The organism is candidate division WOR-3 bacterium, assembly GCA_026418155.1.
Classification (GTDB): domain Bacteria; phylum Hydrothermota; class Tepidihabitantia; order Tepidihabitantales; family CAIPLT01; genus JAOABV01.
Window position 1 is genome coordinate 1 of sequence record JAOABV010000008.1, and the last position, 45,457, is coordinate 45,457.

General features: G+C 35.3%; 48 protein-coding genes, 1 tRNA gene and 2 pseudogenes. 26 read left to right on the top strand and 25 right to left on the bottom strand.

The annotated features are described in order from the left end of the window. From N2201_01975 to N2201_02075, 21 genes and pseudogenes are all read left to right on the top strand, one after another. The coding region (locus tag N2201_01975) for a hypothetical protein (GenBank protein ID MCX7784988.1) at positions 1-532 on the top strand (532 nt) is incomplete at its 5' end. Between the two features lie 393 nt (positions 533-925). After that, a complete protein-coding gene (locus N2201_01980) occupies positions 926-1,543 on the top strand; it encodes a DJ-1/PfpI family protein (protein MCX7784989.1) in 618 nt (205 codons plus the stop codon). 60 nt (positions 1,544-1,603) lie between these two features. Beyond that, a complete protein-coding gene (dtd, locus tag N2201_01985) occupies positions 1,604-2,041 on the top strand; it encodes a D-aminoacyl-tRNA deacylase (protein MCX7784990.1) in 438 nt (145 codons plus the stop codon). 114 nt (positions 2,042-2,155) lie between these two features. Then, complete coding sequence (locus N2201_01990; GenBank protein ID MCX7784991.1) at positions 2,156-3,064, top strand: YicC family protein; 909 nt, start codon at positions 2,156-2,158, stop codon at positions 3,062-3,064. A 30-nt stretch (positions 3,065-3,094) separates the two neighbouring features. Next, the gene (gene gmk / locus N2201_01995; protein MCX7784992.1) at positions 3,095-3,697 is read left to right on the top strand and encodes a guanylate kinase; all 603 of its coding nucleotides are present in this window, start codon (positions 3,095-3,097) and stop codon (positions 3,695-3,697) included. Between the two features lie 276 nt (positions 3,698-3,973). Continuing rightward, positions 3,974-4,330, top strand: a complete 357-nt coding sequence (locus tag N2201_02000; GenBank protein ID MCX7784993.1) for a hypothetical protein — start codon at positions 3,974-3,976, stop codon at positions 4,328-4,330. Positions 4,331-4,652: 322 nt separating this feature from the next. Further along, positions 4,653-6,071, top strand: a complete 1,419-nt coding sequence (dnaB, locus tag N2201_02005; protein MCX7784994.1) for a replicative DNA helicase — start codon at positions 4,653-4,655, stop codon at positions 6,069-6,071. Positions 6,072-6,133: 62 nt separating this feature from the next. Further along, entirely contained in the window at positions 6,134-7,543 is a 1,410-nt protein-coding gene (gene radA, locus N2201_02010) for a DNA repair protein RadA (protein MCX7784995.1), read from the top strand. A 125-nt stretch (positions 7,544-7,668) separates the two neighbouring features. Then, positions 7,669-8,283 (top strand): TRAM domain-containing protein, encoded by a 615-nt coding sequence (locus N2201_02015; protein ID MCX7784996.1) that lies wholly within the window; start codon positions 7,669-7,671, stop codon positions 8,281-8,283. 979 nt (positions 8,284-9,262) lie between these two features. Beyond that, complete coding sequence (locus N2201_02020) at positions 9,263-10,258, top strand: MoxR family ATPase (GenBank protein MCX7784997.1); 996 nt, start codon at positions 9,263-9,265, stop codon at positions 10,256-10,258. Between the two features lie 20 nt (positions 10,259-10,278). Next, on the top strand, positions 10,279-10,719 hold the full coding sequence (locus N2201_02025) for a DUF177 domain-containing protein (protein MCX7784998.1): 441 nt from the start codon (positions 10,279-10,281) through the stop codon (positions 10,717-10,719). Positions 10,720-10,762: 43 nt separating this feature from the next. Then, entirely contained in the window at positions 10,763-11,233 is a 471-nt protein-coding gene (locus N2201_02030) for a PEGA domain-containing protein (GenBank protein ID MCX7784999.1), read from the top strand. Between the two features lie 32 nt (positions 11,234-11,265). Continuing rightward, a complete protein-coding gene (amrS, locus tag N2201_02035) occupies positions 11,266-12,351 on the top strand; it encodes an AmmeMemoRadiSam system radical SAM enzyme (protein MCX7785000.1) in 1,086 nt (361 codons plus the stop codon). A 9-nt stretch (positions 12,352-12,360) separates the two neighbouring features. Further along, positions 12,361-13,398: a DUF362 domain-containing protein gene (locus N2201_02040; protein MCX7785001.1), complete on the top strand. Its 1,038-nt coding sequence runs from the start codon at positions 12,361-12,363 to the stop codon at positions 13,396-13,398. Positions 13,399-13,459: 61 nt separating this feature from the next. Continuing rightward, the gene (locus N2201_02045; protein ID MCX7785002.1) at positions 13,460-14,227 is read left to right on the top strand and encodes a segregation/condensation protein A; all 768 of its coding nucleotides are present in this window, start codon (positions 13,460-13,462) and stop codon (positions 14,225-14,227) included. A gap of 76 nt (positions 14,228-14,303) precedes the next feature. Further along, positions 14,304-14,393 (top strand) — tRNA-Ser (locus N2201_02050). A 28-nt stretch (positions 14,394-14,421) separates the two neighbouring features. Then, positions 14,422-15,708, top strand: coding sequence for a UDP-N-acetylglucosamine 1-carboxyvinyltransferase (gene murA, locus N2201_02055; protein ID MCX7785003.1), 1,287 nt, complete (start codon positions 14,422-14,424; stop codon positions 15,706-15,708). Between the two features lie 91 nt (positions 15,709-15,799). After that, positions 15,800-16,363 (top strand): hypothetical protein, encoded by a 564-nt coding sequence (locus N2201_02060; GenBank protein MCX7785004.1) that lies wholly within the window; start codon positions 15,800-15,802, stop codon positions 16,361-16,363. Next, a complete protein-coding gene (gene ispG / locus N2201_02065) occupies positions 16,363-17,418 on the top strand; it encodes a flavodoxin-dependent (E)-4-hydroxy-3-methylbut-2-enyl-diphosphate synthase (protein ID MCX7785005.1) in 1,056 nt (351 codons plus the stop codon). The genes N2201_02060 and ispG overlap by 1 nt, the downstream gene beginning before the upstream one ends. Positions 17,419-17,528: 110 nt before the next feature. Then, positions 17,529-18,302 (top strand): annotated as a pseudogene (locus tag N2201_02070) (site-specific DNA-methyltransferase). Positions 18,303-18,402: 100 nt separating this feature from the next. Continuing rightward, positions 18,403-19,629, top strand: coding sequence for a hypothetical protein (locus N2201_02075; GenBank protein MCX7785006.1), 1,227 nt, complete (start codon positions 18,403-18,405; stop codon positions 19,627-19,629). Positions 19,630-19,980: 351 nt separating this feature from the next. Here the strand turns inward: N2201_02075 and N2201_02080 are convergent, their stop codons facing one another. The 4 genes from N2201_02080 to N2201_02095 form a co-directional block, all read right to left on the bottom strand. Then, positions 19,981-20,406 carry a T9SS type A sorting domain-containing protein gene (locus tag N2201_02080; protein ID MCX7785007.1) on the bottom strand — a complete coding sequence of 142 codons (426 nt, stop codon included), beginning with the start codon at positions 20,404-20,406 and terminating at the stop codon, positions 19,981-19,983. Positions 20,407-20,461: 55 nt separating this feature from the next. Next, positions 20,462-21,598, bottom strand: coding sequence for a hypothetical protein (locus N2201_02085; protein ID MCX7785008.1), 1,137 nt, complete (start codon positions 21,596-21,598; stop codon positions 20,462-20,464). A 452-nt stretch (positions 21,599-22,050) separates the two neighbouring features. Further along, positions 22,051-23,052, bottom strand: coding sequence for a tRNA (adenosine(37)-N6)-threonylcarbamoyltransferase complex transferase subunit TsaD (gene tsaD, locus N2201_02090; GenBank protein ID MCX7785009.1), 1,002 nt, complete (start codon positions 23,050-23,052; stop codon positions 22,051-22,053). Positions 23,053-23,094: 42 nt separating this feature from the next. After that, positions 23,095-24,012: a hypothetical protein gene (locus N2201_02095; protein MCX7785010.1), complete on the bottom strand. Its 918-nt coding sequence runs from the start codon at positions 24,010-24,012 to the stop codon at positions 23,095-23,097. A 354-nt stretch (positions 24,013-24,366) separates the two neighbouring features. Between N2201_02095 and N2201_02100 the strand changes: the two genes are divergently transcribed. Genes N2201_02100 through gatB form a run of 5 tightly spaced genes read left to right on the top strand, consistent with a single transcriptional unit; the run spans position 24,367 to position 28,579 of the window. Then, positions 24,367-25,026, top strand: a complete 660-nt coding sequence (locus N2201_02100) for an HD domain-containing protein (protein MCX7785011.1) — start codon at positions 24,367-24,369, stop codon at positions 25,024-25,026. Continuing rightward, complete coding sequence (locus tag N2201_02105) at positions 25,026-25,352, top strand: DUF5665 domain-containing protein (GenBank protein MCX7785012.1); 327 nt, start codon at positions 25,026-25,028, stop codon at positions 25,350-25,352. The genes N2201_02100 and N2201_02105 overlap by 1 nt, the downstream gene beginning before the upstream one ends. A gap of 45 nt (positions 25,353-25,397) precedes the next feature. Continuing rightward, the gene (gene gatC, locus N2201_02110; protein MCX7785013.1) at positions 25,398-25,673 is read left to right on the top strand and encodes an Asp-tRNA(Asn)/Glu-tRNA(Gln) amidotransferase subunit GatC; all 276 of its coding nucleotides are present in this window, start codon (positions 25,398-25,400) and stop codon (positions 25,671-25,673) included. Beyond that, entirely contained in the window at positions 25,670-27,136 is a 1,467-nt protein-coding gene (gatA, locus tag N2201_02115; protein ID MCX7785014.1) for an Asp-tRNA(Asn)/Glu-tRNA(Gln) amidotransferase subunit GatA, read from the top strand. The genes gatC and gatA overlap by 4 nt, the downstream gene beginning before the upstream one ends. After that, positions 27,137-28,579, top strand: coding sequence for an Asp-tRNA(Asn)/Glu-tRNA(Gln) amidotransferase subunit GatB (gene gatB / locus N2201_02120; GenBank protein ID MCX7785015.1), 1,443 nt, complete (start codon positions 27,137-27,139; stop codon positions 28,577-28,579). It begins immediately after the preceding gene. A gap of 693 nt (positions 28,580-29,272) precedes the next feature. On the opposite strand, the pseudogene N2201_02125 reads toward gatB, so the two are convergent. The 21 genes and pseudogenes from N2201_02125 to N2201_02225 all read right to left on the bottom strand — a co-directional run. Further along, positions 29,273-29,830 (bottom strand): annotated as a pseudogene (locus N2201_02125) (DUF169 domain-containing protein). Further along, positions 29,802-30,965: a permease gene (locus tag N2201_02130; GenBank protein MCX7785016.1), complete on the bottom strand. Its 1,164-nt coding sequence runs from the start codon at positions 30,963-30,965 to the stop codon at positions 29,802-29,804. Before N2201_02130 ends, N2201_02125 begins: the two are co-directional and overlap by 29 nt. Positions 30,966-31,091: 126 nt before the next feature. After that, positions 31,092-31,337, bottom strand: coding sequence for a thioredoxin family protein (locus N2201_02135; GenBank protein ID MCX7785017.1), 246 nt, complete (start codon positions 31,335-31,337; stop codon positions 31,092-31,094). A gap of 25 nt (positions 31,338-31,362) precedes the next feature. Further along, positions 31,363-31,650: an ArsR family transcriptional regulator gene (locus N2201_02140; protein MCX7785018.1), complete on the bottom strand. Its 288-nt coding sequence runs from the start codon at positions 31,648-31,650 to the stop codon at positions 31,363-31,365. 247 nt (positions 31,651-31,897) lie between these two features. After that, complete coding sequence (locus N2201_02145; GenBank protein MCX7785019.1) at positions 31,898-32,524, bottom strand: 4Fe-4S binding protein; 627 nt, start codon at positions 32,522-32,524, stop codon at positions 31,898-31,900. 29 nt (positions 32,525-32,553) lie between these two features. Next, a complete protein-coding gene (gene mnhG, locus N2201_02150) occupies positions 32,554-32,931 on the bottom strand; it encodes a monovalent cation/H(+) antiporter subunit G (GenBank protein ID MCX7785020.1) in 378 nt (125 codons plus the stop codon). Further along, positions 32,924-33,178: a monovalent cation/H+ antiporter complex subunit F gene (locus N2201_02155; protein MCX7785021.1), complete on the bottom strand. Its 255-nt coding sequence runs from the start codon at positions 33,176-33,178 to the stop codon at positions 32,924-32,926. Before N2201_02155 ends, mnhG begins: the two co-directional genes overlap by 8 nt. A gap of 76 nt (positions 33,179-33,254) precedes the next feature. Continuing rightward, positions 33,255-33,743, bottom strand: a complete 489-nt coding sequence (locus N2201_02160; protein ID MCX7785022.1) for a Na+/H+ antiporter subunit E — start codon at positions 33,741-33,743, stop codon at positions 33,255-33,257. 5 nt (positions 33,744-33,748) lie between these two features. Next, positions 33,749-34,087 carry an NADH-quinone oxidoreductase subunit K gene (locus tag N2201_02165; protein MCX7785023.1) on the bottom strand — a complete coding sequence of 113 codons (339 nt, stop codon included), beginning with the start codon at positions 34,085-34,087 and terminating at the stop codon, positions 33,749-33,751. A 3-nt stretch (positions 34,088-34,090) separates the two neighbouring features. After that, complete coding sequence (locus tag N2201_02170) at positions 34,091-34,570, bottom strand: hypothetical protein (protein ID MCX7785024.1); 480 nt, start codon at positions 34,568-34,570, stop codon at positions 34,091-34,093. Beyond that, a complete protein-coding gene (locus tag N2201_02175; GenBank protein MCX7785025.1) occupies positions 34,567-35,097 on the bottom strand; it encodes a DUF4040 domain-containing protein in 531 nt (176 codons plus the stop codon). Before N2201_02175 ends, N2201_02170 begins: the two co-directional genes overlap by 4 nt. Beyond that, positions 35,097-36,710, bottom strand: coding sequence for a proton-conducting transporter membrane subunit (locus N2201_02180; protein MCX7785026.1), 1,614 nt, complete (start codon positions 36,708-36,710; stop codon positions 35,097-35,099). Before N2201_02180 ends, N2201_02175 begins: the two co-directional genes overlap by 1 nt. After that, positions 36,707-37,888 (bottom strand): nickel-dependent hydrogenase large subunit, encoded by a 1,182-nt coding sequence (locus N2201_02185; protein MCX7785027.1) that lies wholly within the window; start codon positions 37,886-37,888, stop codon positions 36,707-36,709. The genes N2201_02180 and N2201_02185 overlap by 4 nt, the downstream gene beginning before the upstream one ends. 96 nt (positions 37,889-37,984) lie before the next feature. Beyond that, positions 37,985-38,422, bottom strand: a complete 438-nt coding sequence (locus N2201_02190) for an NADH-quinone oxidoreductase subunit C (protein MCX7785028.1) — start codon at positions 38,420-38,422, stop codon at positions 37,985-37,987. Between the two features lie 51 nt (positions 38,423-38,473). Next, a complete protein-coding gene (gene nuoB, locus N2201_02195) occupies positions 38,474-38,890 on the bottom strand; it encodes an NADH-quinone oxidoreductase subunit NuoB (GenBank protein ID MCX7785029.1) in 417 nt (138 codons plus the stop codon). Positions 38,891-38,976: 86 nt separating this feature from the next. After that, the gene (locus tag N2201_02200; GenBank protein ID MCX7785030.1) at positions 38,977-39,891 is read right to left on the bottom strand and encodes an NADH-quinone oxidoreductase subunit H; all 915 of its coding nucleotides are present in this window, start codon (positions 39,889-39,891) and stop codon (positions 38,977-38,979) included. Positions 39,892-39,915: 24 nt separating this feature from the next. Continuing rightward, positions 39,916-40,386, bottom strand: a complete 471-nt coding sequence (locus N2201_02205; GenBank protein MCX7785031.1) for a 4Fe-4S binding protein — start codon at positions 40,384-40,386, stop codon at positions 39,916-39,918. 37 nt (positions 40,387-40,423) lie between these two features. Then, positions 40,424-42,094 (bottom strand): hypothetical protein, encoded by a 1,671-nt coding sequence (locus N2201_02210; GenBank protein ID MCX7785032.1) that lies wholly within the window; start codon positions 42,092-42,094, stop codon positions 40,424-40,426. A 127-nt stretch (positions 42,095-42,221) separates the two neighbouring features. Beyond that, the gene (locus tag N2201_02215) at positions 42,222-43,040 is read right to left on the bottom strand and encodes an FAD/NAD(P)-binding protein (protein ID MCX7785033.1); all 819 of its coding nucleotides are present in this window, start codon (positions 43,038-43,040) and stop codon (positions 42,222-42,224) included. 119 nt (positions 43,041-43,159) lie between these two features. Then, the gene (locus N2201_02220) at positions 43,160-44,260 is read right to left on the bottom strand and encodes a 4Fe-4S dicluster domain-containing protein (protein ID MCX7785034.1); all 1,101 of its coding nucleotides are present in this window, start codon (positions 44,258-44,260) and stop codon (positions 43,160-43,162) included. A gap of 813 nt (positions 44,261-45,073) precedes the next feature. Beyond that, positions 45,074-45,457: T9SS type A sorting domain-containing protein (locus N2201_02225; GenBank protein ID MCX7785035.1), on the bottom strand; the 384-nt coding region annotated here is incomplete at its 5' end.

The following is a 45,457-nucleotide window of genomic DNA, read 5'->3' on the forward strand; positions in this document are numbered from 1 at the left end:
AGTAGAAGCAGGAACCTTGATTGCAGATGGCAGTGCGGGAAATATTATTTTTACTGCTGAAGAAGAAGCCGGTTACTGGAGTGGGATTGTCTTTGATGATGGAACCAATGACTATCTGACCCGGCTTAATCATTGTATTGTCCAATATGGCGGCGATAATAATCATAATTACGGTCCAGCTAATATTGTTTGTGAAAATTCGGCGCCAAGAATTACTAATACTCAAATTTGCCATGGCCGTGGTTGGGGAATGATTTTGCGTAATAGCACTTTAGACCCAGATAGTCTGAGAAGATATAACCGGTTCTATAATAATGACTCGGGAGATATTAGAGTTGATACGACTAAATTTTATCGGCCACTAATTGCTAACCGCAAAGAAAAAATTAATAATAAAAACGAACCCAAAGCAGATATGCGCTTAAAACCGAGGTCGCGACTCTCTTCCTTGACCAAAAATATTCTACCTCCTAATAGTAAAAATGACAGATTTCTTAAAATTAATCAGACAAAACCAAAGATAAAAGAATAAAGATAATTTCAATACTATTTATGTGAAAGTATACTCCCTTTTATTTTAGCATTAATTTTGCAATTAATAGCGTTGGATGAATTGTTTATCATTAAGAAAGAATAGATTTAAGCCATATCATAATAATCAGATATATTGCTGGATTCGTAAACTCCGATAGATTCATTGCAATTATGAAATATTTTATACAAATTTAGCGTCTTTGGGCAGATTTTCAGTCTTATATTTTAATCTTGACATCATAATAAATTTCTGTTAATATATTATGCAAGTGTGATGTGATGATAGCAAATTATACGATTATTATATTTTCAGTCGTGTGATTTGCTACCATTCAATAATCCACTTAAGAATTAAAAGAAAACTCATACTAACTAATTGAAACTGATGCTAATGAAGAGAGCATTATATTTAATTTTAGGCAGTCAAATAGTTTTATTCTATTTCCTATTCGCTGAGACCGATTCGTTAAAAGTTAAAGAAGGTAAAAGATTTATTATGATTATTGCGCCGCGTGCTTTTCGTGATGAAGAGTTTAGGGTTCCATATGAATTTTTAACCAAAATCGGTCATAGAGTAAAAGTTGCGTCTCGAGACACGATTCTTGCGACAGGAATGCTGGGGTTAGCACTGAAACCACAACTTACAATAAAAGAGATTGATACCTTAAATTATGATGGGTTAATATTAGTTGGTGGAACAGGAGCATCTATTTACTGGGATGACCCAATAGTGCATAGATTAGTTAAGCATTTTGCTTCGAAGCCTAATAAAATTGCGGCTGCGATATGTATTGCTCCGATAACTTTTGCCCGCGCCGGTATCTTAAAAGGCAAAAAAGCCACAGTTTTTCAAGACCGATTTACCTTAAATGAGTTTAAAAAATATGGTGTAATCTATGTAAAAAGCGATGTTGTCGTTTCGGATAATATTATTACCGCTTCAGGTCCTGATGCGGCGATGAATTTTGCTAAAGCAATCGCAACTAAGATTGGAAAGATAAAGCCATAATAAAAATTTTTTTGACTGTAGGAAAAGTTATAAGAGTTAAAAACACTTATCAATAATTTAATGAAAGCAGTTATCCAACGAGTCCTGCAAGCATCAGTCATAGTTGAGAGCAAGGAAGTTGCAAAAATAGATAACGGACTACTATGTTTTTTGGGAATCCATAAATCAGATAATGAAATAAAGTGTATAGAATTAGCCAAAAAGATTAGCAACCTAAGAATTTTTGAAGACGAACAAGGCAAAATGAATCTTTCGCTAATGCAAACCCAGGGTGAAATTTTGGTGGTATCGCAGTTTACGCTCTATGCAGATTGTTCTTCAGGTAATCGACCTTCGTTTACAGATGCTATGGCTTGGGATTCTGCCCGTCAATTATACGAACGATTCATTGCGGAACTACAATATCTGGGTTGCAAAACGAAAAGCGGTATCTTCGGTGCTAAAATGAATGTGGTGTTGAATAATTATGGACCAGTAACTATTATTTTAGAAGTCTAAGTTGCAATCTGAAATTAACCTCATTCCGATATTTAAAATTGATGCCTAATTAGAAATAGTAAAAACATTCACCAATAGAGTGAAAAAGTTAATTCAACGAAAGAGAACTTAACTATGATTAGAAGTATGACCGGTGTTGGCCGGGCAGAAGCGAGTATTCCGCAACGCGGTATCAAAATCACCTGGGAGATTCGCTCGAGTAATCATCGGTTTTTAGAATTGAATATGAAATTACCCCCAATTTTAGATGGCTATGAGAATAAAATTCGCGAAATTGTCCGACAAAATGTTTTTCGCGGAACATTACAATTATCAGTTACGATTCAGGGTGCGGATAATGAAAAAACATTGAATAATAGCCAGCCACGGTTGTTAACCTTGGACACAGACCTTCTAAATAATTTACTTCGGATAAGTAAAAAATTAAAAGATGAGTATAATATATCCGGAGAGTTGAATGTTAATACAATTATATCATTTCCTGGTATAGTCATTCCGGCCAAGACAAACGAAGTTAATAAAAACGAAATGCTCTGGACCCGCACAAAGAGTGCTTTAGTTAAAGCCCTTACTGCGCTAAACAGAATGAAACGAGAAGAAGGAGATTTTTTGTATCGGGATTTTATTAAGCGAGTCAATAATATCCTTAAATTATTAAAAGATATTGAAAAACGAACCAAAATCGTGCGCCAGGAAATTAAGGAAAAAATCCTTGAAGAACGGATGATTTCTCCGCAAGCTGATAATAATAAGGATATTGAAAATCAGTTAGTGCCGTTAACTAAAAGTGATATAACTGAGGAACGAATCCGATTGTTAAGTCACACAAAAACCTTTATCCGAACAATAAAGTCGAAACGGACGCAAAGTGTCGGACGAAAATTGGAATTTATCCTTTCTGAGATGCTTCGGGAAACCGAAACAATGTTAGCCAAGGCAAGAGATACGGCAATTAGTCGTGATGGTATTGCGATAAAAGAAGAAATCGACGCCTTAAAAGAACAAGTGCGAAATGTGGAATAACTTCAAATTACCATCATCTAAAAAATGATAATGACACGATTGTTTAATGTTAAGCGAAAATCGATTATCTTTGTTTTGGCATCGCCCTCAGCCGCCGGCAAAACGACCTTGTGTTATGCGGCTAAAGCACGCGACAAAAATATCTGGTATTCAATATCAGTCACAACACGACCCAAACGACCTAAGGAACGAAACGGTCGTGAATACTATTTTGTTACCGAGCAAGAGTTCAATCAGTTGCTTAAATCTGGTGGGCTTTTAGAACATACTAAAATTTATGATGCTCGATATGGCACACCTAAAAAACCCATTGAAGAGAAATTACAACAAGGAAAAGATGTAATAATGGACTTAGATGTTAAAGGCGTTAAAGCCTTAAAACGGTTTTGGTCCCATACCGTGAGTATTTATATTTTGCCACCATCGATGGAAGAATTATGGCTACGGTTAAAAAATCGAGATAAAGGTAGTTGGGAACAGTTACAAAAACGATTCGCTTCAGCAGAAAAAGAAATGAAAGTTATACCGCAATTTGATTATTTAATCATTAATAAAAACTTAAAACAAGCAATTGACGACCTTTTAGCAATTATTCGAGCTGAGAGACTAAAAGTGTCAAGATTAGTTCTATGAGAACTCTGAAAAAGCGTTACAATACACTCCAAGGATACATCCGCATCGACAATATATCCGCATTAAAGAAGATTCAGCAAACCGAAAGGGAATTCCGTGACCTTATCCAATACCGGATAGGGCTAAATGGATTTTTATCTATTAACTCCAAGACTATATCGGTTATCTTCTTCATCTGCTACAAATTTTCATTCTTTGAATTAAAGACCATTGGGGTCAATAGCAGAAGAGTATCTTTTTCAGAAGTTTCTCTATGAATTGTTAGAAAGGAGTGGTATGAAATATGTTGAAATAGAAGAAATTTGGAAAAAATTTCCTAATAAATATCTTGCATTACTGAAGGCAGCAAAGGAGTCACGAAAAATTCTTGAAGCACAAAAAACGCCATCGGTTAAAGTTCCTCATTCTGAAATTGAGAACGAAGACAATTTAACATCAACAAAATCGTCAATAACTCAAGAGACATCGAGGCAACGAGCACGCAATATTAAAGATATGGCCTCTCCAAAAACGAAGCCGGATGTTGAAAATGTTGCTCAGATTACCATTACCGAAAAAGTAGTTATTGCGGAAAAAGAAGAAACTAATCCTTACATTGCTGGCCTAAAAAGAGTCCTACGCTCGAAAGAATAATGGTCGGATGGCAAAATTAATCTGATTGGTAAGTAAAAAAGTTATGAGAAATTATAGAGCAATTATATTCACCCAAACTTTGATAAATTTTGCTTTGTGATTGGAACAGAATGTGTTTTTCTTCGATTCTTGATATAGATTTTATGACCATTAAGTTTATGAGTTCATTTAAATTCTTAACCAAAATTCGAGAGTTTTTTTGATGACGGAAAATAATAATTTGGAAATTGGATTATATTAAGAAATTTAACGACCTCTCGGATACGCGATGAAATTATTATAGAAATTAGATATTTATTAATAGACTTTTTAGAGAATAGAAATGAAAGAAAAGAATAGTAGTCAATCAGCCTTAACTTCAGTTGCGGCTCAAATCCAAAAAACGTTACCGCAATCAATTGAAGCGGAGCAAGCAGTATTAGGTGCGATGCTTTTAGACCCAGAAGCAGTTGTAAAGGCTTTGGAATTGGTTTCTGAGAGTGATTTCTATCTTCAATCTCACCGGCAGATTTTCCGAGCGATAACTAATCTTTTTGAGCGCAATGTCCAAGTTGATTTATTAACTACGGCAGAAGAACTGTCCAGAATGAAAGAACTTGATAATGTCGGTGGAAAAGAATATCTCTCCACATTGATTGATATGACAGTGACAACTGCTCATATTGAAGAACACTGCAAATTAGTATTAGAAAAATCGATACAACGCAAATTAATTCAGACGGCAACTCAAATAATTACAGAAAGTTATGACCCAACTCAGCCAACCGACGAACTTTTAGACCGTGCCGAACATCTGATTTTTCAAATTAAAGAAAGGGGCATCAGAAAAGGACTGGTGGAAATAAAAGAAGTCTTTAACCCCATAATTAAAAAACTCGAGGAACGATATTCCAAAAGAACTCGGTCAGCAATGGGCTATGAGACAGGATTTGATAAATTAGATGAGATGACCAATGGTTTACAACCAGGTGATTTTATTGTTATTGCGGGTAGACCTGCTATGGGAAAAACTGCATTCGCTTTAAATATCGGTTTAAATGTCGCTGATCACTATAAACAACCAGTTGCGATCTTTTCTTTAGAAATGACGACAGAAACTTTAATCGAAAGAATTATTTGTGCTAAATCACGCATTCCGTTTAATACTCTCAGAAAAGGATTTTTATTGTCGGATGCTGATTGGAGAAACTTGACTAATATTTCATCTTCATTAAAACAACTACCAATATATATTGATGATTCGCCTTCGCCTCGAATTTTAGAGATCAAAGCGAAAGCCCGACGACTTAAAGCCGAAGTCGGATTAGCCTTAATAATTATCGACTATATTCAACTCTGTCAACCAATTGGTCCGCCTTCAAGTCAAAGAAATCGACAACAAGAAATTTCTGACATTTCCCGAGCACTGAAAGCATTAGCCAAAGAGTTAAATGTACCTGTGATTGCGCTCTCGCAACTTTCTCGCTTACCTGAGCGACGTGAAGACCGCAGACCACAACTGGCAGATTTAAGAGAATCAGGCGCAATTGAGCAAGATGCTGACCTTGTCTTATTATTATATCGCTCGGAAGTATATGCCGATTTTATAAAAAATATTGAGCCGGGAGTTGCTGAAATAATTATTGCAAAACAAAGAAATGGGCCAACCGGAACAATTAAGTTATCCTTTCTTAAAGAAACTATGAGATTCGAAAAATTAACCAAGGAAGAAGTGCCCGAGCCGATTATCGGTGAAGAATAATTTTTCTATTACTATGCAATGCTTGATTCAAATTATAAATAACTTGTCAATAATTTGGCCTAATGACTAAAAAGTCAAAAACAGTATTTGTTTGCCAATCTTGTGGTGCGGAAAGTATAAAATGGTTAGGTCAGTGTCCGGCTTGTCAGGGGTGGGGAACTTTAGTTGAAGAAATTCGGACAAAGACTCAAGAACATAAGACTACTAAGACCTTAAAAAATCAACCAGTAATCTTATCGCAGATTACCGCAACGGAAAAATTACGATATACTACTGGCATTAAAGAGTTAGACCAAGTTTTAGGCGGCGGTATTGTTACTGGTTCTGTAATCCTTATCGGTGGCGAACCAGGCATCGGAAAGACTACTCTCACTTTACAAATTGCTAATGCTATCTCCCAACTATCGAAGACAAATAAGGTCCTTTATATAACAGGTGAAGAGTCCATAGAACAGGTCAAACTTCATGCCGAACGTTTAGGCATATCCAATGATAAGATATATCTTTTAGCCGAAAATGAACTTGAAAGTATCTTATCTCACATTCATTCAATCCGACCTATTTTAGTCGTTATTGATTCTATCCAGACTATTTATAGTTCTAATCTGGCATCCGCACCAGGCAGTGTGGCTCAAGTTCGCGAATGCACTGCTGAGATTATGCGCGTAATCAAAAAGGAAGCAATAGAAACAAACCTAAAAACTTCCGCTATTATTATTGGGCATATTACTAAAATCGGTGCAATTGCTGGACCAAAAACCTTAGAACACATTGTAGATGTTGTGCTCTATTTCGAAGGTGATAAGTTTCAGCAATATCGCATCCTGCGAGCAACTAAAAACCGTTTTGGTTCAACCCAAGAAATTGGTGTTTTTGAAATGACTGAACAAGGTCTATCAGGAGTGGAAAGTCCATCACTTTTATTTTTGTCGCTTTCCAGACATAAATTTGATAACAGCAAAAAGATTGCTGGCTCAGTTGTAATTCCAACGATTGAAGGTAGTAGACCGATTCTTTTAGAAGTGCAAGCACTTACCGCACCAAGCTACTACTCGTTTCCTCAAAGAATTACAACCGGATTAGACCTGCGACGCTTAGCTATGTTACTATGTATATTAGAAAGATACTGCGGTATTAATGTCGGAAATCATGATGTTTTTATTAACACCAGTGGTGGTATAAAGATTTCTGAACCCGGAGCCGATTTAGGCGTAATGGTTGCAATCGCCTCGACTTATAAAAATAAACCAATAGCCAGTAATATTGCGATTGTTGGCGAAGTGTCATTATCAGGTGAAATTAGACCGGTTGTGCAAATGAAAAGTCGAATTAATGAGTGTGCCCGAATGGGGTTTAATCAAATTATCGGACCGGCATATAGTTTTATGAAAGATGTTACGGATAAAATAAGCATTGAAACAATCGGCGTTAACACTGTGCGTGACGCCTTAGAAGTGCTCGGAATAATTTAGAATAATGATTGTTAGAATAAATCCATTGGAATTTTGCACTAAGAAATATATTAATAGACTTTTATCATGATATATTAATAGACTTTTATCATGACAATCAAAAAGTTAGAATTTAAGGAGTTTTTATGCTTTTTAGGAAAGAGAAGACATATTTATTTGACTGCCATGCTCTGGCTGATGGCAGAATTGTTGGTATTATTAAAAGTGGCTTAATTACTGGTAAATTTATTCTTTTGACCGAACCGTTAGCTTTACTACATAAACAAGTTAATTTGGATGAAGCCAGTATCACCCGAATTAATGAAAATAGAATTCGAATCCAAGATATCCAAAAGAAAAACATAATTGTAATTAATAAACAGTTAAATAAACAAGAATTTACTCAATTAATAAAAAGATATCAACCACTTATTATTACTACCACCTATGAAATAAAAGAGAATTTGATTACTGCAATGTCGGATACCAATCGTATTGAACTGAAAATTATCGCCCTGAATCAGTTGTATGAAATTCTTAAACCAGATTATTTGCCCGGAACTGAATTAAAAGTAATGGTAACAAAAAAAGGTAAAGAATTAGATGAAGGTATTGGTTATTTAGAAAGCGGAACTAAAGTTATTATTGCTGGAGGCGCAAAATCCATTGGCAAAGAAATCGAAGTTATTGTTCAAGGCTCGTTAGAAACAACTGTGGGAAAACTTATTTTTGCGCGACCTAAATATATCGAGGTAAAATAAGAAAAAATTCTTGAGTCGTATTTTCAGAATATTTACAAAACAAAAAAATCAACGAAATAAAATCTCAACACCAGTCCAGATATAATAGGAAATCAGTCATTAATAAGAGATACCTTTACCCTATTTTTGATTAGGGTATTAAATAAATTGAATTAAGTTTCAATCCTTTCCTAAGGTATTTCGTGTATACATTATTTCAATATTACGGACATTGCTAATACCGACTCAGCAAAATTAATCAGAAATTCAGACGAAATTTCTCTTACAAAAATGTTCATTCAGTTAATTATAATCAAAAAAGTAGCGTCAAGAATTTGGTGTAAATTTTTTCCATCAGGTAAGTTCTCATTTTTTCTTATTATTAAAATTGTCCGAAATATAAGATGTTCTTTTATTCTTAACATGACAAATCTAAATTTATATAAAATATTATACAAGTACCTTCGGCTTTGATTATCCCATCATATTCTACTTGCATGGTGCTTTGTAACAATTGTTTCAGGATTTCTTATATGGCTTGAAATAACCATTGGTGGTTTTTGCTCTTCGTGTAAATAATCGTTGGTTATTAGCCATGGGTTATTTTCTTGCTGAAATGTAAGTTATATATTCATAGGTGTGTTCTCCTTTTTTGGTTATTAAAATTGTTATTTATCATAGGAGATTATACCCTTATTTTTAATATCTCAAGTTAGAATTTACACAAAATATTATATTCTGCTCAAAAATAATAATGTTGACAAATTTATTCAAAAATGGTAAGATTTATACAATATTATTAAATAGTCTAACCCAAATGCAAGTAATCTTTATGCGCAGTAATTTAAGACAAAGAAGACAAAAAGTGAGTTTTTTGTTTTTAGGTTTATCTATAAATTCACTTTTTAGATTTATTCTCAAATTAACAAAGAATATCAAGTCACAAGTAAATTATGAATTAATTGTCGATTGATAAAGATGTATTTATAGGGGGCTTGTAATGAGCAAAACTTTATCGGATATCGAAGCAGTTGAAGTGCTCGCTGAGGCAAGAAAAAAAATTGAACGCGAGATTGAAAAAGTAATTGTTGGACAGAAAAAAGTTATTGAAGAAATTCTTATTTGCCTTTTGTCAAATGGGCACGGATTGATAATAGGTGTTCCTGGTTTAGCAAAGACATTGATTATCAATACCTTAGCACAAGTTTTAGATTTATCTTTTAATCGGATACAATTTACTCCAGATCTAATGCCGTCTGACATCACGGGCACGGAAATTATTGAAGAGGACCCAGGAAGAGGAAAAAGGAATTTTCGTTTTGTGCCGGGTCCAATTTTTGCGAATATTGTTTTAGCCGATGAGATTAATCGGACACCACCAAAAACACAGTCAGCATTATTACAGGCAATGCAAGAGCGTAAAGTTACGGTCTCAGGTATTACTCACCAGTTACCCTCGCCATTTTTTGTTTTAGCAACACAAAATCCAATTGAACAAGAAGGAACTTATCCTTTACCTGAGGCACAGTTAGACCGGTTTATGTTTAGTATCTATATAAATTATCCTTCAATTGAAGAGGAACTGGAAATTGTCAAGACAACTACATCGGCTTATATACCTCAATTGAATAAAGTGCTTAATAGCACTGAAATCTTAGACCTTCAGAGATTGGTCCGGCGAGTCCCGGTTGCGGATGATGTCATAAGATATGCTGTGGAACTGGTTGCTCTCACTCGTCCTTCTCAAGATGGTAAAGTGAAGTTTATTAATGATTGGGTGAGTTGGGGTGCTGGACCACGTGCCTCTCAATATTTAATACTTGGGGCAAAAGCGCGCGCAATTTTAGAGGGCCGTTACACACCTGACCGTGAAGATATCAAATCAGTTGCTCAAGCAGTTCTACGCCATCGAATCGTAACTAATTTCAACGCTGAAGCTGAAGGTATCAAAGCCGATGAAATTATTCGGAGATTAATTTTAGTAAAACCTGAATAAAAAACCAAAGTAGGATTGCTATGAAAAGCCAATTAATTTTTAATGTCTTAAAGATAAAAACTGAAAAAATGAGATATGACCTTGTAGTATCAGCAGAAGAATTAGAGATTACCAATTTAGACCTAATCGGTCCAGTCCGATTGACCTTTGACTTATATCGTAATGCCAACTCAATTATTTTGACCGGTTTTATTGACTTTACAATAAAACTTGTCTGTTCAAACTGCCTTAAAGTTTTTGAGCAGAAATTTTCTGAGAAGGTTTATCAAGAATATATTAGGGGAAAAGAACCGATTAAAGACTATTTCCAACAATTAGAAGACATTGACTTTGACCGCGAATATTATGATTCGGATTTTATTAATCTTACCGGAGTTATGCGAGACACCGTCGAATTAGCAATTCCTTTAGCTCCTTGGTGTAGCCCGGATTGCAAAGGAATTGAAGAAAACACTGAATGAAAGCATACAAGTTGTTTCACTGTTATTGTTAATTTGAAAAAATATGAAAGTTAAGTTAATTTTATATGTGGTCTTAGGTTTAATAATAGTTTGTTTTCGATTAGGAGCACAGGATAACGGATTTTTATCGGTATATTCTGAGCCGAGTGGATTAAGAATTTATTTAGATGGTGATTTTATAGGAACGACACCAATTATAAATTATCCCTATAAACCAGGAGAATATAGTATTAGTATCTTTTCTTCTGATACGATTGAACAAAAGTATTGGCGCCTTACAAGTGGTAGTCTTGCTTCCCGACTTTCCGCATTATGGGATTTGAGTAAAGCAGGAGCCGGAACAAAGCGGGTTAAAATTAGTTCCAATCAAAACATCGAAATTTTCTTCTCACTACCGAAAATAAATCGCACGCCAACAAAAGCGAAATTGCTAACTACTTGTTGTCTTGGAACTGGATTCTCATTTGCCTTTCTAATTGGTTATTTTGTCGCTAATCTGGTATCTGGAGACTAAAATTGCAATTTCAAAAGTTTTGGTCTCGACTTATGTTAATAATTACAATTCTGGTAATTATAACTATTGCGTCCTTTTCTTTTATTGTTGCTGAGACCAATAGAATTAAGGGTAAAGAAGCAATGTTTTATAAAAAACTGGATAATCAACGGGTCTTATGCGAGTTATGTCCGCGATATTGTGTAATTTTGCCTACAAAACGGGGCTTCTGCCGAAACCGGGAAAACCGCAACGGAACTTTATATTCAATAGTTTATAACCGTCCCTGCAGTATAGGCATTGAACCGATTGAAAAAGCGCCATTCTACCATTTTTTGCCGGGTGAAATGAGATTAACTTTAGCAACTGTTAGTTGTAACCAGCGATGTAAATACTGTCAGAATTGGCAACTTTCACAGGTTTCAGTTGAGGATATAGAAAACTATTATATGACACCAGAAGATGTCGTGCGTACTGCTCAAGAGAAGAATTTGAAGATTATCTGTTTTACCTATACCGAGCCGATAGTCTTTTATGAATATATGTATGATATTGCAAAATTAGCCAGAAAAGCCGGGATAAAAACTGTGGTCGTAACCGCAGGATATATTAATCCGGAACCATTAAAAGAATTATGTAAAGTGGTAGATGCAATTAAAATTGATTTGAAAGGTTTTACCGAAAAATTTTATGAAGAGGTCTGCCAGACTACTTTACAACCAGTTTTAGAAGCATGCAAAACGATTAAACAAGAAGGTATCCATTTAGAAATCGTCAATTTAGTCGTGCCAACATTAAATGATGATACTAATAAGATAAAAGAAATGTGTTTATGGATAAAAGAAAATTTAGGCACCGAGATTCCAATTCATTTCACGCGTTTCTTTCCTCAATACAAGTTACAAAATCTACCACCAACACCGATTTCATCATTAGAGCGCGCAGTAAAAATTGCTCAATCGACGGGATTGAAATATGTCTATATTGGCAATGTTCCAGGTCATAAATATGATAATACTTATTGTCCGACCTGCGCCAAATTGCTATTAAAAAGACAGGGCTACTCAATTGTGGAAAATAATATTATTAATAATAAATGTAAATTTTGTGGCACGAAAATTTATGGATTATTTAAGTAATTAAGAATAGTGAAAAGTACAGTCTATTACATCCCTGTTAATAAAATTAATGCTGTTTCTATAAACCAGGCAGTAGTTAATACAAATTTTATTTTTCAATTAATAAACGCAAAAAATATTGGAATTAAGGTTCACTTTGGTGAAGCCGGTAATAATAATTACTTAGAACCTAAATATGTTAAAATGTTTGTAGATTTAGTAAAAGCGAAAGGCAAAAACCCAACACTAATTGAAACCTCAACGCTTTATCGCGGTCAACGCCAAAATCGGATATCTCATATTAAAATTGCTTATGAACATGGTTTTAATGAAAACAATGTTGGCGCGCCAATCGCAATTTTAGATGGCGAAAGAGGAGAAGCGTTCGAGGAAATTGAGGTTAGTTTAAATTATATTCGTAATGCAAAAATTGCCCGCGGGCTAAGAGATTATGATACCTTAATCAACTTAGCACATTTCAAAGGCCATTTTGTTGTCGGTTTTGGCGGCGTAATTAAAAACATTGCCATGGGACTCTCTGCTAAAGGTGGCAAATTAGAAATGCATTCACAAACAAAACCTTTTGTCAAATTAGATAAATGTAATAAATGTGAAACCTGCGTTTCCGTCTGTCCCACTGATGCAATTATCATATCAGATAAGGGTGCTGAAATCAGTTCAACTTGTGTTGGTTGTGCCAGTTGTGTTGAAGTCTGTCCAGAAAATGCGATTAAGATTAATTGGAATGAAAGTTCAGAACTAACGCAAAAAAAAATGGCTGAATATGCCTGGGCAATTCTCAAAAATAGAGTGTCTTTGCATTGTAATTTTGCCTTAAAAATCACTCCCAATTGTGACTGTATGGATAGAACCGAAAAACCAATTTTATCGGACATCGGTCTTTTTATTTCTTTAGACCCTGTTGCGTGCGACCAAGCAGTTTGGGACCGAACGAAAAATAAAATAAATGAATTGTATTCAGAAATAAACCCGGAAATTTTATTAGCATATTGTGAACAATTAGGCTTAGGCAATAGACAATATGAAATTTGTGAAATCCAGCAATGATAAAAATTATTTCTAAAGATATACCACTAAAGCAAATTTGAGATTGTAAGGTAGAGAGATAATGGATAACTTGAACAATTCCGAAGATTCGCCAATACAACAAGAACCAATCCAATTAAAAGAAACCGAATATCATATCCAGACCGAGACATTTTCTGGACCGATTGAATTACTGTTATATCTAATAAGAAAAGATGAAATTGATATTTTTGATATTCCCATTGCCAAAATTACTGATGATTATCTTGGTTATCTTCGGCAAACTGAAAAATTGAATTTAGAGCTTAGTTCAGATTTTTTATTAATGGCGGTAGTCTTAATCCGGCTTAAAGTGCAACAGATGTTACCCAAAGTTCAAGAACCAGAAGAAATCCCTCAACCCATCAGTCTTGAAACCGTGTTGGCGGAATTTCAAAAATATGCGGGAATTGCGAGTTTCTTAAGTTCTTTAGAATCAAAACGATTAGAATCATTTCCTCGCAAAGGACCACCTTTAGAAGTTTTGCCCGAAGCAGGTGGTGATATTTATCTTTTAATATCTGCATTCCAAAATGTATTATCAAAAATTAGACCCAAACCGACTTTAGAAATTCAACCTATTGAGATTCGATTAGAAGATAAAATTACTGAACTGCGCCAAATTTTTATTCATAAACAGAAATTATTCTTTTCAGAAATTGCTCTTAAAGCACAAACAATTAGTGAAATTGTCATATTATTTATTGCCATCTTAGAATTAGTCCGATTGGGAGAACTTAGAGTAAAGCAAAGCGTCGAGTTTGCCGAGATTGAATTAGAGCGTAGAATACCTCTTGACATTTCCCAATAATATTATATAATTATCCAGTAATAAATTTTAAGGTAATTAGGAATGAATAGGTTGTTGAGAGTATTACTTTTTATTAGGAGAGGTGTCCGAGTGGCCTAAGGAGCACGATTGGAAATCGTGTGTGCCGTTAAAAGCGGCACCGCGGGTTCAAATCCCGCCCTCTCCGTAAAATTAGTAAATAGCATATCGCGAATATGGATAAATTATTAATTAGAGGCGGAAATAGGTTACAAGGCAGAGTTAAGATTTCTGGTGCCAAAAATGCCACTTTGCCCTTGTTAGCCGCTTGTCTTTTGACCGATAAACCCTGCATTATAAAAGAAGCCCCTTTAGTGCAAGATATCAAAACAATGGTAGAACTACTTAAATCTTTAGGTGCTGAAGTTAAAATTAAAGACAATGACATTACCGTATGGGCAAAAAATAAATTAGTCCCGGAAGCGCCATATGAAATTGTTAGTAAAATGCGTGCTTCATACTATGTATTAGGACCTTTGTTAAGCCGATTTGGCGAAGCACGCGTCTATTTACCTGGTGGTTGTGCTATCGGTCCCAGACCAATTGATTTACATATAAAAGGAATGCAAAGTTTGGGAGCTAATATAAAAATTGAGCACGGCTACATAGATGCTCACTGCACAAAATTATCCGGCACGGAAATATTTTTAGAAGGGAATATGGGACCGAGTGTCGGAGCAACCGCTAATGTAATGATGGCAGCAACTTTAGCCAAAGCCGAAACAACCATTATTGGTGCCGCATTAGAGCCGGAGATCGTGGATTTGGCTAATTTTCTGAATTCTTTGGGTGCTAAAATTGAAGGTGCCGGAACCTCACGAATCAAAATTCAGGGAGTTGACGAATTAAATGGCGGGGAATGGACGCCAATTCCTGACCGAATTGAAGCAGGCACTTTCGCCTGTGCTGCAGTAATTACCAAGGGTACTGTGGAAATTGACAATTGCTATCCTGAGCATCTTGATGCGGTATTATTGACCCTTAAAAACATTGGCTGTGAGATTTCTTTTGATTCTAATCTTCCTACTCAACATCGGACTAAAACCATTAAAGTAAAAGCACCTGATTTACTAAAACCGGTTAATATTGATACCGCACCTTACCCAGGATTTCCTACAGATTTGCAAGCGCAATTTATGGCAGTTTTAACTGTTGCAGATGGCACCAGTATTATTACCGAAAACATTTTTCAATCAAGATTTTTACATGCTTTAGAATTAAGCCGAATGGGCGCAAATATCGAAATCAAAAACAATACTGCGATTATCAAAGGAGTCAAAAAACTTACTGGAGCGCAGGTAATGGCTTCAGATTTAAGGGCATCCGCAGCTTTGGTTTTAGCCGGGTTATGTGCGGAAGGTGAAACAGAAGTTGCTCGTATTTATCATCTTGACCGAGGTTATGAAAACTTAGAGATTAAACTCAAAAATTTAGGTGCTTCGGTGCAAAGAGTTAAAGCATAAGAAATGAATAGACTCATCTTTCTGAGTTTATGCCTTAATTACAATCTATTATGGAATTTAACAGGATTAAGAAATATCAAAGGAGGTTTTTATGCCGAATGACCCAAAGAATAAAATCGTTCGCAGTAAGATACCAAATAAATTAAAAGCCCGCTATGATTTAATAATTGATTTAATAAAGAACCAAAAATGTACGGCAATCGAAGTAGCACGAAGGTTAGGCTTGAGTCGTCAAAGAATCGGTCAAATCTTACATAAATTAGGAATTGCGACACCGCGGATGCGAAAAGTAAAGTTTGGTAATCCGCGTTATCGGTATTGTTCTATTTGTGGTGGTGAAAAATCGACCTATGCCTATATTTGCCGAAAATGCTATGATAAGAAAATCGCGAGCTTTCCGAAAAGGGTATTCTATTGCCCCGTCTGCGGTAAGCCTAAGTCTTCTAAAACTGGACATCGTTGCTGGCGCTGTTTTTTGAAATCAGTCCCGCGGGTGACTTTAACCTGTGAGACCTGCGGCAAAAAATTTAAGGTTTTGCTATCAATTGTTAATATTAGAAAACGAATCGGTCGACCAAGAAGATTTTGTTCACGCAAATGTTTTATGGAATGGTGGAAAAGTCCCAATAAAAAGCAAACTTTAACTACAAAATAATGAAGACGATTCCTGTCTTGGTCGGTTCGGTTCAAATTGGTGGCGGAGCCCCAGTTAGAATTCAATCAATGGTAAAATCGAAGACCGAAGATTGCTCTGCCGTTATTCAAGAAATAAAAAGATTAGAAACTGCGGGCTGCGAAATTGTGCGCATTGCCATTCCTAATACCAATGCAATCCAAAATATCCCTAAAATAAAAGCCGAAACCAAAATTCCCATAGTTGCAGATATTCATTTTGACTATCGCTTAGCATTAGAAAGTATTAAAGCCGGAGTAGATAAGATACGAATAAATCCCGGTAATATTGGTGCAGAATATAAAATTAGAGAAATTATCAAATCCGCAAAAGATAAGAATATTCCAATTCGGATTGGAGTTAATGCAGGTTCAATTGATAAAAGAATATTGACTAAATATAAAAATCGTGGGGTTGAAGCAATTTTAGAAAGTATTAAGCAAAGCCTTAAGACTTTTGAACAGGAAGATTTTACTAATATTGTGCTTTCCGCAAAAACTGCTAATGCTTTAGAGACCATTGAAGTGTATGAGCGACTTGCGGAAATGTATCCCTACCCTTTACATATTGGCGTAACTGAAGCCGGTTTGCCTTTTGAAGGCGCAGTGCGTTCGACAACAGCATTAGCAATTCTTTTAAATCAAGGAATTGGTGATACAATTCGGGTTTCTCTAACCGGTCCGTCAATATTAGAAGTAGAAACAGCCAAAGAAATATTGACAAGTTTGGGAAAAAGAGAATTTGGGCCGGTTTTGATTAGTTGCCCAACTTGCGGGCGTTGTGAAGTGAATTTAGAAAGGATTGCCCAGCAAGTGAAAAAATATCTAAAACAGATTAAAAAGCCCATAAAAGTTGCGGTAATGGGATGTGTGGTGAATGGGCCGGGAGAAGCCAGTTCAGCCGATTTTGGCATTGCCTGCGGAAAAAAATCTGGAGTTATTTTCAAACAAGGAAAAATTATCAAAAAAGTTAAAGAAGAGAATTTAATTTCAGAATTTATTAGAATAATAAAAGATTTCACACAAGCAAACGCTTAATCATTAATCTGATTTCTAATTTTCGACGAAAACGGGTAGTTAGTAAAATGGAAAGCCTTGACAATTATATGCATTAAGTTAGAATACAAACAGCAACAAAAAATAATTATATGAGATATTTAGAAGTAAATAGAATTTATAATATGGACTGCCGAGAAGGGATGCGCTATATAAAACCAGGTAGCATTGATTTAATAATTACCGACCCGCCATTTGCCATTGAATTTGAGGCGAAAAAATCAAATTATCATCGTTTACAATCACGAGTTTTAGAAGGCTATAACGAAATACCGAAATCTCAATATTTAGATTTTACAATCCAATGGATGACAGAAGCTTACAAAGTTCTCAAAGAATCAGGAAGTATGTATCTATTCTCGGGATGGAATAATCTTAAAGATATTTTAATAGCGATTGAACAAGTAAAATTTATTACAATCAACCATATTATTTGGAAATATCAATTTGGTGTGGTTACAAAAAGGAGATTTGTCACATCCCATTATCATTGTCTTTATGTATGTAAAAATGATAAAAAGCGAAAGTTTTTCCCCTATGCTCGATATGATAAGACAGCGAAAGACAGAGAGGGTCGAAGCTTACATTATAGGGATAAAGAAGATGTTTGGTACATTAAACGAGAATATTGGAATGGCGATAAAAAAACGCCGACAAAACTTCCTTTCGAACTGATAAGAAAGATCTTGATGTATTCAAGCGAAGAAGGGGATGTTATCTTAGACCCATTTTTAGGTTCAGGACAAGTAGCAATAGTAAGTAAAATGATGAATAGAAAATTCATTGGATTTGAAATCGTGAAAGAATATTACGATTTTGCTAAAGAGCGATTAGAAAAAAATATCTACCGAATTAAGGACACAGAACAATTAAAGAAATTTGCGCCACTCGATATGTTTGAATCTGAATTAGAAGATAAAGTTCCTATAATTATGACTTTTGATGTGCGGGAAAAAAGAGGAGAATATGGATTTAAACAGAATACAAATTCTAATCGAAAGTTTAGCAAAAATAGGCCGAGAAAGTAGAGAAGCACCTTCATTATATAATATTGAACCATTTAGACATTTTTACTTTCAGGATGGGAGATTAAATGTCAGTGGACTTGATGATTTTGACGGTAAATTCTCAAGACGTGAAATATTGGTGAGGTATCTTCTCCTAAAGGCAGTTTTAGACCAAGGTCCTGATATGGTTGGTGTTAATGAATTATTAAGCCAAGTGATTTCATCGCTTTACAGAAGAGAAATCAGAATATTTCACAGACCGATAGATTTTTTCCAGGAACTGGGAATTACAATTGACCAAATTTTAGAAAAACATAATTCAGTAAAAGCAATAAGAGCGAATTTATGGGCTAAAAGCCAGAATACGAGACCAACCAAATATAATCTCTTTTTTGCCCAGTCTTCCAGAGGGATAGTTCCAATTAAACAAGTTTTAGATTATAGTATTCACCGATGGGGTGTTCCTCTTTGTATTCCTTTACTTTTAGAAAACGACTTACAAAAAGAGGGTAAGGAATCGAAACAACCACTAATTGATTATTTAGAATCATATGCTTCGGCGGAAATAATGGCTCAGGGACTAAAAGACCATTATCGATATGGCTTGGGTAGCGCAATCGGTGATAAAGCCTGCCATCTATTTGCAAAAATGTATGTGAGTGTTTTTAATCTTGTAAAACACAAAATAAATGATACAGGATGGACAGATATATCATATGAGACGCCATTTGACAGTAATGCTGGAAGAGTTTTGTTTAGAACTGGTTTTTTATTAGAATTTGCTAATCTTGAAGATTATAAGAAATGGAATGTTATTCAGAAGAGAATTGGGAAAGAAGGTATGCCTTATTATATTAGAGTGACAAATATCAGAGGGAAAAAAACTCAAAAAATTAAGCCGGAAAGCGAACTTTTTACATATTACAAAGATATTGTTAATAATTATCTAAAGATTGGTATGTCACCAAGAGCTGCAGAAATACAAAGAATGCCCACCCTAATTTTATATATTCTGAAGAAAAAAGGCTACCATTATTCGATCGCTGATTTTGATGACGGACTTATGAAAATTGGAACAGAATATTGCAAAAATAATACTTCGCCCAAATGTCAAAATTGTCCGATTAAACAGCTATGCTTTGCGTTTAATAAAGATAAAAGTCTAATCAAAGAATATTGGACATAATAATTTTGTGAAAATTATACTCGTTATCTTTTTTACTAACTGGTCTGAGGGGTACTCTCGGTTATCCTCAAGGTGAGCTGGTCGGCAAGCCGGAGGGCAAGCCGAGGGGCATACCCCTCGGCAACCCACCGGCTTACCCTTCTAACCGCCCAATCTACAGATATTTAGATTGTCCTTTAAGTTACCGAATGATTTAACCTTCGGATTATCAATGAGATAACAGAATAAGTCGCCTAATCTTTTGCTTACCCGGTCAATCAGGCCGGTAGACAAAAATCTTTAGCAGGTCGGACCTGTTTTAAGATTTTGGTGGGTGCAATCTGTGTAAAAGATTGCACCCCTATCTTATTATTATCTTACTAATACCATCTTTTGGGTTGCATCATATTCTTTTGTCTTTAGTTGGATAAAGTAAATGCCATTACTGACTGTTCGTTCTTCGTCATCTTTACCATTCCAAATCAAGTTATAAACTCCAGGACGGATAAACTCATTAACCAAAGTCTTTACCAGTCTTCCTGAAGCATTAAAGACTTTTAAGTCAACTTTACTTGGTGCGGTGAGGGAAAAGCGAATTGCGGTATTGGTTCTTAATGGATTCGGTTTTGGTGGATATAACATTTTATTCACGACCTCACGCGCATTAGCAGGCGTTTTTGTCAGAGAATCGTAGAATGCTCGGTCATAATTATACCAGACCGAGTAAGTAGCTCGCCCAACTGCGATATGTGTAGCAACTCCATGAGCATATAAGCGATTTATGCTTATACTAAGCAATACCAAGATGCAACTGATAATTATTGGTTTTTTTCATATCTTCCTCCTCAAAAATTTAATAATTTTTAATTTCAACATAATAAATATCGAAATCAGTTCCATTTGGGGGTGTGCCGTACCAACTCATGTGTTTTACATTTGTGTTGTCTATGACTACGGCCGCCTTGATACCGCCCCTATAAACTAAAATCGGATTACACCAATTGCAATTCTTTGGTTTCTTTATTAATCTTGTGGAACCATAGCTTATATATATTGTGCCGGTGTTGTTAATAGCTATTCCCCAAGGCGTAGCCTGAGAGGCTGGGAATTCAGGTGCGGACCACGATTCATTTAGAGGCTTACACATATATATTAAAGCAGTGTCAACCCATGCAATATGAATGCCCCCTTCCTTATCCGATACTAAAACAGGCGAAGACGACATCCATCTATGAGGGATAATTGCCAAAGGCTGTGTCCAGTTGCCGGCCGTATCTCTCATAATATAAAAAACTTTTGTGGCATAACCACCATCCCATTCATCCCACGCAACATGGACATTTCCTTTTATATCTGCAGTTATCGTGTGATTAGCATGGTATCCCTGCGGTGTAATCGGAATCGGGGATGTCCATAGGGCATTCACATCTTTCATAGAAAAGAAAATATAATCATTATATCCGCCAACACGCCAAACCATAAAAATTCTACCAATCGTATCAATATCTATCACCGGGATAACGTCACCTAAATATGTGCAGATCGTCTCTGGCGTTTCCCACGGAGTACTGTTAATCATTTTAAATGTGTAAAAAATTCGCCAATAGCCATCTGGTGATGCATCCTGCCAGACTAAATGGAGATTATCATTTCCGTCTACTTTTATACATGGAAAACGGGATGCTCGTGCGTTATTAGAAATATTAACTGGTGTTGACCAAATTCCACCTGCTGGTTTATAAGCATAAAGAATTTCCTGATTCCATTGATTACCTTGTTGTATACCATATGTATTATCGGTCCACACCAAATGGACTGTTCCTCTTGAATCTACTGCAATTGAAGGATTTTCTGATCGTCCCGAATTATTTGATACATTTACTGGTTCAAGATAATTTTCTTCCGGTTTTCTCTTACAAAAACTGGACAGAGATACAATAATCGCTAAAAGCACCACTAAAGACCTTACATATAAATGTAAATCCCTCATTTTTATTCTCCAACTACTAAATCATACTACTAAATCATACATAGGATCGAAAATTTGGCAATAGCTAAATTTTCATCAAAATCGATCTTTCTGAAATGACGAAGTTTAATCATAATTTAATAAAGTTATCTGCCTGCTGAGCAAAAAGATTTGTGTAAAATAATAAGAGTACCATCAAAAAGCAAAAAACATTCCCTACTACCTTTTTCTTATTATCTTCAAAAATCTTACTCAACATAAATAGTCTCCATTACCTAAATCTTACAACAACAAATTTATTTTATCAAGTAAAACTTTTACATTCTTTCTTCACATAACTAATTGATATATATATCAATTTTTATCCTTGCTTTTTTCTCTCTTTATTCTCATAGGGGTAATCATAAAAGGGCTCTTTGAAAAAGCGGTGATAAGTAAAATTGTTCGTATCAAATAGAATTATTGGATAGAAGTTATAAAAGAAGTATGCGGGCTTGAGGAGTTAAGGATAAATCTGATGCGCCAAATCGTAAGAAGCGTTCAATCCCACATATTGCAATCATTGCACCATTGTCAGTGCACATTACGGGTTGGGGAAAATAAAATTTTATGCCATATATTTCACCATATTCTGAAAGCCGACTGCGAATTCTTTTATTAATTGCAACTCCGCCAGAAACACCTATCTGATTAATTTTATAGTCACTGCTTACTTTTTTGACTTTTTCCCATAAGAAATCAATAACCGTTTCCTGAAAACTACAGGCAACATCTTCTGGTCGATAGTCTTTTGTGGCTTTGAGATAATATAATACTGCGGTTTTGAGACCAGAAAAACTAAAATTATATCCTGGCACTTGGGGTATAGGAAATTTGATTGTGCGCGAACCATTCACTGCTAATTTTTCTATAAAAGCACCGCCGGGATATGGTAAATTTAGCATACGGGCAACTTTATCATAGGCTTCTCCACAAGCATCATCTTGAGTTGAACCTAAAGTTTGATATTGGCAATAATCTTTAACTAATATCAGTTCTGTGTGACCACCAGAAATTATTAGACTAATAAATGGTGGTTCAAGTTCAGGACACGATAAGAATAAGGAAAAGATATGGCCTTCTAAATGGTTAACACCAACAAATGGAATGTTAAGATTTATTGATAATGCTTTAGCAAATGAAAGCCCAACTAAAAGTGCGCCAACTAATCCTGGTCCATAAGTCACCGCAATTCCATCTAAATCTTGATAGGTCTTTTTGGCAACTGCCAGTGCGGTTTTAGTTATTGGGGCTATTAACTGAATATGGGCTCGAGAGGCAAGTTCTGGAATTACTCCGCCCAGTTGTGAATGGATATACTGCGAAGAAACAATATTGGCAAGAATATTTTCCATAGACAATTTCTTTCCAGGTTCATAAGTAATAACACTAACCCCGGTTTCGTCACAAGATGTTTCAACTCCTAAGAAAATCATAGTCACACCATATTTTTAACTTTTACATTTGTTCATTAAAAGTTAGTATATTTTAATATTAAATATTTGTGGCTCACAACGCACCAAAAAGATACCTTTGGGTAGAATAATCTCAGCAGGTTCTTGATATTCGCCGATTGTGAATTTTGATAAATTGATTTGAACTTTAATATCATTGATTTGTAATTTTTGAATCCAACTTTTCGGACCGCGGACCGCAATTTGGACAGTCTTCGGTTCTAATCTTACCTTATGCTGAATTGGAAGAATAATATTTATCGGCACATCGACAAAAAGACGAGTATCTTCAGTTTCTAAGGTTGCTCGAATGGTTACAGATTCGGGAATCACCTTAAAATAATCGGCTTTTGGGGAAATTATTTTTAATTTGCGGATGATTTCTGTTGGAGTAAATTCAGAAACCAATAGCGATTCGGTAACAACTTGTCGAATAAACGGAATGTCTTCTTCAGGACCATAAAGGATTGGTGTATCTAAAACAGTTATATCAGTGATATAAAACCCTTTTTGAGTATCAGGTCGATAAGGAACAACCACGCTTACAGGTTTGCTTTCAAGTTTATCGATTAAGACTTCAACATATTCTGGTGTCGTTGACTTAAGTAAAACCGGCGTTGCAATACTTAGTTCATCCGGAGCAAGTTTGATACGATTTAATCCCGGTCGCATCATTGCTAAGTCAAGTTGGTAAATCGGCTTGTGCAAAAGCAATCTTAGGAAATCACTGCCTTTACCTGATAGTTGAACTTTGACATTAGAAGCACTGATTTGCTTGACTACTAAATGTTGGGGCAAATTAACAAATTTTATCGGTAAATCAATACTTATGGTTTGAGGTCGCATTAGATTTGCTAAGACCCAGATGGTAAGGGCTAAGATTAATGATAAAATTATAAAGGGAATATTACTTAATAATATGCGCAGTCGTCGTCTACTCAAAGTATCTTATTATCTTTAATTAACAGTATTTGTCAAGATAGGGCTTGTTGATTTATTATATTCTCTTTTGCTGATATATAAGTTGTATAATTTCACAAGTATGTTCTTCTTTTCTTATTATTAAAATCCGTGCATCATAGAAGGATGCACCTTTATTTTTAACATATCACTCCTAAATTTATACAAAATATTAACATTATCTCTTGGAGTGAAATCAATTTTAGCATTTTGCATTGTTAAGTATTCTATAATCTTGTAGGCATTAAATCCAATCGGTGGCAGTTTTTAAAAAGTAGTAAAATTAGTCAAACGAATTATTGACTAACATTTAATTATATCCTATAATTTAGGTCTATGGTTACACTTAATGTTGTTAAAAATGATAGTGAAGTTAACGCTTATATTATTCAGGCTGACCGTCATTTAGAAACGATTGGCTATACTGAGCACGGTACCAGACATGCGCGATTAGTTGCGAAAAATGCCAAGACGATTCTTTTAGAATTAGGATATAATGAGCGAATGTGCGAAATGGCAGCAATTGCTGGTTATTTACATGATATTGGTAATGTGGTCAGTCGTGAACGGCACGAACAAGTCGGTGCTTTAATTGCTAAAGACATCCTTAATCGTTTAGGTATGCCTCATAATGAAATTGCCGAGATCATTTCGGCATTGGGCAATCACCACGAAGAGAATGGTAATCCAATATCAGAAATTTCGGCGGCGCTGATTTTAGCAGATAAATCTGATGTGCATCGTAGTCGGGTGCGCAATCCGGAATTCATTAAATTCGATATCCACGACCGCGTAAATTTTGCGGTAAAAAAATCAGTTTTGAGTGTTAGTCGGCCGGAGCGTAAAATCACATTTGACTTGGTGATTGATACTTCAATTGCTCCAGTAATGGATTATTTTGAGATTTTCTTATCCCGAATGATTATCTCACGCCGCGCCGCAGATTTTCTCAAATGTAAATTTGAATTAGTAATTAATAACAGCCGACTAATTTAATGACTAATAACGATTTTGATAATAAGACAAACCCTAAAGATAATGAGAAGAAAACAAATTCTCAAAGGTCAGCACCTAATTTCTGGAAGCAACTTGATGTCTTCGGAGTTAGCGAATTAATAACTTTTCTTAGAAATCCAACTAAGGTTTTCTTTATTAATTTATTGGCTGGTATTGGTCGGGGATTAGGTTTTGCTTTGGGAATGACAATATTGGCAGCATTAGTCATTCTTGTTTTACGACGAGCCGTAAATGCGCCAGTGATCGGTGCTTATATTGCCAAAATTTTAGAGGTAATTGACTACCAAAGACAAATGTATCGGTAGTATCTTTTAGAGTTCTATTAAGATGGAAAATAAAAATTAAAATTTATGATTACACCTCAAGTTTTAGCGAAGATTGCGCGTCTGGCAAAATTAGGCTTAACTTCTGAAGAATTAGTCGATTTATCTCAAGATATTGAAAAAATTATTCAATATTTTAATCAACTGAAAAGTCTTAATTTAGACAAAGTGATGCCTATGACTCATGCGGTGGAAATGACTTTAAGACTTAGAACAGATGAGCCGAAAGTCATACCAGAGGTTTGTAAATATTTACCCTATATAAAGACTAACTATTTTTCCGTGCCGATAATTTTAGAATGACAAATCTTAATTCAAATGTAATTGCCAATAATGAAAGTTTATTAACTAATCTTTCTATAACCGAAATTCATAAAAAGTTAAAAAGCCGAGAAATTAGATTCTCCGAACTTGTTGATGCGGTTGTTAATCGCATTAAAGCCGAAGACCAGAAAATTTGTGGCTATATTTCACTCTTTATTGAAGATGCCTATGCCCAGGCAAAAAGATTAGATGAAACAATTACAAACTATGAAGAGATTACACCCCTTTTAGGTATTCCGATTGCAATCAAAGATAATATTTGTGTTAAGGATAAACTGGCATCTTGTGGTTCAAAAATTCTCAGTAATTTTATTAGTCCATATGATGCAACGGCAGTTATAAGATTAAAACAGGCAGGTAGTATCATTATTGGTAAAACCAATATGGATGAGTTTGCTATGGGTTCATCGAATGAGACTTCATACTATGGTCCTGTGGCTAATCCCAGAAATCCGGCTTATGTTCCAGGTGGTTCAAGCGGTGGTTCAGCGGCGGTTGTGGCTTATGGGGGTGCTTGGGGAGCTTTAGGAACTGATACTGGTGGTTCAGTTCGATTGCCGGCATCTTTTTGTGGTGTGGTCGGACTTAAACCAACTTATGGCAGAGTTTCGCGATACGGACTAATTGCTTTTGCTTCTTCTTTAGATTGTATTGGAACTCTAACTCGCTCCGTGGAAGATACCGCATTAATCTTTGAAACTATTGCTGGTTTTGATGAAATGGATGCAACCTCAGTAAATTTGCCAGTTAAAAAAATTGAGTTTGACTATACTCTTTTTAAGGAATATACTTTAGGTGTTCCCAGAGAATATTTTGCTGAAGGATTGGATGCTAACGTTGCTAATATCATTGATGAAAGGATTAAGGCATTAGGCAAATTATGCAAATCAATCCGAGAAGTTTCTTTGCCTAATACTAAATATTCTATTGCCACTTATTATTTAATATGTACAGCAGAAGCATCTTCTAACTTAGCTCGGTATGATGGTGTAAAATACGGTTTACGCGTCAATGCACCATCACTAAGCGAACTCTACGACTTGACTCGGGAACAGGGTTTTGGAAAAGAGGTGAAACGAAGAATTTTGCTTGGCACCTATGGTTTATCTAAAGGCTATTATGATGAATATTATGGCACAGCCCAAAAAGTCCGGAGTTTAATTAAGCAAGATTTTGATGAAGCATTTAAGTTATGCAATTTAATTCTAACACCAACTGCGCCAACTCCACCATTTAAATTGGGTGAAAAAATTTCTGACCCTTTGGCAATGTATCTTTCAGATGTTTATACAACTTCAGTAAATCTTGCCGGACTGCCAGCAATCTCAATTCCAGTTGGCGAAGTTGACGGTTTACCGATTGGAATGCAAATTATCGGACCAGCATTTGAAGAAGTTCATATTCTTAATTGTGCAAAAGTTATTGAATCTTTGTGTAAATAAATGCTAAATCCAATAACCAACCAAATTATCGATTGTAAATATGAAGTAATTATTGGCTTGGAAGTTCATATTCAATTAAAGACGAAATCTAAATGTTTTTGTTCTTGTCCGGTTGAGTTTGGCGGATTGCCTAATACTAATGTCTGTCCAATTTGTTTAGGATTACCCGGAACTTTACCGGTTTTGAACCACAAGGCAGTAGAATTAGCCGTAAGAGCAGGCTTAGCCCTTAATTGTCAAATTGCGCAAAAGAGTAGTTTTGCTCGTAAGCACTACTTTTATCCAGATTTGCCCAAAGGTTATCAAATTACGCAATATAAAGAACCTTTAGCAATAAATGGTTTTATTGATGTCAATGGTTCAAAAATTCGAATTCGTCGGCTTCATTTGGAAGAAGATTCAGGAAAATCGATGCATTGCGGTAATGAGACTTTGGTCGATTTTAATCGTTGCGGAGTGCCTCTGATTGAGGTTGTCACTGAACCAGACATTCGAAGCCCGGAACAGACGGTTCAAGTGCTTCAAATGTTAAGACAAATATTACAATATCTTGATGTCTCAGATTGTGATATGGAGAAAGGACATTTTCGCTGTGAGCCGAATATCTCTCTAAGAAGAGTAGGGGAGACAAAACTCGGGGTTAGAACCGAGTTGAAAAATCTTAATTCGTTGCGCAGTGTCAGGGAAGGACTACAATTTGAAATTGAACGACAAAAAAAGATTTTAGATAATAACGGTATAGTTGTTCAAGAGACTTTATATTGGGACGAACAGTCTAAAACTGCTGGTCCAATGCGAGGCAAAGAAGAGAGTGAAGATTATCGTTATTTTCCTGAACCAGATTTGCCGGTTTTAGTAATTGAAGAATCAGAAATCGAAAGCATCAAAAGGTCTTTACCATTAATGCCTTGGCAAAGAAAAGCAATTTTGTTAAAAGATTACAATTTACCAGAAAGTATTGCCGAGATTATTGTTGAAACTAAGGAGTTTGCCGACTATTTTGATGCGATGTTAAAAGAGATTAACGATGCGCAATTAGTGGCAAATTGGTTAGTTACTGAAGTTCGGGCAGTACTTAACGAAAAGAGAATTGAGATTCAAGAATTCTCTGTTACACCCCATAAATTGGTTCAATTGTTAAAAATGCTTAAAGAAGAAAAGATTTCTAATCGAGTGGCAAAAGATATTTTTAATGAGATGATAGCCACAAATAAGAGCGCCTTAGAAATTGTTAGTTCAAAAGATTTGACATTAGTAGATGATGAAAACTTACTTTTTAATGCTGTGAGAGAAGTTTTAGATGAAAATCCAGATGTGGTGGCAAAATATAAAGCCGGTAAAACAACCGTGATAAGTTATTTAATCGGTCAAGTGCAGAAAAAGACCAAAGGTAAACTTAAACCGCAAAAGATTCAAGAGGCAATTCAGAAACAATTACAATGAAAACATATATACAATTTATAGGTTGGCAGTATTAATTGATGTCCAGATTATGATAGTGAACTTAAGAATAGTGCAGGATTTAATTATTAGAGTATATATTTGAATGCTAATATAACTGATTTTTGAGAGTGTTTTGTAACATAAATTCTTGATGAATTTATTATGGACCACAACATAGAAACAAATATAGACCATAAAATAGAATCTGATAAAGATAGTTCAAGACACTTTAAAGGCAAACGTTCAATGCTCTTCATAATAAACTATATAAACTTATGCTAAAAGCCATATTGGAAACACCTGTCCCTTTTAAATTCGCTTCTCGGATAATTTCTTTTGATACAGCCAATTACCTTATAATTTCACATAAAATTAAGGAAACATTTAAGTATACATTTACATTTTTATGATATGTTTTGATTGAGATATTAAGAAGCCTTCTAAAAAATGAAAAAATGCGGTGGAGTTAGTAAAATCTGTCTTACTTTATCAAGTAGTTAATTGGTTTGGTTGGAGAGAGTTAGACTTGATTAATTGGGTATTTAAGATAATTTTTCTTTTCCATTTCAAGTATGGCGTTAGCAATTATCTTTGTATCTTTGACCAATAAAGCAAATATCAAATCACTATCTTAATATAAGCCGTATCACTTGCACCAGCACAAGGAATTGTTAAATTTGACTGGTTAGTAAGCTAAGTAATTATTGCACCATAAGCACATATATTGGAACTGGCCCCGGTTCTAAAGGTTAAATCTTTGCCGGTAGCAAACTCATATGCGCGCATAATGAGTAATGCTTGAATGCTATCAATGATTAGAAACAAGATATCAGGTTTAAAACTTTCTAATGAACCTATTATGATATTTTTAATTTCGTTCACCTGTAATTTGGGTTTTATTTTAATAATGTTCTCGGCGATTGCTCGTTTGTCCGATAATCGTTCTAAATATAACTGAATATCGCTTATATTCTTTTTTATGAATCCAAAATTAACTTGGGCAATCGTTCATCATATTTGGCTCGCAGGACAAGATAAAGTCCATTTGCTCTGACTGACTAAATGTATTATTTGACAAATACTAAGTTTTTCCTTAGGCGTGATGCCGATTTTTAAATCGTTAGCAGTTTTACAGAATTTTATACCGACCGGGTATAGTTTTAAGCGAAGAAATTTCTGAAAAATATTTACGCATTTTCGAGATCGTGTATTTATGGTCCTCTTAAAATAAACTTCCGTATATCCAACCAACTATAGTTGACAGAATAATTACTAACGCGATATAAGTTAGTGTCTTTTTAATACCCATAATACTTCGTAAAACAAGCATACTCGGTAAACTGACCGCAGGTCCAGCTAATAATAGGGACAGTGCTGGACCCTTGCCCATTCCACTACCTAAGAGCCCCTGAAGAATAGGAACTTCAGTCAAAGTTGCAAAATACATTAATGCACCAGCAATAGCCGAAAAGAAATTAGCAATAAGCGAATTACCACCAACTAATGATGCTATAAACCGAGAAGGAATAACACCTGAATCAGTATTGGGTCTACCTAAAAAGAAACCAGCAAGAAAGACCCCAACAAAAAGTAACGGCACAATCTGCTGAACAAAAAACCAAGTGGAAAGAACCCAATCTTTTCGTTCTTGTTTGTTAAACCATTTTATGATAATAAAGAACAAAGTAATCAGTAGAATTGTTGTAAGATACCATTTGATATTATAAATTGTGCTGTAGAATCCAATTGTTTCTTGGGGTTTTGACCAAGCTGCAAAAATGAGAATAAAAATCAAGGTGAGAAAATAAAATGCATTTTGTATAAGGCTACGATTTTTAACACGAGTTCCAATCGCTATATTATCCTCATCTTCGACTTTTTTGTCTTTAAAAAATAGCGACATTAATAGCCCAATGATAATTGAAAATACTAAGGCGCCAACCGCACGCGCAATACCCATTTCTAGTCCTAATATCCGTCCAGTGAGAATTATTGCTAAAACATTAATTGCTGGTCCGGAATATAAAAATGTAGTTGCTGGACCAATACCAGCACCGCGGTTATATATTCCTGCAAACATCGGTAAAACAGTGCACGAGCAGACAGCAAGAATTGTACCGGAAACAGAAGCAACTCCATAGGAAAGTATTTTATTGGCTTTAGCACCAAAATATTTAATAACCGCTTCTTTAGATACAAACAAACTGATGGCACCAGCAATAAAAAATGCTGGTATTAAACAAAATAAGACATGTTCCCGTGCGTATTCTTGGACTAAATAAAATGCTTCCAAAATCGCCGATTGAATTCTTGTTCTGCTTAACGGAACAAAGTAGAAAAGCAAAAAGACCAAAATAAATATTAATAGTTTTGTTCTATCTTTCATTCAGTCATCTCTTTTTTATCAGCAAAATTATAGCATCAAAATTTCCGTCGGTTTGGTTATTGGTGCCAGTTTTTAGAGACAATATCTTGATATACTATTCTGAACATTTTTATGCTATCTTATCTTTCATTTATTCATCTCTTCTTCAATCCATTTTTTGATTTCTTCTTTAGATGGAATTCTGCCAGCCGATTTAATTTTTCCGTTAATGATTAATCCGGGTGTGCAAAGGATTTTGTATTCCATTATTCTCTTCATGTCCGTTATTTTTTGAACATCAGCCGGAACATTCAATTCGGCCAATGCGTCGAAGGTTCTTTTTTCGACTTCGGAACAACGAGGACAGCCTGTTCCAAGAATTTTTATTTCCATAATTTCCTCCGATGATTTTTATAGTTTATTTCATCTTTTTGCCGAACCGACCAATTACACATTTATCCTCTTTTCGTAAAGAGAGGCGAGTTTTTAATCGTTTGGCATCAGCATCAAAAATATCACCCGATATCGCTGAAAATAAATCCAGAATAATTTTGTGCACCTTGTCAGCAGATTTTGTTATTGAGTAATAGACAAAACGTCCTTGTTTACGCTCGGTAACAAGACCAGCACATATCAGGATTTTAAGATGCCGTGAGACATTGTATTGGTTTTCTTCCACGGAATCGATTATTTCACAGACACACATTTCACATTTTGCCCAATCTAATACCCAAAAATGCGTAGTCGAGTTTTGTCGGACAATGCCTTAAAAATATTAATCACTTATAAATTTTGACTGCCTATTAACTCCTATCAATGCTTATATTTACAATAACGTATACATTATATTAAAAACTTTCTATATGTCAATTATAAATTTTGAGACATTACTCGAAGATATTTTTGATATTTAATTTATAAGATTTAAATTCCTTTATAAAATTTAAATTCTTTTAGTATCCCCAGATTTCATTCAAAAAAGACTTTCGTCGACAATCAACACAAAGAATTCTTTGGTGTTGTGAGCGATAAGGAAGGTCTGAGTAGCGAGTAGCGAATAGTGAGGAATTAGTTTCTTCGGAAATAACTCCTAAATCCTTATATAAAGTCAAATACAAAGACGGATTCGCAAATGCGAGTTCACCAACTTTATGCGCAATCCATAAGAGTTGGGCTTTAGGTGCAACAACAGTTCCACAGATTTCACAAAATACCAATTCTTTTTCAATAATATTCTCATAGCCGTCTTTTTTAATCTTGGCTAAATCGTAATCTTGAGTATGCTTTATTCCTTCTTGTGTAGAGCAATAATTAACACATTGGCCACAATAGATACATCTTTCTTGATAATGGATGACCTTTCTGACTTTTCTTGGTATATCGTCTTCAATTGCGCGGGCTTTTGCCGGACAGACTTCAGCACAAGCACCGCATCCAATACATCTTGCTTCATTATAGACAATTATGCCACGAAAACCTATAGGTGGTATCGAAGGCGCCTTGGGAAATTTTGCGGTATAAGGTCCCTTAAAGATTGCCCGAATTGCTTCACCTAGTTCTCTTAATTTCGGTTTTCTCATAATATCGCCTCAATTTTTGAGATTAAGATTCATTGCTGTTCTTCTTCTGCTGATTGAGCAATTAGTTCTTTGTTAAATTTATCCTGACCGAATTTATCCATCTTAGATTTATGCCACATTTTGATACCGAATAAAAGCGAACCTCTAGCTAAGGCATGCGCAGCTACAGGCATCGTAATTAAAATAAAAAAAGCACAAACTAAGGCTTTTATTCCCATGGAACTAAAGCCTTTGAAAAAGAAGATGCCGAGCATTAGTCCGCAAGTTCCTAAAGTGACGCCTTTTGTTGCTGCCTGCATTCGATTATATAAATCAGGAAATCGAACTAAACCTAAACATCCTAATAAATCAAAGGTCACTCCAATGATAATTGCTATCCAACCCAGCAGTGACCAAATGTTAATCATCAAGACTCCTTCCTTCAAGATATTTAGCTAAGGCTAAAGTTCCAATAAAACTTAAAATAGCAATTGTTACTGAGAGGTCCATCAAATAAGGAATATTATAGCGCAAAGCCATCAGTGCAGTAATACAAGTAAAAATGATACCCATAATATCAACGGCAATCACTCGGTCAGATATACTAGGACCTTTTAAGGCACGATATAAACAAAAGAAAGCACCAACTGATAATAATATTATTAATATCTCCATTTTTCTCCAAAATCATTCCACAGAACTGCTAATGTGAGGTTTATTATTTTCTGTGGTTTTTCATTAAAATTCATAATTATTCAAAAATCTTTTTGAGATAATGTTCAAATGGTTTTACAATGCATTGAGTTGCTTTCTCCAAATCTTCATGCCGAATCCAAATCCAGTGGATATAAAGCGTATCGCCAACGATGTCAACGCTCATTGTACCTGGTGTCATAGTAATTGAATTAGCCAGTAAGGTACGGGCTAAATCGGTTTTGAGCATTGTTTTAACTTTGACAATACCTGGTTGTAGCGGTTTTTCTGGATGGATGACGCGATAGGCAACATCTAAGTTCGCCTTAAGACATTCCCAGGCGAAAACCGGAATATAAATTAAAAACCAGAACAAACGATGTGGTTGCAGAATTTTAATCGGTCGATAAGTAAAATAACCACCGAAGACAATAGCAGCAATTAAGGCAACGAGTATCCCAACCCAAAGTGATGGTGGATAAAATGTCCATGTCAAAATTAACCATAAGATAAAGGCTAATGCTAAAAAGCCGAACCGCTGTGACATTGTAATTAACCTTTTAGTTTTCTAATTTCAGAAATATCGAAGGTCTTATATTTTTCATAAATACGAATAATTAATGCCAACATTACCGCAGTTGTGCCTAAGCCGATGACAATTGCGGTAAGGACTAAGGCTTGAGGAATGGGGTCAACGAAATTATAATTCGCATCGACCCGAGTTATGATTGGTGCAAGCGCATTTTTCTTAAATCCGATGAAGGCAAATAATAAATTTATGCCATATTCAGCAATGCAAAATCCTATTGCTATTTTTAAGATGTTTCGTTTTGTAACAATAGCATAAAGCCCAACAATAATGAGTAAAATACAGGCAATAAATAAGAACATAGTTTACTCCTTTATTAAATAGTGAGTTGCGGCTAATGCTAAAAAGATGCTAAGTAAACCAGCACCAACTTTGATACCAATGGCAATATTGGCTAAAGGAATTATTCCGGCACTCAAGATTTTAAGTGGAATTCCTTTAGGTAAGATATTGGTAAAGAAGAAGACACCGGTTAATATTCCCAGGAGCGCAATAAAAAGAAACAGGAGACCACCAATACTTTCTAAAACTGAAGCAAAAAAATATGAATTCTTTTCTCTGATTTCAGCCGCCCCAAAAGCCAAAACTAAAAGAATGAACGAAGCCGATAGAATCACACCGCCAGCAAAACCGCCTCCAGGGGTTAAATGGCCATGAAGAATAATATAACAACCATACAGAAAAATAAAACCGGCGATGAATCGTGAAATTGTTTTGACAATGACCGTCATACCATTTTCTCGGGTCTGGTGGGTTTTATTATTAGTAAAATTAGGATTTGTCATAGTCTTCCCCTGATTCTCATTATCGTTAAAACACCTAAGACTGATGTAAATAATACCACTGCTTCACCAAAAGTATCATAGCCACGGTAATCTAAAATAATTGCAGCAACGATATTGGCAGCACCAGTTTGTGCCAGTCCGTATTCAATATATTGACGGGCAACTTTCATAATCGGTTCACCAAATGGCGGTAGGGCTCTAATACCATAAATTGTCAGCATGATAAATAATGTTCCGAAAACAAAAAATGTGATAACGGGAAATATGGCTTCGGTTTGAATACCTTTACCAATTGTTGTATCAGTATGCGTCGTCTTTAAGATTGCTGCAGCAAAAAAGACCACGGTTAAAATTTCGACAACAATCTGAACAATTGCTAAATCTGGTGCTTGAACTAAAATGAACATAATTGCGACTGAAAAACCGACAATGCCCAGAGCAACCGCAGCAGCCAGTAAATCTTTGATTTCAATCGCAACAATTGCTGCTGCAAGCATTGCAATTGATAGTAAATAGAGTTCAATCATCAAGTACTCCTAAATCTTTTCGGATAAATTTTATTATAATAATAGACAATGCCAATCAATATTGAAATAATTAGAATAACCGGTGCTAAAGTGAAAGATAAAGGATTAAGATTAATTATCTCAATATTAAATAATTTTGTATTTATTAATGAAGGAATAACGATAACACGCCAAACTAATGGAATTACTAATACACCCAAAATAATGCTTAAGATGACAAGAAATGCTGGAGGAAATAACATTGTGAAGTTAGGGTCACGAATGTGATGAAAATGTCTTTGCGTATCTTCTCTTGAGTTTGGTTGTAATGAGTATATGAGTTTTAATAAATAAATTGGCGTCACAATTATCCCGAAAATTATCACGATAAGAAATATCAATGGAACAAAATTTATGTTAAACATTTTTATCTGAGAAACTCCTTCAATAAGCCACCACTTAGAAAAAAATCCGTTTAAGGGCGGAATTCCGATACTGGCTAAGGAAGCAATTAAAATGATTGTAAAGGTTAGCGGTAATTTAGTTCCAATATTATGAAAATCTTCTAAGCGTGTTGTCTTTATCCAATATTCAACGGAACCTGTGGCTAAAACAAGGGAAGGTTGAAAAGTTAGATAGTTGAGCAGATGATAAATACTACCGGCAATTCCATACAGATTGGCAGAACCAATGCCGATAAAGACAAACCCAATTTGACTAATAGAACCAAAGGTCAACAATCGATAAGCATCTTTTGAAGCCTTAGCCACTACAGAAGCAATAACGATACTTAAAGCCCCAAATCCCAGAATAATTAGTCGAATTAAATAAGTATCTCTAATATCAAATATAAAATAAGAGATGCGGAATAAAAGATAGATACCAACTATTTTATCAATTACCATAGGAATAAATGTCATAACTGTAACGGGCGATTTCACTATTTTCAGAGTCCAAGTATGTAAAGGGATTATTCCAATTTTTCCAATGATACCTAATAATATTAATAAAAAAGAAACTACTAATACTGGTGTGTTAGCAACTAATCTTGGTTCTGAAATAATAGATGTCACACCCTTAGAAAATAAAAGCATTAATATTCCTGATAGGATAAAGACATTAGATATTCCTACGATTAAAAACATCGGATTAGTAATCGTAGATAATTTAACTATCTCTTTTTCAGTTTGTCCGCCAGCAGTAATCAAAATAAAGATATAAAGCACAAGCAATGAGATGACTGAAATCAGAAATAAAAATATTAGATTATTAGCAATGATAATACTATTGCCAATCGATATCGTTATCAGGAGAAATAGATAATAGATATTAAGATGTCGATAATTACGCATTGAGCGGAGTGAATAGAGCAGAATCATAAATCCTATGAGGGCAACACTTAAAACAATGACACTACTGAATTGGTCTAAATAAAACCCAAAATCGATATTTCGGAATGTCCAAAGTTTATGATATAAGACTTCGGTTTTGCGAGTAATGATAAAAAGATAAGTGGCATAATATAAATTAAGAATTGTGCCTAAAAAGTTAAATTCATTTCGAAGCCAAGAGATAAAGAGACCTAAGAACCCGGCAAGGATGGGAATAATTGATAATAAGACTAATGAGTTCATTTACCGTATTTAGACCGTAGTTTTTCGGTTTTTTGCCAGGATAATTTTAATAAATCTTTTCCGGTATATCGAACTTTCCCATTTTCCAATGCGACCATTCGTTCTGTGCAACAATAACAAGGGTCAACCGCTGCTAAACATAATGCGGCATCAGCAATAGAATAACCTTTAACGGCAACTTCATTAGACACGATATTCATATAACTTGGCGCCCGGATTTTATGTCTTATCGGACTATTACTGCCATTACTTCGAACATAATGGAATACTTCACCCCGAGGTGCTTCAGCTCGACCAATGCCTTCACCGGGAACAATCTCATTAACTCGATTTTCAATTGGACCAGCAGGCATTTGTTTAAGACATTGCCGAATAATTTTTATTGATTCAAAACATTCTAAAAGCCGGACTTTGGCTTTGGCAAAGACATCGCCTTCTTCAACCACGATGATATTCCAATTTATTCGGTCATAGGCACAATGTGGGTCATCTTTTCGCACATCAATGGCAACACCTGATGCTCTTGCGGTTGGTCCAACCACACCATAATTAATCGCGTCTGGTTTTGAAAGCACCCCAACATTTTCTAAACGGGCATGAATGACAGGGTCATCTAAGACTGCTTTAGTAAACATCATTGTTTTGTTTTCGATTTCATTCAGGGCTTTTTCGATTTCAGAAATCTGTTCAGGCAAAATATCGCGTCTGACACCGCCGACTTTATTCATCGCATAGTGATTACGATTTCCGGTTATCCATTCAAATAAATCTAAAACCAATTCGCGATATCGCCATGCCCACATCCAGACTGTATTATAACCAATAAAATGGCCAGCTAATCCTAACCAGAGATAATGAGAATGGATTCGTTCTAATTCGTGAATTATGGTCCGAATATATAGTGCTCTTTCCGGAACCGAAATATTTCCAGCATCTTCAACCGCAAGAACAAATGCTAAAGGATGAGAATTAGAGCAGATACCGCAAATTCTTTCCACCAAAAACGGTATTTGGTCATATGTCATTTTGGGTGAAATAAATTCATGTCCGCGATGATTATAGCCGATATTTATTTCTAAGCCAATTACCTTTTCGCCTTCAACAATTAATTTGAAGAACTCGGGTTCTTCTTGAAGTGGATGATATGGTCCAATTGGAACTATTCTTTTATTGCTCATAATTGACATCTATCGCCTAAATCATAATATGCTCTGCAGTTGGAGAAAGTAAATCCGCTGATGTTAAATCGCATTGGAAAAATTTTAGCAATCATCTTATTCATAATCTCGTCTTAAAGGATATTTATCTTTAGGCCAATCTTCAGCGGTCAATAATGGTAATAAATTAGGATGACCTTCAAAATCAACACCTAAAAGTTCATGTATTTCCCGTTCAATCCAGTTTGCTGCCGGATAGAATGTTGCAAGCGACTGAATTTTCGGATTATCTTTTGAGACAAATGTTTTGATAGTAAAATAGGTTCCAATTTTGTCATAGGAGAAATGATACAGTATTTCAAATCCATCGCGCGTATCAATGCCAGTGGCAATTGATAACCTTAGTCCTTTATCCAGAAATAGAAACTTAGCAATATCGACAATCTTCTCTTTCGGAATCGTAATATATAATCGTCGTTGGTTATGTTGAAATATATTTGCTTCAGGAAACTTCTGTTTAATTTCTTCTTGTAATTTTACAGATTCGTTATTCATAATTCTTGGAGATAAAATTCACTTAAGTCTGATTTTACTAACATATGCTTATCATAATTTCTGTAATGCTTTAACAACACCTAAGATAATTGCTTCTGGTTTAGGTGGACAGCCGGGAATATAGACATCAACTGGAATATGTCTATCATAAGGACCGACAACATTATAAGAATCTCTAAACATATGAATATCACACGCACAAGTGCCGACACCGATGACTAAACAGGGTTTAGGTGTTTGTTCATAGACTCTGATTATTCGGGGTAAAGTTTTTCGGTTGATAACGCCGGTTACTAATAACGCATCAGCATGGCGAGGAGAACCAACTAAAACAATGCCGAACCGCTCAACATCAAATCTGGGTGTGAGTGCGGCTAAAATTTCAATATCGCAATTATTGCACGACGCTGCCGCAACATGAAAAACCCACGGTGATTTTTTTAAGCCTAAAATTCTTAGATCTTTCATATTAATCTGTTTTTAGCATCAGTTAAAATTATTGCCGCAATTTTCTAAGCATTGCCTTTTGATGTTTAGTGTAACCTGAATTCATATCATAATCTTAAAAATGCTAAAATTATTGATATCATTGATAATGGTGTTAGTCCTAACCAAAAGAACTTTAGTGCCTGGTCAACACGTAGCCGCGGGTTAGTGTTTTTTATGAGAATTATCAACACTATCAATAATAAAAACTCTGGAATTGCTTGTAATCTGGCTAATCCACCCCAGAATAGGGTAATTTCCAGACAAGGTAATAAAAATAACATCATTGCTTTTGACAATTTAAATAATCCTAAGGCAAAGCCCGAGTATTCAGTATAAACTCCTGCCATTAGTTCTTGTTCGGCCTCAGCAATATCAAACGGCACATAACCTAATTTTGCTTGCACGCAGATAATCAATACGATAAATGCGATTATGCCTGACACCGAGTAAAGCAAGGGACCGTTTATTTGCTGATATATCACAATATCGCCAATTCTAATAAGACCACCGGTTTTGATGACGACAGTTAGTATTGCAATAAGAAATGGTAGTTCGTAGCCAAAATAGAGAGTCATTTCGCGTGAAGCACCAATGGCACTTAATGGATTTTTTGATGCCGAAGCACCAATAATAGTGGCTAAAGGTGGTATTGCTAATAAATAGATTAAGACAATTAGGTCACCAACAAAAGATTGGGTCGGGTTAAAGTTCATATAGAATAACATAACGGCAATTGCAGTTACAGCGCTCACGCTTAGAATTGGTGCCAAAAGAAATACGAATCGGGATGCGCCTTCAGGAATTAATGTTTCTTTAGAAAGCAGTTTCAGAAAATCGGCAAACGGCTGATACCAGGGTGGACCAACTCGCCATTGGATTCGAGCAGACACTTTGCGGTCAACCCAAGTTAATAAGAGACCAATTACAGCAGTAAAAAGAAACCCAGGAAAGATTAAAAACCAGAAAAGTATCTTCATCATACTGCTATTTACTATCAATCAATTTCATGACCTACGCCAAAACGGTGAACGCGAGATAAATCTTTGACCAATGATTACTTTTTTAATCTCATCTTCAGTTAAGAATTTTAAGGCACCCGAGGCACAACTGGCAACACAACGCGGTCCTTCAGCACGGTCAGCACATAAATTACATTTCTGCGAAACATGATTAAAGAGATTTTTGTCCAGAACACCAAAAGGACAGGCTAAGATGCAAGATTTACAGCCTACACAATGAAAACTCGCTTGCAAGACTAAACCTTGGTCAGTAACTTTTAAGACTTCAAATGGACAGGCAGAAGCGCATAGGGGTTCTTCACAATGCCGACAAGCCAGCGGTAAATTAACAGTTGCGGAAATATAACCGTAGCGAATCCGGGCTTCATTAAAAGCACTCCGACACGCTGATTCGCAAGAACGACACCCAATACAATAGTCTAAATCTAAAAATATTCGTCTGTGATTATTTGTCATTGATATTCAGTCTATCTTGGTTAATCTGTGATATCATTTACTTAGTCAATCTTCCTTTAGCCATAGGCATTATAATTTCTTTTGTAAAATTGTCAATCTTTAAGGGAAAGAGCATTCGGTTTTCTGGGGTGTTTGTCGATATTGAAACTGCATTTACCGGAACTGCATCAGTAATTTCTACAATGAATTCTTTGGTTTTGTTATCAACAGTTAGATTAACTTTATCTCCTGTTCTTATTTGTAACATCTGGGCTGAAACTGGATTTATGTTCATTTTATTATCATCCTCTAAGATTCCGCGATAACTAAATGCGGATTCTTCACCTAAAACGATAAATTCACCGTTAGTTAGTTTGGTTGCTACTAAATGACTTTCGGCAAAACTTATTGCTCGGTTAATAAGATTTTCAATATTAACCGTGGTCTTAAAAGTAAGTTTTGGATGGGAAAGAGAAAGATTAGGTTTTATTAGGTTAATAATATCTGTAATTGATTTACTGCCGCTAACCGGTGGTGCTAAAGGATTTAGTTGATTTTTTCCCCATAGTGAATTGAGCGTGCCTGATTTTTCTAAAAGTGAAGGCACAGGTAATGTATAGTTGGGAATGGAAAGACGACGGCGATAAGTCGCAGTGGTGATAAAGAGTTTAAGTTTATTCAAGGTATCTAAAATATTGGGATAATAGAATGGAAAAATCTCGCCAAAGTTTATTAGAACTTTAATCTGCTCTTGATTTATCTTATCAATGATTTCTCCAAAAGTCGTCTTGGTTAAAGGCAGAGAAGTTAAAGATAAAGCACAGAATTTTTTATCTGGTGCAATGATTGATAATAATTGAGGTAAGGTTGCATAAAGTAGTGGGTCTTCAGTTTTACCCCAATCAATTGAGGTTAGGATAACACCGGGAGAGATATTTGAGAGAGCCTTGGCAATCTCTTCAACATCCCTAAGATTGACACGGCAAATCTCAGTTAACTGGGGCAAAATCTTTTTGATATTATTAAGCGTTTTGTCGCCGAGTAATTCTTTGGATTGTTTTCCCATCATCGCAATTAGTGCTAAAAGTAATATCGGTTCAGTGCCGGGTTTAACTTGCAGAAATTTATTGGCAAATCCCGCAATTTTACTTTTTACTGAATCAATATAATACAAGCGATGGTTACGGTCAGCATATTTAGCATCTAAGATTGGTTTGGCAATTAATGGTGTCTTACTGAAAATATCTCCAATAATCAAAAATACTTTACTTGATGAAATATCTTTTAATTCGGCATATTTTACCTTATCCACAGTATAGTTAAAAAATGCTTCTGGTTCTACATAACTACGAGCAATCGTGTCAATTTTTAGTTGCTGGGCAAAATTCAAGATTAAACTTAGTTCTTCTAAAGAATTGTTTATATCATAAGTGATGGCAATCTCGTCTGAAGCAAATTTAGATAAATTAGCAGAGATTTGAGCAATAGCATCCTGCCAATTAATCGAATTGTTATTTAATAGGGGAGAGGCTAATCTTTTTTTGTCTTCTAAAATTTTGGTTGCCAAATTTCCCCGAGTGCATAATCTTCCTTGATTTACTACAGAGTTACGGTCATATTCAATCTTGCGAATTGAAAAGTCACCACGAGTAATCTGAGCAATGCTCAATTCACAACCATAGACACAAAAAGGACAAGTAGTCTTAATTATGTTTGATTCAATGCTCATAGATGAAAATAAAAAGTAGTTGTTGTGGTGATATTATCACTGATATCGTGGCAAATCGTCATAATCAATGTCATCGTGATATATTGGTTTCTTCATAATATATCGGCATAATCATTTTTCTCATTTTTCATAAGAATGGGTCTTCAATATCTTTTATCTGTTCCCAAGTTAAGACTGGACCATCTTTACAGACAAAATATCTTCCGCATCGGCAGTGGCCACATTGACCAAGTCCGCATGACATATTCTTTTCCATTGAAAGATAAATATTCTTTTCATCGAATCCTTTTTCTAATAATTTAATTGTACCGAATTTCATCATTATGGGTGGTCCACAAACTACTGCCACCATATTCTTGACATCGCCTAATGGTTCATCTAATAAAATTGTAACTACGCCAACTTTACCTTTCCAACTATCATCGCCAACATCAACTGTAAGTTGAATATCGGCTTCTTTCCAGGTTTTCCATTCAGGAATTTGTCGTTTATAAACAATATCTTGAGGGGTGCGCGCACCATAACGAATCAAGATCTTTTTATATTTCTTGGCATTTTGCATTAAGGCTAAAAATAACGAGCGCAAAGGTGCTAAACCCACACCGCCACCCAGAATCAAAACTTCACGATTTTCAAATTCTTCTAAGGGATACCTTTTACCAAAAGGTCCACGAATACCAACCACTGAACCAACAGGTAAATCAAAAAGCGCAGAAGTTACTTTGCCAACCCGCATAATGGTCATTTCCAGTTTTAATTTATCATAAGGTGACGAAGAAGGTGTAAATGGTGCTTCACCAACGCCAGGCACAGTCAATTCCACAAACTGCCCCGCAGAAAAAGAAAAGTCTTTATTCTTTAAGTCCAAGACAAAAGTCTTAATCGACGGCGTTTCATCAACAATGTCGGTAATGATTGCGGGAAATGGTTGATAGGGATTTATCATAATAATGACTAATGGCTAATGGCTAATGGCATATGGCTAATTAGTGGTTTCGCATTTTCGCGAAATGCTCGATAAGGATTTCTCATAATTATAGCTAATGGCTAATAACTAATGGCATATTATATGTTTTGCAATATCTTTCTTATATCAATTTTGCCTAAACAGACAGAAAAACATCGGCCACAACCTGAACAAGCATTAAAATTATAATCATTAAAAAAATTCATAAATTTACAATGAAACCGATTGCGAAATCGTTTCCAGAATTCGGCTCTTGGATTCATACCACCGCCCACCCGGGCATACGCAGAATAATAGCACGCATCCCAAACTTTATAGCGTTCAAATCCTTTAACATTTGCTGATTTTTCAATTGTGGTTTCACCTTGTTGAAATCCTTTCGGCTTTTCATTTTCTGCCAGAGGGGTATCATATAAAAGAAAACAGAAACAAGTGGGACAAACCATTAAACAACCAAAACACTCAACACAAGTTTTCGCATGCTCCATCCAGAATTTTTCTTCTTTCTTTTCGTCAATTGCTTTTGCTAAATCTTTGCGCAAAGAACTCGGATTAATAGATTCCAGTAATGACACGGCTTTTTTTCTGCTTTCGTCTCTAAGAATTAAATCTTCAGACCTGGCTTCCCGAAACAGATGGTTAAAATCTCTTAAAAGCGATTCGCCTTTCTCACTGCTCGTTTCAAAAATATAACCATTGGGGATAACTGAAAAAATAATATCAGCATTTTCTTCAGGATAAGGTTTCAGGCCTAAAAGATTACAAAAGCAGGTTTGTTCCGGCACAGGACAATCAACTGCAATAATAATTGTCTTTTCCAATTGTGATTGATAGAACGGTTCGCCAAACTCGTTTTCCAGATACATCTTCTGATGAACTTTTAACGGTCGCAAATCACAATTCTTGGCACCAAAGATAATCCGTGAAGATTGAGGCAAAGGAATATCAATTGTTGAGGTATCTTTTAATTCGGCAACTTTAATTTTGGGATTAAAGAAAAATCCTTTTAAGGACTCAACTGGTCTAATCTTTTGTAAAGACTTTACTAAATCAGATTCCGGAATTGTTAGAAAAGTGGTATCTAATTTTTTATAATGGATTTTATTTTCTAATTGAATTGGATAATAAACTGTATAATTGTCAGCGAGTCTTAAGAACCAAGCGTGTAATTTATCTTTTGGCAAAAATAAAATTGACATAAATTCTAAAATTAAGGACCAACAACACGAACTATAATCGCCTTCATTAAATCCCAGAACCGACTAATTTCTATACAAAACACGCTAATAACTTTAATGAAAAATTAAGATTTGTCAATAGTAATTTTAGTTAAATCTAAAAAATCTTACTGAAAATATCTGCGGAACAGTATGAATCTGAGAGGACACAGAACAATATTCTGTGATTGTAAAAAAATTTTAATGAAGAGAACGAGACTCTATTTATCAGAACAAAGTTTTCAAAGCAAGAACATAACAGTCAGGATAGCAGTAATTTTTATTTAGAATTTTTGCGTATTGAGAATTTGCTGGGCATGATGACCTGGTTCCCTATAATCTGAATTATGACCGATGAGGCGACCTGAAAGATGGATAAGAAGTCTAATGCATAAACAGGCTAAAAAATACTCTAACCGCAGTTATAAGAGATGCTTTGTTTGGCAAAATCCTAAATATGCTTTAAGGTGCAACCTGAGATAATCTTTTCTACAACCTTCAAGACACAAGCCACGGCGGAGGGAGTCATACCATCATTTTGACCGATTTTTGCTTTAGTCTCTGTAATTCATATAGTTAAATCAAAATCCCGCCCGATTTTTTGTTATGGTATATGTATAACTTTTTAATAATGAAAATAATGGAAATTTCCGAGAATACTTGAGTTCGTGTAGAGTCATAAGAGTCGTCTATTTTATTAGGTTTATGTAAATCGGATAATTAAACGAAGGGGGCGAAATTATCGCCCCCTTGAGGTTGAGTCTGACATCTTTTTGATGCCAGACAAATTCTATTTTATTGGACGACGAGTTTGACTTCGCTGGAGTTTGTCGCATCTTCATACTTCAAGAAGTAAATACCATTGGCAAGTGATTTGGCACTGAGTCTGGTAGTATAAGTTCCGGCATTGAGATATTCGTCAGTTAAAGTTTCAATCAGACGACCAGAAGCATTGTAAAGTTTCATTGAGACTCTGCCTGCAACTGAAACCGTATAATTGATGGTAGTAAGTTTATTGAACGGATTGGGATTAATCTCAATAAGTTTTGAGATTTGAGTTTTGAGATTTGAGTTTTGAGTTAAGAGATTTAAGTTTTCTTTGGTAATGCCGTATTGCCAGAATTCAGGTGTCTTATTACCTTTGAGTAAGTAGACCCTGCCATTAGCATAAGCCATGGC

Coding starts and splice junctions, on each gene's coding strand:
- N2201_01980 (MCX7784989.1), top strand. CDS start 926: ATGAAGAGAGCATTATATTTAATTTTAGGCAGTCAAATAGTTTTATTC.
- dtd (MCX7784990.1), top strand. CDS start 1,604: ATGAAAGCAGTTATCCAACGAGTCCTGCAAGCATCAGTCATAGTTGAG.
- N2201_01990 (MCX7784991.1), top strand. CDS start 2,156: ATGATTAGAAGTATGACCGGTGTTGGCCGGGCAGAAGCGAGTATTCCG.
- gmk (MCX7784992.1), top strand. CDS start 3,095: ATGACACGATTGTTTAATGTTAAGCGAAAATCGATTATCTTTGTTTTG.
- N2201_02000 (MCX7784993.1), top strand. CDS start 3,974: ATGAAATATGTTGAAATAGAAGAAATTTGGAAAAAATTTCCTAATAAA.
- dnaB (MCX7784994.1), top strand. CDS start 4,653: ATGAAAGAAAAGAATAGTAGTCAATCAGCCTTAACTTCAGTTGCGGCT.
- radA (MCX7784995.1), top strand. CDS start 6,134: ATGACTAAAAAGTCAAAAACAGTATTTGTTTGCCAATCTTGTGGTGCG.
- N2201_02015 (MCX7784996.1), top strand. CDS start 7,669: ATGCTTTTTAGGAAAGAGAAGACATATTTATTTGACTGCCATGCTCTG.
- N2201_02020 (MCX7784997.1), top strand. CDS start 9,263: ATGAGCAAAACTTTATCGGATATCGAAGCAGTTGAAGTGCTCGCTGAG.
- N2201_02025 (MCX7784998.1), top strand. CDS start 10,279: ATGAAAAGCCAATTAATTTTTAATGTCTTAAAGATAAAAACTGAAAAA.
- N2201_02030 (MCX7784999.1), top strand. CDS start 10,763: ATGAAAGTTAAGTTAATTTTATATGTGGTCTTAGGTTTAATAATAGTT.
- amrS (MCX7785000.1), top strand. CDS start 11,266: ATGTTAATAATTACAATTCTGGTAATTATAACTATTGCGTCCTTTTCT.
- N2201_02045 (MCX7785002.1), top strand. CDS start 13,460: ATGGATAACTTGAACAATTCCGAAGATTCGCCAATACAACAAGAACCA.
- murA (MCX7785003.1), top strand. CDS start 14,422: ATGGATAAATTATTAATTAGAGGCGGAAATAGGTTACAAGGCAGAGTT.
- N2201_02060 (MCX7785004.1), top strand. CDS start 15,800: ATGCCGAATGACCCAAAGAATAAAATCGTTCGCAGTAAGATACCAAAT.
- ispG (MCX7785005.1), top strand. CDS start 16,363: ATGAAGACGATTCCTGTCTTGGTCGGTTCGGTTCAAATTGGTGGCGGA.
- N2201_02075 (MCX7785006.1), top strand. CDS start 18,403: ATGGATTTAAACAGAATACAAATTCTAATCGAAAGTTTAGCAAAAATA.
- N2201_02085 (MCX7785008.1), bottom strand. CDS start 21,598: ATGAGGGATTTACATTTATATGTAAGGTCTTTAGTGGTGCTTTTAGCG.
- tsaD (MCX7785009.1), bottom strand. CDS start 23,052: ATGATTTTCTTAGGAGTTGAAACATCTTGTGACGAAACCGGGGTTAGT.
- N2201_02100 (MCX7785011.1), top strand. CDS start 24,367: ATGGTTACACTTAATGTTGTTAAAAATGATAGTGAAGTTAACGCTTAT.
- N2201_02105 (MCX7785012.1), top strand. CDS start 25,026: ATGACTAATAACGATTTTGATAATAAGACAAACCCTAAAGATAATGAG.
- gatC (MCX7785013.1), top strand. CDS start 25,398: ATGATTACACCTCAAGTTTTAGCGAAGATTGCGCGTCTGGCAAAATTA.
- gatA (MCX7785014.1), top strand. CDS start 25,670: ATGACAAATCTTAATTCAAATGTAATTGCCAATAATGAAAGTTTATTA.
- gatB (MCX7785015.1), top strand. CDS start 27,137: ATGCTAAATCCAATAACCAACCAAATTATCGATTGTAAATATGAAGTA.
- N2201_02130 (MCX7785016.1), bottom strand. CDS start 30,965: ATGAAAGATAGAACAAAACTATTAATATTTATTTTGGTCTTTTTGCTT.
- N2201_02135 (MCX7785017.1), bottom strand. CDS start 31,337: ATGGAAATAAAAATTCTTGGAACAGGCTGTCCTCGTTGTTCCGAAGTC.
- N2201_02140 (MCX7785018.1), bottom strand. CDS start 31,650: ATGTGTGTCTGTGAAATAATCGATTCCGTGGAAGAAAACCAATACAAT.
- N2201_02145 (MCX7785019.1), bottom strand. CDS start 32,524: ATGAGAAAACCGAAATTAAGAGAACTAGGTGAAGCAATTCGGGCAATC.
- mnhG (MCX7785020.1), bottom strand. CDS start 32,931: ATGATTAACATTTGGTCACTGCTGGGTTGGATAGCAATTATCATTGGA.
- N2201_02155 (MCX7785021.1), bottom strand. CDS start 33,178: ATGGAGATATTAATAATATTATTATCAGTTGGTGCTTTCTTTTGTTTA.
- N2201_02160 (MCX7785022.1), bottom strand. CDS start 33,743: ATGTCACAGCGGTTCGGCTTTTTAGCATTAGCCTTTATCTTATGGTTA.
- N2201_02165 (MCX7785023.1), bottom strand. CDS start 34,087: ATGTTCTTATTTATTGCCTGTATTTTACTCATTATTGTTGGGCTTTAT.
- N2201_02170 (MCX7785024.1), bottom strand. CDS start 34,570: ATGACAAATCCTAATTTTACTAATAATAAAACCCACCAGACCCGAGAA.
- N2201_02175 (MCX7785025.1), bottom strand. CDS start 35,097: ATGATTGAACTCTATTTACTATCAATTGCAATGCTTGCAGCAGCAATT.
- N2201_02180 (MCX7785026.1), bottom strand. CDS start 36,710: ATGAACTCATTAGTCTTATTATCAATTATTCCCATCCTTGCCGGGTTC.
- N2201_02185 (MCX7785027.1), bottom strand. CDS start 37,888: ATGAGCAATAAAAGAATAGTTCCAATTGGACCATATCATCCACTTCAA.
- N2201_02190 (MCX7785028.1), bottom strand. CDS start 38,422: ATGAATAACGAATCTGTAAAATTACAAGAAGAAATTAAACAGAAGTTT.
- nuoB (MCX7785029.1), bottom strand. CDS start 38,890: ATGAAAGATCTAAGAATTTTAGGCTTAAAAAAATCACCGTGGGTTTTT.
- N2201_02200 (MCX7785030.1), bottom strand. CDS start 39,891: ATGATGAAGATACTTTTCTGGTTTTTAATCTTTCCTGGGTTTCTTTTT.
- N2201_02205 (MCX7785031.1), bottom strand. CDS start 40,386: ATGACAAATAATCACAGACGAATATTTTTAGATTTAGACTATTGTATT.
- N2201_02210 (MCX7785032.1), bottom strand. CDS start 42,094: ATGAGCATTGAATCAAACATAATTAAGACTACTTGTCCTTTTTGTGTC.
- N2201_02215 (MCX7785033.1), bottom strand. CDS start 43,040: ATGATAAATCCCTATCAACCATTTCCCGCAATCATTACCGACATTGTT.
- N2201_02220 (MCX7785034.1), bottom strand. CDS start 44,260: ATGTCAATTTTATTTTTGCCAAAAGATAAATTACACGCTTGGTTCTTA.